Origin of the sequence: Chelatococcus caeni (genome assembly GCF_014196925.1) — a bacterium.
GTDB lineage: Bacteria > Pseudomonadota > Alphaproteobacteria > Rhizobiales > Beijerinckiaceae > Chelatococcus_A > Chelatococcus_A caeni.
Map to the genome: position 1 here is coordinate 1,623,059 of NZ_JACIEN010000001.1, position 55,641 is coordinate 1,678,699.

55 protein-coding genes (1 of these 55 running past the window's edge) are annotated in these 55,641 nt (G+C 69.6%); 16 read left to right on the forward strand and 39 right to left on the reverse strand.

Translation table 11 applies throughout. The features are described 5' to 3' along the window. The 6 genes from scpB to GGR16_RS07700 all read right to left on the reverse strand — a co-directional run. Positions 1-62: the start of an SMC-Scp complex subunit ScpB gene (gene scpB, locus GGR16_RS07675; protein ID WP_019401883.1), read on the reverse strand. 643 nt of this gene lie to the left of the window's left edge; only the first 62 of its 705 coding nucleotides appear in the window; it begins with the start codon at positions 60-62; its stop codon lies off the left edge, out of view. After that, positions 59-874 (reverse strand): segregation and condensation protein A, encoded by an 816-nt coding sequence (locus GGR16_RS07680; RefSeq protein ID WP_183316168.1) that lies wholly within the window; start codon positions 872-874, stop codon positions 59-61. Before GGR16_RS07680 ends, scpB begins: the two co-directional genes overlap by 4 nt. A 36-nt stretch (positions 875-910) precedes the next feature. After that, positions 911-1,957, reverse strand: coding sequence for a beta-N-acetylhexosaminidase (gene nagZ / locus GGR16_RS07685; protein WP_425486562.1), 1,047 nt, complete (start codon positions 1,955-1,957; stop codon positions 911-913). Positions 1,958-2,089: 132 nt separating this feature from the next. Then, on the reverse strand, positions 2,090-3,589 hold the full coding sequence (locus tag GGR16_RS07690) for an SPOR domain-containing protein (RefSeq protein ID WP_019401880.1): 1,500 nt from the start codon (positions 3,587-3,589) through the stop codon (positions 2,090-2,092). Between the two features lie 128 nt (positions 3,590-3,717). Then, a complete protein-coding gene (gene argS, locus GGR16_RS07695; RefSeq protein WP_019401879.1) occupies positions 3,718-5,478 on the reverse strand; it encodes an arginine--tRNA ligase in 1,761 nt (586 codons plus the stop codon). Positions 5,479-5,537: 59 nt separating this feature from the next. Continuing rightward, positions 5,538-6,746 (reverse strand): deoxyguanosinetriphosphate triphosphohydrolase, encoded by a 1,209-nt coding sequence (locus tag GGR16_RS07700; protein ID WP_019401878.1) that lies wholly within the window; start codon positions 6,744-6,746, stop codon positions 5,538-5,540. 98 nt (positions 6,747-6,844) lie between these two features. Here GGR16_RS07700 and erpA point away from each other — a divergent pair, with 98 nt between their 5' ends. Continuing rightward, the gene (gene erpA, locus GGR16_RS07705; protein ID WP_026015087.1) at positions 6,845-7,171 is read left to right on the forward strand and encodes an iron-sulfur cluster insertion protein ErpA; all 327 of its coding nucleotides are present in this window, start codon (positions 6,845-6,847) and stop codon (positions 7,169-7,171) included. Between the two features lie 138 nt (positions 7,172-7,309). After that, on the forward strand, positions 7,310-9,331 hold the full coding sequence (locus GGR16_RS07710; RefSeq protein WP_156332810.1) for a hypothetical protein: 2,022 nt from the start codon (positions 7,310-7,312) through the stop codon (positions 9,329-9,331). Positions 9,332-9,903: 572 nt separating this feature from the next. Here the strand turns inward: GGR16_RS07710 and GGR16_RS07715 are convergent. The 6 genes from GGR16_RS07715 to GGR16_RS07740 all read right to left on the reverse strand — a co-directional run bounded on the left by GGR16_RS07715 (position 9,904) and on the right by GGR16_RS07740 (position 15,989). After that, positions 9,904-12,207 (reverse strand): NADP-dependent malic enzyme, encoded by a 2,304-nt coding sequence (locus GGR16_RS07715; RefSeq protein ID WP_210289418.1) that lies wholly within the window; start codon positions 12,205-12,207, stop codon positions 9,904-9,906. Between the two features lie 43 nt (positions 12,208-12,250). After that, a complete protein-coding gene (locus tag GGR16_RS07720) occupies positions 12,251-12,895 on the reverse strand; it encodes a class I SAM-dependent methyltransferase (RefSeq protein ID WP_019401874.1) in 645 nt (214 codons plus the stop codon). 63 nt (positions 12,896-12,958) lie between these two features. Next, positions 12,959-13,582, reverse strand: a complete 624-nt coding sequence (locus GGR16_RS07725) for a CatB-related O-acetyltransferase (protein ID WP_019401873.1) — start codon at positions 13,580-13,582, stop codon at positions 12,959-12,961. Positions 13,583-13,604: 22 nt separating this feature from the next. After that, a complete protein-coding gene (locus tag GGR16_RS07730) occupies positions 13,605-14,696 on the reverse strand; it encodes an acyltransferase family protein (protein ID WP_019401872.1) in 1,092 nt (363 codons plus the stop codon). Positions 14,697-14,723: 27 nt separating this feature from the next. After that, complete coding sequence (locus GGR16_RS07735) at positions 14,724-15,599, reverse strand: glycosyltransferase family 2 protein (protein WP_019401871.1); 876 nt, start codon at positions 15,597-15,599, stop codon at positions 14,724-14,726. A 129-nt stretch (positions 15,600-15,728) separates the two neighbouring features. Then, the gene (locus GGR16_RS07740; RefSeq protein WP_019401870.1) at positions 15,729-15,989 is read right to left on the reverse strand and encodes a putative antibiotic biosynthesis monooxygenase; all 261 of its coding nucleotides are present in this window, start codon (positions 15,987-15,989) and stop codon (positions 15,729-15,731) included. A gap of 122 nt (positions 15,990-16,111) precedes the next feature. Between GGR16_RS07740 and GGR16_RS07745 the strand changes: the two genes are divergently transcribed. Then, positions 16,112-16,810 (forward strand): TetR/AcrR family transcriptional regulator, encoded by a 699-nt coding sequence (locus GGR16_RS07745; RefSeq protein WP_156332811.1) that lies wholly within the window; start codon positions 16,112-16,114, stop codon positions 16,808-16,810. 1 nt (position 16,811) lies between these two features. Here GGR16_RS07745 and GGR16_RS07750 read toward each other — a convergent pair whose 3' ends face one another. After that, positions 16,812-17,225, reverse strand: a complete 414-nt coding sequence (locus GGR16_RS07750) for a GFA family protein (RefSeq protein WP_019401868.1) — start codon at positions 17,223-17,225, stop codon at positions 16,812-16,814. Next, positions 17,215-18,111, reverse strand: a complete 897-nt coding sequence (locus tag GGR16_RS07755; RefSeq protein ID WP_082312585.1) for an NAD(P)-dependent oxidoreductase — start codon at positions 18,109-18,111, stop codon at positions 17,215-17,217. Before GGR16_RS07755 ends, GGR16_RS07750 begins: the two co-directional genes overlap by 11 nt. Before the next feature lie 126 nt (positions 18,112-18,237). Here GGR16_RS07755 and GGR16_RS07760 point away from each other — a divergent pair, with 126 nt between their 5' ends. Further along, entirely contained in the window at positions 18,238-18,579 is a 342-nt protein-coding gene (locus tag GGR16_RS07760) for a winged helix-turn-helix transcriptional regulator (protein WP_019401866.1), read from the forward strand. Positions 18,580-18,652: 73 nt separating this feature from the next. Here GGR16_RS07760 and aspS read toward each other — a convergent pair whose 3' ends face one another. After that, positions 18,653-20,461 carry an aspartate--tRNA ligase gene (gene aspS / locus GGR16_RS07765; protein ID WP_183316170.1) on the reverse strand — a complete coding sequence of 603 codons (1,809 nt, stop codon included), beginning with the start codon at positions 20,459-20,461 and terminating at the stop codon, positions 18,653-18,655. Between the two features lie 151 nt (positions 20,462-20,612). Here aspS and rnd point away from each other — a divergent pair, with 151 nt between their 5' ends. Beyond that, a complete protein-coding gene (gene rnd / locus GGR16_RS07770; RefSeq protein WP_019401864.1) occupies positions 20,613-21,758 on the forward strand; it encodes a ribonuclease D in 1,146 nt (381 codons plus the stop codon). Here the strand turns inward: rnd and GGR16_RS07775 are convergent, their stop codons facing one another. The 6 genes from GGR16_RS07775 to GGR16_RS07800 form a co-directional block, all read right to left on the reverse strand. Beyond that, positions 21,759-23,738: a methyl-accepting chemotaxis protein gene (locus tag GGR16_RS07775; RefSeq protein WP_183316171.1), complete on the reverse strand. Its 1,980-nt coding sequence runs from the start codon at positions 23,736-23,738 to the stop codon at positions 21,759-21,761. It lies immediately after the preceding gene. 160 nt (positions 23,739-23,898) lie between these two features. After that, positions 23,899-25,368, reverse strand: a complete 1,470-nt coding sequence (gene ppx / locus GGR16_RS07780; RefSeq protein ID WP_019401862.1) for an exopolyphosphatase — start codon at positions 25,366-25,368, stop codon at positions 23,899-23,901. A gap of 37 nt (positions 25,369-25,405) precedes the next feature. Continuing rightward, positions 25,406-27,586 carry an RNA degradosome polyphosphate kinase gene (locus GGR16_RS07785; protein ID WP_343059619.1) on the reverse strand — a complete coding sequence of 727 codons (2,181 nt, stop codon included), beginning with the start codon at positions 27,584-27,586 and terminating at the stop codon, positions 25,406-25,408. Between the two features lie 203 nt (positions 27,587-27,789). Continuing rightward, on the reverse strand, positions 27,790-28,476 hold the full coding sequence (locus GGR16_RS07790) for a P-loop NTPase family protein (protein ID WP_183316173.1): 687 nt from the start codon (positions 28,474-28,476) through the stop codon (positions 27,790-27,792). Between the two features lie 8 nt (positions 28,477-28,484). Beyond that, complete coding sequence (locus GGR16_RS07795; RefSeq protein ID WP_053193974.1) at positions 28,485-29,579, reverse strand: AI-2E family transporter; 1,095 nt, start codon at positions 29,577-29,579, stop codon at positions 28,485-28,487. 59 nt (positions 29,580-29,638) lie between these two features. Next, a complete protein-coding gene (locus tag GGR16_RS07800) occupies positions 29,639-30,169 on the reverse strand; it encodes a CDP-alcohol phosphatidyltransferase family protein (protein ID WP_019401858.1) in 531 nt (176 codons plus the stop codon). A gap of 163 nt (positions 30,170-30,332) precedes the next feature. Here GGR16_RS07800 and purM point away from each other — a divergent pair, with 163 nt between their 5' ends. Next, the gene (purM, locus tag GGR16_RS07805) at positions 30,333-31,406 is read left to right on the forward strand and encodes a phosphoribosylformylglycinamidine cyclo-ligase (protein ID WP_183316174.1); all 1,074 of its coding nucleotides are present in this window, start codon (positions 30,333-30,335) and stop codon (positions 31,404-31,406) included. Then, positions 31,403-32,083, forward strand: coding sequence for a phosphoribosylglycinamide formyltransferase (purN, locus tag GGR16_RS07810; protein WP_019401856.1), 681 nt, complete (start codon positions 31,403-31,405; stop codon positions 32,081-32,083). The genes purM and purN overlap by 4 nt, the downstream gene beginning before the upstream one ends. 1,345 nt (positions 32,084-33,428) lie before the next feature. Here the strand turns inward: purN and GGR16_RS07815 are convergent. From GGR16_RS07815 to ndk, 3 genes are all read right to left on the reverse strand, one after another. Beyond that, the gene (locus tag GGR16_RS07815) at positions 33,429-33,803 is read right to left on the reverse strand and encodes a hypothetical protein (protein WP_019401436.1); all 375 of its coding nucleotides are present in this window, start codon (positions 33,801-33,803) and stop codon (positions 33,429-33,431) included. Positions 33,804-34,015: 212 nt separating this feature from the next. Beyond that, entirely contained in the window at positions 34,016-36,121 is a 2,106-nt protein-coding gene (locus GGR16_RS07820) for a molybdopterin-containing oxidoreductase family protein (RefSeq protein WP_183316175.1), read from the reverse strand. Between the two features lie 130 nt (positions 36,122-36,251). Beyond that, positions 36,252-36,674, reverse strand: coding sequence for a nucleoside-diphosphate kinase (gene ndk, locus GGR16_RS07825; RefSeq protein WP_019401437.1), 423 nt, complete (start codon positions 36,672-36,674; stop codon positions 36,252-36,254). A 171-nt stretch (positions 36,675-36,845) separates the two neighbouring features. Here ndk and GGR16_RS07830 point away from each other — a divergent pair, with 171 nt between their 5' ends. After that, positions 36,846-37,301 carry a DUF2147 domain-containing protein gene (locus GGR16_RS07830; protein WP_019401438.1) on the forward strand — a complete coding sequence of 152 codons (456 nt, stop codon included), beginning with the start codon at positions 36,846-36,848 and terminating at the stop codon, positions 37,299-37,301. Here the strand turns inward: GGR16_RS07830 and GGR16_RS07835 are convergent. Both GGR16_RS07835 and GGR16_RS07840 read right to left on the reverse strand, forming a co-directional pair. Continuing rightward, complete coding sequence (locus tag GGR16_RS07835) at positions 37,264-38,211, reverse strand: DUF2865 domain-containing protein (RefSeq protein ID WP_183316176.1); 948 nt, start codon at positions 38,209-38,211, stop codon at positions 37,264-37,266. The genes GGR16_RS07830 and GGR16_RS07835 overlap by 38 nt on opposite strands. A 275-nt stretch (positions 38,212-38,486) precedes the next feature. Then, entirely contained in the window at positions 38,487-39,197 is a 711-nt protein-coding gene (locus tag GGR16_RS07840) for a glutathione S-transferase N-terminal domain-containing protein (RefSeq protein WP_019401440.1), read from the reverse strand. 318 nt (positions 39,198-39,515) lie between these two features. Between GGR16_RS07840 and GGR16_RS07845 the strand changes: the two genes are divergently transcribed. Continuing rightward, positions 39,516-39,797, forward strand: coding sequence for a hypothetical protein (locus GGR16_RS07845; protein ID WP_183316177.1), 282 nt, complete (start codon positions 39,516-39,518; stop codon positions 39,795-39,797). Between the two features lie 21 nt (positions 39,798-39,818). Here GGR16_RS07845 and GGR16_RS07850 read toward each other — a convergent pair whose 3' ends face one another. The 3 genes from GGR16_RS07850 to gatB all read right to left on the reverse strand — a co-directional run bounded on the left by GGR16_RS07850 (position 39,819) and on the right by gatB (position 42,807). Continuing rightward, positions 39,819-40,277: a GNAT family N-acetyltransferase gene (locus GGR16_RS07850; protein ID WP_183316178.1), complete on the reverse strand. Its 459-nt coding sequence runs from the start codon at positions 40,275-40,277 to the stop codon at positions 39,819-39,821. A gap of 74 nt (positions 40,278-40,351) precedes the next feature. Beyond that, a complete protein-coding gene (locus GGR16_RS07855) occupies positions 40,352-41,326 on the reverse strand; it encodes a GNAT family N-acetyltransferase (RefSeq protein WP_183316179.1) in 975 nt (324 codons plus the stop codon). Further along, positions 41,323-42,807: an Asp-tRNA(Asn)/Glu-tRNA(Gln) amidotransferase subunit GatB gene (gene gatB, locus GGR16_RS07860; protein WP_183316180.1), complete on the reverse strand. Its 1,485-nt coding sequence runs from the start codon at positions 42,805-42,807 to the stop codon at positions 41,323-41,325. Before gatB ends, GGR16_RS07855 begins: the two co-directional genes overlap by 4 nt. Before the next feature lie 390 nt (positions 42,808-43,197). On the opposite strand from gatB, the gene GGR16_RS07865 reads away from it, so the two are divergent. Continuing rightward, the gene (locus GGR16_RS07865; protein ID WP_183316181.1) at positions 43,198-43,455 is read left to right on the forward strand and encodes a YjhX family toxin; all 258 of its coding nucleotides are present in this window, start codon (positions 43,198-43,200) and stop codon (positions 43,453-43,455) included. A 38-nt stretch (positions 43,456-43,493) separates the two neighbouring features. Here the strand turns inward: GGR16_RS07865 and GGR16_RS07870 are convergent, their stop codons facing one another. The 5 genes from GGR16_RS07870 to GGR16_RS07890 form a co-directional block, all read right to left on the reverse strand. Beyond that, positions 43,494-43,805: a chorismate mutase gene (locus GGR16_RS07870; protein ID WP_183316182.1), complete on the reverse strand. Its 312-nt coding sequence runs from the start codon at positions 43,803-43,805 to the stop codon at positions 43,494-43,496. Beyond that, positions 43,796-45,277 carry an Asp-tRNA(Asn)/Glu-tRNA(Gln) amidotransferase subunit GatA gene (gatA, locus tag GGR16_RS07875; protein ID WP_183316183.1) on the reverse strand — a complete coding sequence of 494 codons (1,482 nt, stop codon included), beginning with the start codon at positions 45,275-45,277 and terminating at the stop codon, positions 43,796-43,798. Before gatA ends, GGR16_RS07870 begins: the two co-directional genes overlap by 10 nt. Before the next feature lie 61 nt (positions 45,278-45,338). Further along, on the reverse strand, positions 45,339-45,626 hold the full coding sequence (gene gatC, locus GGR16_RS07880) for an Asp-tRNA(Asn)/Glu-tRNA(Gln) amidotransferase subunit GatC (RefSeq protein WP_019403553.1): 288 nt from the start codon (positions 45,624-45,626) through the stop codon (positions 45,339-45,341). A gap of 104 nt (positions 45,627-45,730) precedes the next feature. After that, positions 45,731-46,099: a hypothetical protein gene (locus GGR16_RS07885; protein WP_026015371.1), complete on the reverse strand. Its 369-nt coding sequence runs from the start codon at positions 46,097-46,099 to the stop codon at positions 45,731-45,733. 143 nt (positions 46,100-46,242) lie between these two features. Continuing rightward, entirely contained in the window at positions 46,243-46,941 is a 699-nt protein-coding gene (locus GGR16_RS07890; protein ID WP_183316184.1) for a metal-dependent hydrolase, read from the reverse strand. Between the two features lie 147 nt (positions 46,942-47,088). Between GGR16_RS07890 and GGR16_RS07895 the strand changes: the two genes are divergently transcribed. The 3 genes from GGR16_RS07895 to GGR16_RS07905 all read left to right on the forward strand — a co-directional run bounded on the left by GGR16_RS07895 (position 47,089) and on the right by GGR16_RS07905 (position 48,518). Beyond that, the gene (locus GGR16_RS07895; RefSeq protein ID WP_019403550.1) at positions 47,089-47,541 is read left to right on the forward strand and encodes a hypothetical protein; all 453 of its coding nucleotides are present in this window, start codon (positions 47,089-47,091) and stop codon (positions 47,539-47,541) included. A gap of 35 nt (positions 47,542-47,576) precedes the next feature. Next, positions 47,577-48,080 (forward strand): Holliday junction resolvase RuvX, encoded by a 504-nt coding sequence (ruvX, locus tag GGR16_RS07900; RefSeq protein WP_183316185.1) that lies wholly within the window; start codon positions 47,577-47,579, stop codon positions 48,078-48,080. 159 nt (positions 48,081-48,239) lie between these two features. Continuing rightward, entirely contained in the window at positions 48,240-48,518 is a 279-nt protein-coding gene (locus GGR16_RS07905; RefSeq protein WP_183316186.1) for a hypothetical protein, read from the forward strand. A gap of 12 nt (positions 48,519-48,530) precedes the next feature. On the opposite strand, the gene dprA is transcribed toward GGR16_RS07905, so the two are convergent. The 5 genes from dprA to GGR16_RS07930 form a co-directional block, all read right to left on the reverse strand. After that, positions 48,531-49,769, reverse strand: coding sequence for a DNA-processing protein DprA (dprA, locus tag GGR16_RS07910; protein WP_183316187.1), 1,239 nt, complete (start codon positions 49,767-49,769; stop codon positions 48,531-48,533). 105 nt (positions 49,770-49,874) lie between these two features. Beyond that, positions 49,875-50,489, reverse strand: a complete 615-nt coding sequence (plsY, locus tag GGR16_RS07915; RefSeq protein ID WP_019403546.1) for a glycerol-3-phosphate 1-O-acyltransferase PlsY — start codon at positions 50,487-50,489, stop codon at positions 49,875-49,877. Positions 50,490-50,574: 85 nt separating this feature from the next. Beyond that, positions 50,575-51,894 carry a dihydroorotase gene (locus GGR16_RS07920; protein ID WP_019403545.1) on the reverse strand — a complete coding sequence of 440 codons (1,320 nt, stop codon included), beginning with the start codon at positions 51,892-51,894 and terminating at the stop codon, positions 50,575-50,577. 13 nt (positions 51,895-51,907) lie between these two features. Continuing rightward, positions 51,908-52,861 carry an aspartate carbamoyltransferase catalytic subunit gene (locus GGR16_RS07925; RefSeq protein WP_019403544.1) on the reverse strand — a complete coding sequence of 318 codons (954 nt, stop codon included), beginning with the start codon at positions 52,859-52,861 and terminating at the stop codon, positions 51,908-51,910. A gap of 61 nt (positions 52,862-52,922) precedes the next feature. Further along, a complete protein-coding gene (locus GGR16_RS07930) occupies positions 52,923-53,525 on the reverse strand; it encodes a TetR/AcrR family transcriptional regulator (protein WP_026015368.1) in 603 nt (200 codons plus the stop codon). A gap of 126 nt (positions 53,526-53,651) precedes the next feature. Between GGR16_RS07930 and GGR16_RS07935 the strand changes: the two genes are divergently transcribed. The 3 genes from GGR16_RS07935 to rpmG all read left to right on the forward strand — a co-directional run bounded on the left by GGR16_RS07935 (position 53,652) and on the right by rpmG (position 55,497). Continuing rightward, complete coding sequence (locus GGR16_RS07935; RefSeq protein ID WP_026015367.1) at positions 53,652-54,662, forward strand: saccharopine dehydrogenase; 1,011 nt, start codon at positions 53,652-53,654, stop codon at positions 54,660-54,662. 140 nt (positions 54,663-54,802) lie between these two features. Next, on the forward strand, positions 54,803-55,099 hold the full coding sequence (locus tag GGR16_RS07940) for a DUF1236 domain-containing protein (RefSeq protein WP_019403541.1): 297 nt from the start codon (positions 54,803-54,805) through the stop codon (positions 55,097-55,099). Positions 55,100-55,329: 230 nt separating this feature from the next. Further along, entirely contained in the window at positions 55,330-55,497 is a 168-nt protein-coding gene (gene rpmG / locus GGR16_RS07945; RefSeq protein ID WP_019403540.1) for a 50S ribosomal protein L33, read from the forward strand. Positions 55,498-55,641 lie beyond the last annotated feature (144 nt).

Here is a 55,641-nt window from a genome sequence, read left to right on the forward strand (position 1 = left end):
GCCTGGACGAAGGCTTCGGCAGCCTCGTCGTGCCGGTCGAGGCGCTCGACATTGGCGCTCATGCCGCCCCGCCTTCCCCGCTGTCGGGCCGCCTCCCGCCGGCACGCCGGCGGATCCACAGCGGCGCGAAGGCGCCGTCCTGGCGCAGGTCGAGCACGCCTTCGCGCACCATCTCGAGGGTGGCCGACAGGGCCGAGGCGCGCACCGTGGCCTGCATGCCGGGCGCCGCGACATAGGCGATGAGGTACTCGTCCAGCGCCGTCCAGTCCTGCGCGCCGCCGACGAGCCGCTCCAGCGCCTCGCGCGCCTCCACCAGCGACCAGACGAAGCGCTTGCGCAGCGTCACGCGGGCGTTCGCCGCCTTCTGGCGCTGGCGGGCATAGGCGTCGAGCAGGTCGTAGAGCGTCGCATCCCAGGTCGGCGGCGCCACCACCGACATCGGCTCGGGCGCCCCGCGGGCGAAGACGTCGCGGCCGAGCTGGTCGAGGTCCGACAGCCGGCGCGCGGCGGCGCGGATGGCTTCGAGCCGCTGCAGGCGCAGGGTCAGGGCGCTCGCGAGGTCGGCCGCGCTCGGCTCGTCCCCCTTCGGCTTCTCGGGCAGCAGCAGGCGGGACTTGAGATAGGCGAGCCAGGCCGCCATGACGAGATAGTCCGCGGCGAGCTCCAGGCGAAGGCGCCGCGCCTCCTCGATAAAGACGATGTACTGCTCCGCGAGGGCGAGGATCGAGATGCGCGCGAGATCGACCTTCTGCCGGCGCGCGAGCTCGAGCAGCAGATCGAGCGGGCCCTCGAAACCATCGACGTCGACGATCAGGGCAGGCTCGCTCGTGCCGCGCTCGGCAACCTCCTCGAAGGGCAATTCGGCAATAGACATCAATCAACCGTTGTGCGGGCGATTCTCCGGCCCGAATCAAGTTTCGGCGCCGGCGCTCCCCATGGCAAGCGCGGACTTCAGCCGCTCCCGGCCCTCCGCCACGTCGAAGGGCTCCGGCTCGTGCGCCAGGCGTGCGAGCGCCGCCGCGGCGCGCAGCCGCGCCGCCCCGGCGAGGGTCGGCACCACCTCGGCCACCGCTTTCATCTCCTCGAGCCTGCCGTTGCAATGCAGAACGATGTCGCAGCCGGCGCGGCTCGCGGCGCGCGCGCGCTCGCCGATGGTGCCGGCGAGCGCATTCATGGAGATGTCGTCGCTCATCAGCAGGCCGCCGAAACCGATCTCCCCGCGGATCACCTCGCCGATCACGCGGCGCGAGACCGTCGCCGGCCGGCGCGGATCGAGGGCGCGGTAGATGATATGCGCCGACATGGCGAGCGGCATGTCCGCCAGCACCCGGAACGGCAGGAAGTCGCTCGCGGAGAGCTCCTCGCGCGCCGCCTCGACCACCGGCAGGGCGTGGTGGCTGTCCGCATTGCCGCGGCCGTGGCCGGGAACGTGCTTGACGACCGGCAGCACGCCGCCGGCAAGGAGCCCTTCCGCGCAGGCACGGCCGAGGATGGCTACCTCGCGCGCGTCGCGCCCGTAGGCCCTGTCGCCGATGACGCTGTCGGCCCCGGGCACCGGCACGTCGAGCACCGGCATGCAATCGACGGTGATCCCGACGGTCCGGAGGTCGTGCGCGATGAGCCTCGCCCCGAGCCGCGCCACCTCGCGCCTGAGCAGGAAGTCGTTGGCCGGCAGGCGGCCGAAGGCCGCGGCGGGCGGATAGGCCGGCCAGTGCGGCGGGCCGAGCCTTTGCACGCGCCCGCCCTCCTGGTCGACGAGCACCGGCGCATCGGCGCGCCCGACGCTCTCGCGCAGGGCGTCCGTCAGCCGCCGCACCTGGTCCGGCGTTTCGACGTTGCGCCGAAAGAGGATGAAGCCCCAGGGCTGCGCCTCGCGGAAGAAGGCCGCCTCGTCCGGGCCGAGCACGTGGCCGGCACAGCCGGCGATAAAGGCCTTGATCGCCGTCATGTCCGGCATCTCGTCACAGCAGGGATGATCATGCCGCCGGGTCTAGCCCAATACGATCGGCCGAAAAAGTGCGGCCATTACGCAAAAGCGATGCGGCGGCCACCGGGGCCGCCGCATGGATGCTGACGATCGGTCGTCGCGTCAGTTGCGGGCCACGAAGCAGTCGCCGCCCTGGGACTGCAGCGAGGAGCACAGGTTCGTCGCCTCGTCGTGGCTCATGGGGCCGACGCGCAGGCGATAGACCGTGCGCTCGCCGACCTGCGCCCGCCGGATCATCGGCTCGAAGCTGCCGAGATCGCCATAGCGGCGCTGCAGCTGGGCGAAGGATTCGCGCGCCGCGGCCTCGCTGGGCCGTGCCGCGAGCTGCACCGCGAAATCGCCGCCACGCGGCGCCACCGCAGCCGCCGGGCGCGTGTCGGGCGCCGGCACCGCGGGCTCCGCCGCCGCGACGCGCGCGGGCTGGGTCGGCTGGGGCGCCTGCGGCACGATCGGCAACGGCGCCGGCCGCTGCGCCGGCTGCCGGGGCGGTTCCGCCGCCTGCGGCGCGGGCTCCGGCGCGGAAGGCGTCACCGCCGCCATCTCGGGCGCCGGAACGCTCTCCTGCTGCTGCGCCACGGGCTCCGCCCGTGCTGGAGCGGGCTGCCCGGTGCCGATCACGCTGCCGTCGGGCCGCACGGCGACCGTCTTCACGCGACGGGGCTCGGCGAGCCCTGGGATCGCCTGGCTGGCCTCGAGCCCCTCCGGCATCGTCAGGCGCAGATCGTCGACCGCCGGCTGTGCATCGGGCCCGCCGCCGCCGTTGGCGCTCAGCAGCGCATTGACGTCGACCGGCTGCTCCGACTGGCGCACGACATTCGCATCCGCCGGCTTCTTGGCGGCATCGGCGCGCTCGTAGATCTGCTTGTTCTGGTTGGGAATATCGACGCCGCCGGGGTTCTGCGGCGCGATCTTGGCCGGCTCGGCGGCAGCCTTGATCAGCGGCGGCTCGCCTCCAGTGCCGCCCTCCCCGCCCGTGTAGTTGAGCGCCAGGGCGACCCCGGCGGCCGCCATGGCGAAGACCGACGCCACCGCGATCAGGCCCTTGCGGCTGCGCCTCGGCGTCGCGGGCTCCTCGTCGCCCTCGTCGGCATAGCCGTCCTCGGCGTAGCCCTGGTCGATGTCGAACGAGCGCGGGTCATAGGCGCTGACCGGCACCGGCTCGTAATCGTCCTCGTCCGCATGGTGCGGCGGATGTGCAGCGGCTCGTCCCGCCGGCGCGCCCCAGTCGTCCTGCCGGTAGCCGTCGAAGTCCCCGGCCGCGCCGCCCTGCGGCGGCAGCGTGGAAGCATCCCCGAGCAGCGCCTTTTCGAAGGCCGCCTCGAAAGGATCGGCCGTCGGCATGGCGACGGGAGCGGCCTCCTGCTGCGTCCCGCGCAGCGGCACGTCGCCGAAGTCGAAGGCCGGCTCAGTCCGCTGTGGCGCCAGGCGCTGGGGCGCGGCGCTGAGGAGGTCGCGGAAGGGATCGTCCTGCCCGACGATGCGCGCGAGTTCCGCGAGCGGATCATCTGCCCGGGGGCCGCGCTCATCCTTGGGCGACTGGCGCAATTGCCGCTCCAGGTCGTCGAGATCGAGCAGGAAGCGTGATTTCGCTGTTTCGTTCATGGGCCTGTCCGCACTCCATGCGCCGACCGCCCATGCAGCCGCACGCAGACCATGACCAGTGCGCCGATCACTCGACCAGCCGACGCGCACCGGCCCCCATGCCTACGGCAGCGCGACGCAGGTCGCGTTCAACGCATCTCTTCGGGCGCGGCCACACCGAGCACCGCAAGCCCCGACGCAAGGATCGACCGCACCGCATGCACGAGCGCCAGCCTCGCCAGGGTCGACTTTCGATCGGTTTGATTAACAAACCGTAATTGGGGCGACTCCTTGCCGCGGTTCCATAGACTATGGAACGCGCTGGCGAGATCGTGCAGGTAGAACGCCACCCGGTGCGGCTCATGCGACGCCGCCGCACTCTCGATCACGCGCGGATACTGCGCGATCTGCCTGACGAGATCAATCTCCGCCGCATCGTCGAGAATGGCGAGATCTGCACGCGACAGCGCCGCCCCGCTCGCATCGAGACCGGGAAAGGCCTCCGCCCCCTGGCGGAACACCGATGCGCAGCGCGCGTGCGCATATTGCACGTAGAAGACCGGATTGTCCTTCGACTGCTCGACCACCTTGGCGAGGTCGAAGTCGAGCGGCGCGTCGTTCTTGCGGAAGAGCATCATGAAGCGCACCGCGTCGCGGCCGACCTCGTCGATGACTTCGCGCAGGGTGACGAAATCACCCGCCCGCTTCGACATCTTCACCGGCTCGCCGGCGCGCAGCAGCTTGACGAGCTGGCACAGGAGCGCGACGACCGCGAGCTCCTCGCCGCCGATGGCCCGGCCGACCGCCTGCAGACGCTTCACATAGCCGCCGTGGTCGGCACCGAGCACGTAGATGAGCTCGCGGAAGCCGCGCTCGTACTTGTCGCGCATATAGGCGACGTCGGCGGCGAAATAGGTGTAGCTGCCGTCCGACTTCATGAGCGGCCGGTCGATGTCGTCGCCGACGTCGGTCGCGCGGAAGAGCAGCTGCTCGCGGTCCTCCCAGTCCTCCGGCAGCTGGCCCTTCGGCGGCGGCACGCGCCCGCGGTAGACATAGCCGCGCCCTTCGAGGCTCGCGATCGTCTCGGCGATGGCGCCGCCGTTCTTGCCGTGCAGGGTGCGCTCGGAGAAGAAGACGTCGTGGACGACGCCGAGCGCGGCGAGATCGTCGCGGATCATCGCCATCATGGCGTCGATCGCCGCATCGCGCACGATCGGCAGCCACGCGGCCTCGTCCATGTCGACGAGGCTCGCCCCGTGGCGCTCCTTCAGCGCCTCGCCGACCGGCTTGAGATAATCGCCCGGGTAGAGCCCCTCGGGAATGGCGCCGATGTCCTCGCCGAGCGCCTCGCGATAGCGCAGGAAGGCGGAACGGGCGAGGACCTCGATCTGCGCGCCGGCGTCGTTGATGTAATATTCGCGCGTCACCTCGTGCCCGGCGAAGGCCAGGAGCCCGGCGAGCGCATCGCCGAAGACGGCGCCGCGGCCATGGCCGACATGCATGGGCCCGGTGGGGTTCGCCGAGACATATTCGACGTTGACCGGCTTGCCGGTCCTCGCAGCGCCGCGGCCGAAATCGGTGCCGAGGCCGGCGACCGCCCGCAGCACGTCCTGATAGACGGCGGGCGCGAGGCGCAGGTTGATGAAGCCCGGCCCCGCGATCTCGACGGCGGTGACGCCCTCCTCCCGCTGCAGCTCCTCGGCGACGAGGGCCGCGAGCGCGCGCGGATTGGTGCCGGCGGGCTTGGCGAGCACCATGGCGGCATTGGTGGCGAGGTCGCCGTGGGCGGGATCGCGCGGCGGCTCGACGACGACGCGCGACAGATCGAGCCCCTCAGGCAGCTTGCCCGCGGCGACGAGCCGCTCGATCGCGCCGGCGAGGCGGCGCTGGTACGCGTCGAAGATGTTCATGGCCGTCCTTGAGACAACATAAGCCGCGCCGACAGGGGCGCCCTTCCGAAGGCGGCGCCCTAGCGCAATTCCGGTGTTGCGTCAAACAGGCGGCGGTGCTCCTGCAGGGCATAGCCGTCCGTCATGCCGGCGATATAGTCCGCGACGCGCCGGGCGACGCGCGGCTCCTCCTCCCGGGCCCGGTCGACCCGCCATTCCTCCGGCATCAGCTGCGGCTCGCGCAGGAACTTGCCGAAAAGATCGCGCACCACCGCCTCCGCCTCCCGCCGCACGCGCATGACGCGCTGATGGCGGTACATGTTCGGGTAGAGGAAGCCCTTGATGGCCTCGTCGGCCGCCGCCATGGCCGGCGAGAAGGCGACGACCTGCAAGCCCGCCCGGCGGATGGCATCCGCATCGGCCGGGGCGAGGCGCGCCAGGCGCCGGCCGCTCTCGGCGATCACATCCTCGACAAAACGGGTGATCACCCGGCGCACGAGTTCGTGAATGACGCGCGGGCGTTCGAGCCCCGGATAGCGGCGGGCGATGTCGTCGAGCAGCTCGGCCAGGAACGGCACCGCCCTCAGGTCGCCGAGCGCGAAGAGCTCGGCCCTGAGGCCATCGTCGATGTCGTGCGCGTCATAGGCGATGTCGTCGGCGATGGCGGCGGCCTGCGCCTCGCCGCCGGCATGGGTCGCGAGCCACAGGTCGTGGCGCTCGTTGTATTCCGTGATGGCGCCCGGCACGCCGCACTCACCATAGCGGCCGAAGGGCCGGCCGTCCGCATCGACGAGCGGGCCGTTGTGCTTGACGAGCCCCTCGAGCGTCTCCCAGGTCAGGTTGAGACCGTCGAAGGTGGCATAGCGCCGCTCGAGCCGGGTGACGATGCGCAGGGCCTGGGCGTTGTGGTCGAAACCGCCGAAGCCCTCCATGCAGGCATCGAGCGCGTCCTCGCCCGTATGGCCGAAGGGCGTATGGCCGAGGTCGTGCGAGAGGGCGAGCGCCTCGGCGAGATCCTCGTCGAGCCCCAGCGAACGGGCGATGGCGCGGGCGATCTGGCTCACCTCGATGGAGTGGGTGAGCCGCGTGCGGTAGTGGTCGCCCTCGTGATAGACGAAGACCTGCGTCTTGTGCTTCAGGCGGCGGAAGGCCGTGGAATGGATGATGCGGTCGCGGTCGCGCTGGAACTCGCTGCGCGTCGGCGACGTCTCTTCCCGGATCAGCCGGCCGCGGCTCGCCGCCGGATCGCAGGCATAGGGTGCGCGCCAACGCTCGCCGTGCGCTTGCATGTCTGGCTCCCTGTTGCGGCGGACGCCGACCGCACTTACCTTTTCAGTGAATGGCGAGGCAAGCCTCGCGGCACGGATATGAACGGATCTTGCCTGATATGTCGGCAATTACTGTGACGGAGCGCGCCGCCAGGCGCATCAACGAGGTGCTGAAGGGGGAACCCGAAGGCAGCATGCTGCGCATCAGCGTCAACGGCGGCGGCTGCTCGGGCTTCCAGTACGCCTTCGATATCGAGCGCAACAGCAGCGACGACGACGTGATCGTGGAGCGCGACGGCGCGGCCGTCGTCGTCGATTCCGTCTCCCTGCAATATATCGACGGCTCGGTGGTCGATTTCGTCGACGACCTCATCGGCCAGTCCTTCAAGATCGAGAACCCGCACGCCACCGCCTCCTGCGGCTGCGGCACGTCCTTCTCGCTCTGATCCGACGCCCCCTGCCGGCGGGCGGACAATCTCGACGCGAGCCGGCACAGCGGCGTGCGGACGACGCTGCGCTGGCGCACATCGAATGGTAACCTCGCTCCTCTAGATGAACGGGCAATCGTTGATCAGGAGCTTGCAATGACATCCGCAGTTCGCCCCGCCCGGCCCGTTTGCAGCGCGCGCAGGCGCCGGAACACCCTTCTTGCCGGCGCGGCGGCGATCGCGCTCGTCGGCGCCCCACTCGTGGCGGACGAATTTGCCGCATGGCGGCTGTCGCGGATCCTGGCGCCGGCCGGAACGGTCGATGCCGTTTCGGGAGCGCTGTTCGGCCCCCTCGCCGTCGACGGCCTGCATCTCGCCACGCCGGGCGCGACGCTCTCGATCGACCGCATCGTGCTGCCGGGCCGGGGCCTTCTCGGCAGCTCCGCCCTCGCCGCGGGCGACGTGACGCTCGAGGGCGTCTCTGTCGTGCTCGACGGCATGACCCTCCGCATGCCGCGCATCCTCGTGTCAGGCACGGACCTCGACCAGGCGGCGATCGCCCGCATCTTCGACAAGACGGCGACGCAGCCCTTGTCGGAGCGGCTCGCGGCCCTGACCGCGAGCGCGGTGCGCATCCCCGAGCTGACGATGGACCAGACCATCGGCGACATGCAGCAGACGGTGACCTATCACGACATCGACATGCGCGACATCAGGGCAGGCGTCATCTCGGCCATCGCCGCCCCGCGCGCCACGATGCGGATTGACGGCAAAAAGGAGGGGCTGACCACCGGCTCCATGGGTCCGATCACCATCGACGATTTCGACACGGTGCAGACCGCCCGCGTCTATGGCGAGAAGGCCGGCCCGGGCGACACCGAGCCGAAGCGGCTTTACGGCGCCTTCAGCGTCGAGAACTTCAGCTTGCGCGATGCGAAGGGCAATGAGGTCGGTGTCGCGCGCATCTCCGGCCGCGACTTCAAGGCGCGCCCGACGGCCGATTCCTGGCTCGGCACCATCGACGCGCTCGGCAAGGTGGACGACTTCGAGAAGCTGTCGTCCGCGGAGCGCAAGGCCTTCTTCATGCGCCTCGTCGACATGATGACAGCTTTCGAGATCGGCGGCTTCGAGGCTTCCGGCTTCACCTTCAAGGGCAAGGACGAGAAGAAGGGCGAGCCGATCGACGCTGAGATGGAGCGCATTGCCATGAGCGCCGATGCGACCGGTCCGAGCTTCTCGGTCACCGGCATGCGCTTCGTCACGCCGGATGCCGAAATGCGCTTCGGCGGCATGAGCTTCTCCGAAATCGTCTGGCGCCCGATGCTGGAGCGGCTGAAGGAGGCGCTCGCCGCACCCGATACGGATTTCGAGGATCTCGACGCCCGGAAATTCGTGCCCCTGATCGGCCATGCCCGCATCGAGGCCATCGACATCGACGTCCCGGCCGACGAGGACGAGCCGCGCCGCGGCAAGGACAAGCGGGCCGTGAAGGCCGGCGAGCGGATCAAGATGGCGATCGGCGCCATCGACCTCAAGGCCGGCAACATCGTCGACGACATCCCGACCGAGCTCGGCGCGCGCGTCGACCATTTCGCCATGGCCCTGCCCGCGGGAACCGACAAGGACGGGCTCAAGGAGCTGCGTGCCATGGGCTACGAGGCGCTCGACCTGTCGTTCGCCCTCGATGCCGCCTGGTCGCCGGACAAGCAGGAGCTCGCCGTCAAGACTTTGTCGTTCAACGGCAAGGACATGGGTGCCGTGACGCTCTCGGGCCTCCTCGGCAATGTCACGAAGGACATCTTCTCGTCGGACGAGGCCATCCAGCAGGTCGCCCTCATGTCGGCGACGGCGAAGCGCCTCTCGCTCGCCGTCGAGAATGGCGGCATCTTCGAGCGCTTCCTCGAGCAGGAGGCGAAGAAGCAGAAGCGCAAGGCGGATGACCTGCGCAAGGAATACGGCATGGGCGCCGCCATCGTCGTGCCGGCCTTCCTCGGCAATTCCGAGGGCGCGCGGACGCTCGCCAATGCCGTGGCGCGCTTCGTCGCCAGGCCCGGCGCGCTCAACGTTACGGCGACCGCCAACAACGCCGGCGGCCTCGGCCTCGCCGACTTCGCCGCCGCCGGCGGCGAGCCCGCGACGCTGTTCGAGCAGGTGACGATCGAGGCAAAGGCGGAATAGGCCTCGGCAGCGCCGGGCACAGCGGCGCGATGCCATCTGCGAACGGCGGCGACGCGGGATGGTGAGCGCAACCTCTCCCTCGTCATGGCCGGGCTTGTCCAACGCAAGTCGGGCTTGCCCAACTTGCGTCACTGCAAAGAGACGCGAGGCGCGTTGCTGTTGCCATCCACGTCTTGTGCGCTCGTGCCAGCCTCGCGGCGTGGATGCCCGCGACAGGCGCGGGCATGACGTGGGTGGGTTTGCGTCTTCCCTCCTCGGGCCAACGTCCGGTAGATGTCCTGCCAGTCGGGATGTGTATCGAGGATGCTCGCGCCGCGCGTCTCTTCGGGACGCCGGAATAAGTTCGTCCCGCTACTCCTGCCAGGACAGAACCGCCATTATCGACAGTCATGCCCGCGCTCGTCGCGGGCATCCACGCCGCGACGCCGCCGCGAGGCTGGAAACCCGGTGGTCCAGCAACGCGCGCCTTGCGTCTCGCCTTTGCGGTGACGAGCCCCGGCCCCAGCAGCGAGAGCCGTCGTCCCCTGCTGCGCTACGCGCTGCTCTCACGACTGACAGCAGGCACGCAACGACTACCCAACCACCACCTGCTCGCGGTGCGCCGCCTGGGCCTCGACGACGGCGACCGCCGTCATGTTGACGATGCCGCGTGCCGTCACCGTGGGCGTCAGCACGTGCGCCGGCTTGGCCGGCCCGAGCAGGATGGGCCCGACGGGCAGCGCATCGGCCAGCACCTTGGTGAGCTGGAAGGCGATGTTGGCGGCGTCGAGGTTGGGCATGACGAGCACGTTGGCCTCGCCCTTCAGCCGCGAGGACGGCAGCTTGCGGTCGCGGATCATCTGCGAGATCGCCGTGTCCGCCTGCATCTCGCCGTCGACCTCGAGATGCGGTGCCCTGTCGCGCAGGAGGCCGAGCGCCTCGCGCATCTTGAGCGCCGAGCGCGTATCCGCCGAGCCGAAATCCGAATGCGACAGGAGGGCGATGTGCGGCTCGATGCCGAAGCGCGTCACGTGCTCGGCGCACAGCATCGTCATCTCGGCGATCTCTTCGGCGCTCGGGTCCGGCCGCACATGCGTGTCGGCGAGGAAGTAGTGCCCCTTCGAGGTGATGACGAGGCTCATGGCCGAGAACTCGCGCACGCCGGGCGTGAGGCCGATGATGTCGCGGATGTGCTTGAGGCGGGACTGGAAGCGCCCCTCGAGCCCGCACAGCATGGCATCGGCATCGCCGCGCGCGAGCGCGACCGCCGCGATGACGGTGGTGTTGGTGCGCACCAGCGTCTTGGCCGCATCCGGCGTGATGCCCTTGCGGCCGGCGACGTCGAGATAGGTCGCGACATAGTCGCGGTAGCGCGGATCGTCCTCGGGGTTGATGAGCTCGAAATCCGTGCCGGGCCGGATCGAGAGGCCGAAGCGCTTCAGCCGCGTCTCGACGACGGCCGGGCGGCCGATGAGGATGGGCTGGGCGATGCCGTCCTCGATCACCGCCTGGGCCGCCCTGAGCACGCGCTCGTCCTCGCCCTCGGCATAGATGACGCGCTTGGGCTCGGCTTTCGCCTGGGTGACGACCGGCTTCATGATGAAGCCCGAGCGGAAGACGAAGCGCCCGAGCGATTCCCGGTAGGCCTCGAGGTCCTCGATCGGCTTGCGCGCGACGCCGGTGTCCATGGCGGCCTTCGCCACGGCCGGCGCGATGCGCAGGATGAGGCGCGGATCGAACGGGCTCGGGATGAGCGAATCGGCGCCGAAGGTGCGCGCCTCCCCGCCATAGGCGCGGGCGACGACCTCCGACGGAGTCTCGCGCGCGAGGGCCGCGATCGCCTCCACCGCCGCGGCCTTCATGGCCTCGTTGATGGTCGAGGCATGCACGTCGAGCGCGCCGCGGAAGATGTAGGGGAAGCACAGGACGTTGTTGACCTGGTTCGGATAGTCCGAGCGCCCGGTGCAGATCATGGCGTCCGGCCGCACGGCGACGGCGTCCTCCGGCATGATCTCCGGGTTCGGATTGGCGAGCGCCAGGATGAGCGGCTTGTCCGCCATCTTCGCCACCATCTCCGGCTTCAGCACGCCGGCAGCGGACAGGCCGAGGAAGACGTCGGCGCCGCCGATCACGTCGTCGAGCTTGCGCGCGTCGGTCTTCTGGGCATAGGCCGCCTTCCAGCGGTCCATCAGCGCCTCGCGCCCCTCGTAGACGACGCCCTCGATATCCGTGACCCAGATGTTCTCGCGCCGGGCGCCGAGCGAGACGAGGAGATTGAGGCAGGCAAGGGCCGCCGCGCCCGCGCCGGAGGCGACGATCTTGACGTCGCCGATCGCCTTGCCCGCGAGCTCCAGCGCATTGGTCACGGCCGCGCCGACGATGATCGCCGTGCCGTGCTGGTCGTCGTGGAAGACGGGAATGCCCATGCGGGCCTTCAGCTGCTCCTCCACCTCGAAGCACTCGGGCGCCTTGATGTCCTCGAGGTTGATGCCGCCGAAGGTCGGCTCGAGCGCCGCCACGACATCGACCAGCTTGTCGACCGCCGTCTCGGCGAGCTCGATGTCGAACACATCGATGCCGGCGAACTTCTTGAAGAGAACGGCCTTGCCCTCCATCACCGGCTTGGAGGCGAGCGGCCCGATGTTGCCGAGGCCGAGCACCGCCGTGCCGTTGGAGACGACGGCGACGAGGTTCTGCCGCGCGGTGACGGTGGCCGCCTCGGCGGGATCGGCGACGATCTCCAGGCAGGCGGCGGCGACGCCCGGCGAATAGGCGAGCGCGAGGTCGCGCTGGTTGCCGAGGGGCTTGGTGGGCTGGATCTCGAGCTTACCGGGCCGCGGATTGCGGTGATAGAACAGCGCGCCCGATTTCAGATCCTGCGAGATATTGTCCGCCATACCATCCCTCCCCGGACCGCCCTTGCCGACGGTCCCGACCCCATCACGATTTTCGCTCGGCCACCACCAGCCATTGCTTGGCGAGCAGCGTCTCCAGCCGGCCGAAGCTCAGCCCCATCAGGAGCCAGCGCGCATCGGGAAAGCGGAAGCGCTGCACCGAATGCACGCCGACCAGCGTCAGGCCGCCGACCGTCGCCAGCTCCGCCGCCGTCTCCTTGACGAAGAAGCGCAGATGCGTGCGATCGAGCAGCCCTGCGTCGCGATAGCGGAAATCGCCCTTCACCAGCAACCGCCAGATGAACTTCCAGTGCCGGATATTGGGCACCGAGACGATAAGCCGCCCTCCCGGCGCAAGGAGCGCCGACAGGCGCTTCACCATCGTCCAGGGGTCGGCCATGTGCTCGAGCACGTCGAGGCACAGCACGAGGTCGAGCGAGCCGGGCGCGATCTCGGCCTCCAGCGCCGCCGCCTGGGCATCGCCGCGCCACAGCCGGTCGAAATGCGGCTCGGCCTGCGCCGCGACGGCGTCGACATATTCGATGCCGCCCTTCCACGCCACGGCATGGCGCGCCGCCACGGCCCGCGTGGTCGCGCCGGCGCCGCAGCCGACGTCGAGCAGGCGCGTGACGCGCGCGGGCAGGAAGGGCAGCACCTCGGTGCGGGCGGTGTCGTAATAGCGGTCGAGCATCGTCAGCCGGTCGATCAGGGCCTTCCGCCTAGCAGGTCGTGCCGCCGCAGGCCAGCCTCAATCTCAGCCTCGCCCCCCGTCTCCAGCGCCCCTGAGGGCGGCAAGGACGGCGGCCGTATCTCCGGACAGGAGAAACGGCATGAGCGGCACCAGCTCGGCCCGCGGGCGCTCCCACCAGCGGGCGGCGACGAGCGCCTCGACCGTCGCCTCGTCGAAGCGCCGGCGCACCACGCGCGCCGGATTGCCGACGACGACCGCATAGGCCGGCACGTCCCGCGCCACCACGGCCCGCGCGCCGATGACGGCGCCGGGCCCGATGGTGACGCCGGAGAGGATGGTCGCGCCCGAGCCCACCCACACGTCCGCGCCGATGACGACGTCGCCGCGCGTCGCCTCCGGCGTCGGCAGGCCTCGCGCCTCCGGCCACAGCTCCGGCAGGCCCGAAAAGGGATAGGTCGTCACCCAGTCGGTGCGGTGGTTGCCGCCGAGGAAGACGGTGACGTCATCGGCGAAGGAGCAGTAGGGGCCGATGACGAGGCGCCCGCCCCCGCCCCAGCGCCGCACGCGCAGCCGGCCATAGCTGTAGTCGCCGATCTGCCAGCCGAAGCGGGCGGCCTCGCGCGCATGGAAGAGGCGCGTGAGGTTGTGGGGATTGGTCCAGCGCCGCCACAGCTTCTCGATCCACATCCGAAACCCTTCTTCCTTTCGTTCAGGAGGCCAGCGCCGATTTCACCTGCCGCGCCCGCAGCCGTGCCTTGAGGGCAAGGGCGGGCTTTTCGATGAATAGCCAGGACAGCGAAGCCAGCAACACCGACAGGGCGATCGAAACGACGAGTTGTACGGCCACGGGAACGCTTGGATAAAGGCTGTAGACCGTCTGCTGCACCGGCCAGCCGTAGAGATAGATGCCGTAGGACAGGTCCCATTTCGGCGTCAGGATCGGATGGGAAAACCCGGGCGCGAAGCTCAGCCAGATGACCGCATAGGCCGTGGTGACGAACAGCAGCGCCTTGTAGGCGCCGGTGCCGGCGGCGAGCCAGGTCACCAGGGCAAGGGCGGCGAGGATCGGCGCCGACAGCGGTGTGATGTCGCGATAGAGATAAAGGGCCGCGCCCGTGGCGAAGATCAGCGGCAGCCGCAGCGCCGTCTGCATGCCCTGGGGCGCGTCCGGGTGCAGCACGTCGAGGCTGACGGTCGCGGCGAAGAAGCCGGCGACCAGCCCGAGGGCGACGACGCGGTAGCGGATGGCGCCGGCGATGCCGAGAACCAGGACGGCGGCATAGCAGATCGTCTCGTACTTGAGCGTCCACACGGTCGCCAGCGGGAATGGAAACGGATTGTCCGCGAACACGCCGGGCAGGCTGCCACTGCTCTTGAAGGTCGTCAGCGTCGCGGTGATGAAGCGCCCGACGCCGCCCTGGCCGAAATAGTCAGCGAGCGGCAATGTCGTCAGAACCGGGCCGAGGACGAGCGCCACGAGAAGCGTCGCCGCCACCAGGCCGGGCGCGATCCGCAGCGAGCGGGCGATCACGTAGTTCGCCACGCCGCTGCGCGCGAAGCTCAAGGTCACGAGAAGGCCCGACAGGGCGAAGAAGCCGTTGACGGCATGCTCGCCGAGCGTGAAGCCCGTCGCCTTGACGAGCGGCTCGTTGGCGACGCTGCCCGAGCCGACACTGAAGGCGTGCGATACGACGACGGCCAGGGCAAGCGCGAGGCGTATTCCCCCTACATTGTCGAATGGACGCGCCATTGCGACGCCGACGGCCGAGCCGGCCGGCGGCCAAGCGTAAGAACGCAGCATGAGTCCCCTCCCCACGATCGTTCCAGATTATCCTTTTTTTTGAGTCGTTGCGCGACGCCCCGTCAGCCACGCCCACGCCCCTGCGGCCGAGCCGCCGTAGCGCTCGACGAGACGCCGGTTGAAGGTGAGGCAGGCACCCGCCGCCTTGAGCGCGTTGACGGCGAACATGCCGGGCGCCGGATTCGGCAGGCCGTACTTGCGCGACACATAGGCGCGCGACCACGCCTGGTGCCAGCGGGACCGGAAGATGCGGCCCGGCTCCGGCGCGCTGGAGCCGCCGCGCCCGTGCATGGCCCGCGCCGCATCGACATGGATCAGCGCCCGGCCGGAATCGGCCATGCGCCGGCACAGGTCGTCGTCCTCGTAGAAGAGGAAGATCGCCTCGTCGAAGCCGCCGAGCTCGAGGAAGAGGTCCCGCCGGCAGAACAGCGCCGCCCCCGACAGGAAGGGGGCGCAACAATCGCCCTCCGGCAGCACGAGGCGCCCGGAGGGGTTGTGGAGATAGGGCGAGAGCAGCGAGCGCGGCTGGAAGAAGAAGCGCCCGTCCGCCTCCTGGATCCGCGGCGCGAGGAGCCCGGCATCGGGATAGCGCTCGGCCGCGGCGAGAAGCGCTTCGACCGCACCGGCATCGAGCACGAGGTCCGGATTGACGATGAGGACGAATTCGCTCACGGCGGCCCGCACGCCGATGTTGTTGGCGCGGCCGTAGCCCTCGTTGCGGGCGTTGCGGATCACCCGCGCGCCGAGATGCTCGGCAAGCGCGGCCGAGCCGTCGCCGCTCGCATTGTCGACGACGATCGCCCCGGCGCCGCAGGCCTCGATGGCCGCAAGGCAGGCCGGCAGGCAATGGGCCGAATCGTGGGTGACGACGACCGCCGTGACGGCCGAGGCATCGAGCGGCAAGACAGAACCCGTCGAAGAAGGGCCGCAAGGCCCGGGAACGCGCGAAGGGCCGGCGGCAGCCGGCCCTTCGTGGCTTTGGCGCAAATCACGCCGCAAGACAAGTCGAGCGGACGAGTAGCGCGACGCCGCTCAGCCGCCGCGCCGCGCGCTCATCGCCCGCCGCACGAGCGGGATGACGGCATAGACCATGCCGAAGACCATGATCGGCACGATGGCGAGCGTGCGCAGGAAGACCGGCCAGTCCTCCATCAGCGGCCCGAGGCCGTAGAGGATGGCGGTGATCAGCACATAGGCGCCCGGAATGAGGGCAAGCGAGAAGCGCAGGCGCGACGGCTGCGCCGCAGGAGAGGCTGCGGGGGAAGGCGAAGAAGGAGAAGCAGCGGAAGGCATGGGGGAACCGTCTCCGTGGCAAAACGAAACGATCCGTATCGTTTCGGCCATGGATATAAACGGCCCGTTTCGTTATGTTAAGAGGGGCCGAACAAAAATCTGCAGGAAGCCGGAGGAGCCCCATGTCCCGCCCCCCTCGCCAGCCGACTGGCGCGCCGCCGAACGAGCCGGCCGACGGGCCGCCGTCCGGCGCTGACGATAACGACGGAGCCCCCTCCCCGTCCGGCACGGCAGGCGGGCGCGGCCGCCGCACCTCCATCGGCGCGCGGCGCAACCCGGCGAGCGAGGCGGCGGTCATCGCCGCCGCACGATCCTTGTTGCAGGAAAAAGGTTACGCAGGCTTTTCCATCGACGAGGTGGCGCGCCGCGCCGGCGCCGGCAAGCCGACGATCTACCGCTGGTGGCCGACGAAGGCCGACCTCTTCATCGCCATCTACCAGGCGGACAAGGCAGCCGCCATCGCCATGCCCGACACGGGCTCGCTGGCGCGGGACCTGCGGACGCTCGTCAACGCGCTCTGGGCCTTCTGGCGCACGACGCCCTCGGGCGGCGCCTTCCGCGCCCTCATCGCCGAGGCACAGACCAACCCCGTCTCCCTCGCCGCGTTGCGCGACCGCTTCGTCCCCCAGCACATGTGCCGCCTGCGGGAAGTCTTCGACCGGGCCGTGGAGCGCGGCGAGATCGCGCCCGACAATGTCGAGGCGCTCGTCGAGCTCTATTTCGGCTTCAACTGGTTCCGCCTGCTGATGAACCGCATCGACGACGACCCGGACCACGTGGCGCGGGCCGTGCAGATGATGGTGGAGGGCGCGCGGCGGTAGGCTATTCCACGAGCGGGACCGCCTCCCCGAGGGTCAGCCACCCGGGCCGACGGCCGGCGCTGAACAGAGCGGCCGGCGGGCCCACCTCCGCTTCCTCGAAGCAGCCGGCCGACACGACGAGCCCGTCGGGCATCACCTCCGCCTCCATATAGAGCTGCGTCCCGCAGACGGGGCAGAAGACCTGGTCCACCCAGCGCCCCGCGTCGCTGCCACGCCGGAAGCGGCGATGCTCGCCGGTGGTGCGCACCACGGCGCCCTTGCCGTAGCGCGCCCGCCAGCCGAAGGCCGAGCCCGTCGCCCGCTGGCATTCGCGGCAACCGCAGGCATAGACCCGGTCCGGCGGCCCGGCGAGCGTGAGGCTCAGCTGCCCGCAGGTGCAGCGGGCGGTGCGCTCCCGCCCCGCTTCAGGCGGCATGGCGCACCCCGCCCCGCTCGATGAAACGCATCAGCGCCGCGAAATCGTCCGCCGCGTGGCCGGCCGCGAGCGCGGCCTTGAACAGCCCGTCGAGTGCCGCCGGAAGCACGCGGTCCAGCCCGTGCTCGTCGCCGACGGCCAGGAGATGATGGAAGGCGCTGTAATGCGCCTCGATGGTCGCGAGCGTCGCGGCGTCGCCGCGCCAGCGCCCCTCGCCCACCCGCGCGATGAGATCGTCGGTCGCCGCATCGACCACCGGCTGGAAGTCCCGCATGTATCGGGCATAGGCCTCCAGGCCGATGCCCTCTGCGCGGACCACCGCCAGCGCCTGCAGGGTGCCGAAGAGCTTGCCCCACATCTGTGTCAGCAGCCCCGTGTCGAGCGCGGACGCATGGCCCGCATCCTCGCCGACGAACACGCCGTTGCCGCCGAACACGCGCAGCACGTCGCGATGGCGTTCGAACGCCTGCCGCATGCCGGAGTAGAGAATCGTCGTCTCCGCCCCGCCGATGAAGTTCGGCGTCGCCATGATGGCGCCGTCGAGATAGGCGATGCCCCGCTCCGCCGCCCATCGGCCGGCCTCGCGCGCCTGCCGGGGCGAACCGGACGTGAGCTGCACCACCACCTTGCCGGCGAGCGCGCGTTCCACCGCCGGCATGCGCAGCAGCGCGTCCGCCGCCGCATAATCGATGACATTGACGATGACGACATCCGATGCGGCCACCGCTTCTGCCAGTGATTCAGCGGTGTGTGCGCCCGCCGCGACGAGGGGAGCGACCTTCTCCGGCGAGCGGTTCCATACGCGCGTTTCGATGCCCTCTGCGAGCAAGGCTCTCGCGAGCGCCGAGCCCATGCGGCCGGCGCCGACGACACAAGTCTTTGTCATGACGGGAAACCCCACCTATCTTGGCGGGCAGCACCCGCCGGGTTGCCGATTGATAGGCGCGGCCTGGCGACAGTGTAAATTACGCACTTTCAAGTAAGCGCTCACCCCAAGGTAAGTGGTTTTGCAATGAAACGCCTCGAAACCGACGAATGCGGCTTCGCCAGTGCCCTCAATGCTATCTCGGGCAAGTGGAAGATGGGCATCCTGTGGGAGGTGACGCTCCAGCCCCGCCGTTTCGGCGAGCTGCGCCGGCTGCTGCCGGGCGTGAGCGAGAAGGTCCTGGCCCAGCAACTGCGCGAGATGGAGGCCGACGATCTCATCCGCCGCGAGGTCTTTCCCGGCGCCGTGCAGAAGGTCGAGTATTCCGTGACCGACTTCGGCCGCAGCCTCAACGAGGCCGTCGACGCGCTGTCGCGCTGGGGCAAGGAGTTCGAGAAGCGGCAGGAGCGCAAGGCGATGGTGGCCTGACGCCTCAAGGGACGTCGCCGCCCCCAAAAAGGAAGGGCGCCCGCAGGGGCGCCCTCGACATTGCCGGTCCGGCTCACTTCTCCGGCAAGTTCAGCCGGATGTGCAGCTCCCTGAGCTGCTTCATCGTCACCTCGGACGGCGCGCCCATCATCAGGTCTTCCGCCCGCTGGTTCATGGGGAAGAGCACGACCTCGCGCAGGTTCTGCTCGTTGCACAGCAGCATGACGATGCGGTCGACGCCCGGTGCGATGCCGCCGTGCGGCGGGGCGCCGTAGCTGAGGGCGCGCAGCATGCCGCCGAACTTCGCCTCCAGCACGTCCTCGCCGTAGCCGGCGATGGCGAAGGCCTTGCGCATGATGTCCGGCCGGTGGTTACGGATGGCGCCCGACGACAGCTCGACGCCGTTGCAGACGATGTCGTACTGGAAGGCCGTGATGCCGAGGATCGTCTTCTCGTCCGCCGGGTCGAGCGCCAGGAAGGCGTCGTGGTCGAAGTTCGGCATGGAGAACGGGTTGTGGGAGAAGTCGATCTTCTTCTCCTCCTCGTTCCACTCGAACATCGGGAAGTCGGTGATCCAGCACAGGTCGAAGCGCTCGCGGTCGATGAGGTCGAGCTCCTCGCCGATGCGCGTGCGCGCCTTGCCGGCGAGCCCCGCGGCCTTGGCCTCCTCCCCCGCCGAGAAGAACACGGCGTCTCCGGCGCGCACGCCGGCGGCCAGGGCGATGGCGGCCTGCGCCTCGGCCGGCACGAACTTGGCGATCGGCCCCTTGCCGACGAGTTCGCCGCCCTCGTCCTCGAAGACGATGTAGCCGAGGCCCGGCGCGCCCTCGCCCCGCGCCCAGTCGTTGAGCTTGTCGAAGAAGGAGCGCGGCTGGCCCGCCGCCCCCGGCGCGGGGATGGCGCGCACGACGCCGCCGGCCTTGATGACGTTCTTGAAGGCGTTGAACGTCACGTCCTCACGCAGGAACTCGGCGGTGATGTCGGCGATGATGATGGGGTTGCGCAGGTCCGGCTTGTCGACGCCGTATTTCAGCATCGCCTCGGCGTAGGGAATGCGCGGGAAGACGGGCGTCACCGGCCGGCCCTCGCCGAATTCCTCGAAGACGCCGCGCAGCACCGGCTCCACCGCCTGGAAGACGTCCTCCTGCGTGACGAAGCTCATCTCGATGTCGAGCTGGTAGAACTCGCCCGGCGAGCGGTCGGCACGCGCGTCCTCGTCGCGGAAGCAGGGCGCGATCTGGAAATAGCGGTCGAAGCCGGCGATCATCGTCAGCTGCTTGAACTGCTGCGGCGCCTGCGGCAGGGCGTAGAACTTGCCCGGATGCAGGCGGCTCGGCACCAGGAAGTCGCGCGCGCCCTCCGGCGAGGAGGCCGTGAGGATCGGCGTCTGGAACTCGAAGAAGCCGCCCTCCTTCATGCGCCGGCGCAGCGAATCGATGATCTGGCCGCGCTTGACGATGTTCTGGTGCAGCTTCTCGCGCCTGAGGTCGAGAAAGCGGTACTTGAGCCGCGTCTCCTCGGGGAAGTTCTGCTCGCCGAAGACCTGCATCGGCAGTTCGCCCGCCGGGCCCAGCACCTCGATCTCGGCGATGTAGAGCTCGATGCCGCCGGTCGGCAGCTCCGGGTTCTCCGTGCCGGCCGGGCGGTTGCGCACCTTGCCGTCGACGCGCACCACCCATTCCGAGCGCAGCGTCTCGGCCACCTTGAAGGCCGGCGAATCCGGGTCGATGACGCATTGCGTCAGGCCGTAGTGATCGCGCAGATCGATGAACAGCACCCCGCCGTGGTCGCGAATGCGATGGCACCAGCCCGAGAGGCGAACGGTCTCGCCGACATGGGTTTCGCGGAGCGCGCCGCAGGTATGTGAACGGTAGCGATGCATGGGCACGGTGTTCCGGCTCGACGATCGGACGAAGGGTGAATGAGCGCCCGCGCGCGGCAACGGCGCGGCCGCGGGAGAAGCCCACGAGACGGCACGAATGTCAAGGATTGGCCGCGACAAGTGGCCGAGTCTGAGCTATAGCGCGAAGACCATGGACTTGATTGCTACGACCGACGCCCTCGCCGCTGCCTGTGCACGCCTCGCCAAATTCCCCTTCGTCACCGTGGATACCGAGTTTCTGCGGGAGACGACGTATTACGCCAAGCTCTGCCTGATCCAGATGGCGAGCCCGGCCGAGGCCGTGCTCGTCGATCCGCTGGCCGAGGGCATGGACCTTGCGCCCTTCTACGCGCTGATGGCCGACACAGAGGTGGTCAAGGTCTTCCACTCGGCGCGGCAGGACATCGAGATCATCTGGCAGGGCGGCAGCGTCATCCCGACCCCGCTGTTCGACACGCAGGTCGCCGCCATGGTCTGCGGCTATGGCGACTCGGTGTCCTACGAGCAGCTGGTCAACGACCTCGCCAAGGCGCGCATCGACAAGTCCTCCCGCTTCACCGACTGGTCGCGCCGCCCGCTCAGCGAGCAGCAGCTCGCCTATGCCCTCTCGGACGTGACGCATCTGCGCACCGTCTATGCGGCGCTGCATGCGGACCTGGCCGAGAGCGGGCGCGAAAGCTGGCTCGATGAGGAGATGGCGGTGCTCACCGCGCCCGCCACCTACGACACCCATCCCGAGGATGCCTGGCAGCGCCTCAAGGGGCGCATCAAGAAGCCGAAGGAAGCCGCGGTGCTGATGGAGATCGCGGCCTGGCGCGAGCGCGAGGCCCGCAGCCGCAACGTGCCGCGGTCGCGCATCATGAAGGACGACGCCCTCATCGACATCGCCGTGCACGCGCCGACGACGCCGGAGGCGCTCGGCGCGCTGCGCTCCGTCCCCAACGGCTTCGAGCGCTCGCGCCCGGCCGGCGACATCCTCGCCGCCGTCGCACGCGGCGTGGCGCGCGATCCGAAGTCCGTCAGCCTCGGCGAGCGCGGCCGCAAGGCCGGCTCCAACGGCGCCGCCATCGAAATGCTCAAGGTGCTGCTGAAGGCCGTGGCGGAGAACGAGCGGGTCGCCCCGAAGATCCTCGCCACGGTGGACGATCTCGAGGCCATCGCCCTCGACGACGAGGCCGACGTGCCGGCGCTCACCGGCTGGCGGCGCCAGCTCTTCGGGGAGAAGGCGCTCGCCCTCAAGGCCGGGCGCCTCGCGCTCACCGTCGACCGCGGGCGCGTGCGCCTCGTCGAATATTGATCAGGCCGCCTCGCGCAGGAACTCGTCGAGCGCGCCGACGAGGAACTGAGCCGACCGGGTGAAGTCCTGCGACAGGGCGGCGAGGCTTTGCGCGGCCTCGCGCGTCTTGGCCACCGTCTCGCCCATGGCCGACAGGCTCTCGTTCATCAGCGTCGCCCCGCGCGCCGCTTCCGACGTGCTCGCGGCGATGGCGGCCGTCGCCTGCCCCTGCTCCTCGACGGCGGCAGCGAGCGACGTGCTGAACAGGTTGATGGCCCTGAGCGCCTCCTCGATCTCGCCGACGGCGCTCAGCGTGGTCGCGGTATCGTTCTGGATGCCGTCCACATAGGCGGTGATGTCGGCGGTCGCCTTGGCCGTCTGCTGCGCGAGCTGCTTGACCTCGCCGGCGACGACGGAGAAGCCCCGCCCGGCCTCCCCCGCCCGCGCCGCCTCGATGGTGGCGTTGAGCGCGAGCAGCGCCGTCTTCTCGGCGATCGACTGGATGAGATGCACGATGGCCTCGATGCGGCGTGCCGCATCACCCAGGGTGCGCGCCTTCTCGCTCGACCGCTCGCCGACCGCCAGCGCCTCCACGGCGACGCGCGAGGCCTCGAAGGAACGCTGCGAGATGTCGTTGATGGAATGGGCCAGCTGGTCCGTCGCCGAGGCGACCGTGGCCATGTTGGTGGAGGTGTCGGCCGCCGTGCCGTGCGCGCGCTCGACGAAGGAGGCGGAGACCTCGACCTCCGCGCCGAGGTCCTGCGACAGGCGGCCGAGCGAACCGGCCCCTTCGCGCACCGCGACGAGGATGGAGGTGGTGCGCTCGCGCAGCCGGCCGATCGCCTGCTCCAGCATGCGCCGGCGGGCCTCGTTCTCCTCGGCGGCCAGCTCGGCCTCGCGCTGCAGCGCCGCATTGGCCTGAGCCTGGTCGCTGAAGACGCCGAGGCTGCGCGCCATGATGCCGATGGCATCGTCCCGGTCCGCCCCGGCGATGGCGATGGCGGCGTCGCCCGCCGCCAGCCTCTGCATGCTGCGGCCGAGGCCGTCGAGGGGCGCGACGATGCGGCGGTCGAGCCAGAGCAGCGTCAGCCCCGCCGTGACGAGGCCGCCGAGGAAGGCGAGCACAAGGCCGCCGAGCAGCATCCCCGTGAGCCGCGCGATCTCGGCCACCGCGTCGGCAGAGGCCGTCTCGGCCGCGGTCCGCATGTCACGGGCGAGCGTGCCGGCCTCCGCCACCGCCGCCTCGAGCGCCGCGGCGGCACCTGCCGCCCGCTCGCCCGCACCGGCCTTCTGTGTCACGAAGCCGTAAAGCTTGGCGCGCTCGCTCTCGGCGGCGCGCAGGAGATTGCGCGACGAGACCCCGAATTCGCGCAGGCGGGCCCCCGCCATGTCGAGCCGGTCGATGAAATTCGAGATCCGGTCGCGCAGCGCCTCGAACCCGGCCGCGTCGTTGTCGCCGAGGAAGGCGATGGCGCCCGCGGCGATGGCCGAGGCCTCCTCCCGCAGGCGCGCCACGGCCGCCGCCTCTGCCTCTCCGCCGGCCGCCGACAGCGCCCGGGCGATCGTTTCCGTCGCCGCGAGAAAGTCCGTCACCGTTTGCGGATAGACCTCGTCGAGATCATCGAGCGCCCAGCGCGACACCACGGCATCGCGTGCCCGCGGCCCGAGCGTGCCGCTGATCGCGGCGACACGCGCGACGTCGTCGGCAAAGGGTGTATCCGCCGCAAGCGCCGCCAGCCCCTCGACGGCACCCGCGAGGCGCGCGAGCTCCGGGTCGATCAGCGCCTCCGGAGCGCGCCCGAAGGCGCCCTCGGCGGTACGCACGCGCAGCACCATCTGCTCGAGGTCCGACACATAGCCCGCCGCCCCGCCGACGACGCGCATGAGCGCCCCGGTCTCGCCGGCGAGCCGCGCCATGTGCGACACCGTGGCGCCGACGACGGCGAGCACCAGACCCATGCCGACCACGATGAACAGCGCGATCGGCGTCGAAACGCGCAAATTGATCCTGCTTCTCAGCGATAATGTCGCCACGCCTGCCCCCGAATCCCCTTTTGTGCAACGCACACGTTGTGGAGATCCGGCATTGCGGAACGGTTACCCTTACATGAAATTTCTGTGACAGGCCTTTGTAATAGAAGTCGTTTCCAGTTCCCCGAGCTTATTTGCCGGTCTGGATGACGGGCTCGCGGCCGACGAGGCGGGAGAGCTGCTTGACGCGGTTGAGCAGACGGTCGCTCGCCAGCGCGGCAAGATCGCCCGGCAGCGCCAGCACCAGCTTGCCGCCGTGCCCCGTGATCGGCGCCCGCGGCAGGACTCCCGGCATGGCCGCCGAGACGAGATAGGCGACCCGCATGGCACCGCCGAGGATGCGCGCCCGGTCGATCATCCGGGTCGTCACCAGTTCGCGGATGCGCGGGCTGATGTCGTCCACCGACAGGCCGACGTGGCGGAAGAAGACCGACAGGGCCAGGAAGGCGCGGCCGGGATGGTCGACGCCGACGAAGGCGGCATGGGCGATGATGTTGAGCCCCTGCTCGCCGCGATAGTCGGGATGCGCGCGCCAGCCGATGTCGGCGAGGAGGCACGCGGCATGGCGCAGGCGGCGCTCCTCCCCCGTCTCGTCGAGGTGGAGCGAGGCGACGAGCTTGTCGGTCCAGCCGATCAGCTCCTCGCCGTGCATCGGCGCGCGCGAGCGCAGCAGGTTGAGCTCGCGCGCCGCGGAGAGCAGCGGATCCATCCGCCGCTCCTCGTTGGACAGCTTCTCGTAGAGCAGCCCCTCGCGCACCCCCTGCGCGGAGATGACGACCGTCCTGGGCTTGCCCTTGCGGATGATCTCTTCGAGCAGCAGCGCCCCGTAGCCGAGCAACGGCCGGCGGGCTGCCGAGACGGCCTCGATCGATTCGAGCGTTTCCGCATCGACGCGCTCGACGATCTTGGCGAAGTCCGTGACGTCCTTCGGCGCCACCGTATAGCCGTGCATCACGTGCAGCGGATAGCCCTTCTGCGTCATGTGCAGGCGCGCCAGGGCGCGCCAGGTGCCGCCGACGGCATAGAAGGTGCGCCCCTTCAGGCGCTCCAGCGGCTCGGCCCTGGCGAAGGCGTCGCGCACCACCTTCGAGGCCTTGCGGATGTTGCCGCCGGTCGTGTCCTGCAGGGCGAGGCCCCCGAGCGGCAGCGACACCCCCTTGCCGAGCTCGAAGCCGCGCACGTCGATGAGCTCGAGGCTGCCGCCACCCATGTCGCCGACGACGCCGTCGGCATCATGGAAGCCGGACATGACGCCGAGCGCCGAGAGCTGCGCCTCGCGGCTGCCCGAGATGAGCTCGATGGGATGGCCGATCGCCGCCTCGGCCCGGGCGAGGAAGTCGGGCCCGTTCTCGGCATCGCGCGCCGCGGCCGTCGCCAGCACGTGCACCGAGCCGACCTGCATGAGCCCGCACAGGACGCGAAAGCGCGCCAGAGCCCTGAGCGCCTTCTCGACCGCGTCGTCGCGCAGCCGCTTCGTCGTCGTCACGCTGCGGCCGAGGCCGCAGAGCACCTTCTCGTTGAAGATCGGCGTCGGGGCCCGCGTCATGCCCTCGTAGGCGACGAGGCGGACCGAGTTGGAGCCGATATCGACGATGGCCACCGGTGCGCCGACGTCGAGCCGGCCCGGGGCACGCAGTTCAGGCAGAGGATCCCTTGGCGAGGGTCCTGGGGCGCGAATCCTTGAGAGACTTTCCACGTCCAGACAGACTCGGGTTCGTCATGAAGTACTGATGAGCGTTGAAGGACTGCTCCCCCTTGCCCGGGATGATGCGCTTGCTCGTCCCATCGGGCAATACAGTCCAGCTCTGCTCGTTGTCCAGCAGATTGGCGAGCATGATCTGCTCGAGGATCTGCTCGTGGACCGTCGGATTGGAGATCGGCAGCAGCGCCTCGACCCGCCGATCGAGGTTTCTCTGCATCAGGTCGGCCGAGGAAATGTAGAGATGCGCCTTGGCGTGCGGCAGCCCGTGCCCGTTGCCGAAGGCGTAGATGCGGCTGTGCTCGAGGAAGCGGCCGACGATGGACTTGACGCGGATGTTCTCCGACAGGCCCGGAATGCCCGGCCTGAGGCAGCAAATGCCACGCACGATGAAGTCGACCTGCACGCCGGCCCGGCTCGCCTCGTAGAGCGCATCGATGATCGTCGAATCGACCAGCGAATTGCACTTGCCCCAGATCTGGGCCGGGCGGCCGGCCTTCGCATGGGCGATCTCCTCCTCGATATGCTTGAGGAGGCGCGCCTTGAGCGTCACGGGCGAGACGGCCATGCGCTCGAGCTCGGCCGGCTCGGCATAGCCGGTGATGAAGTTGAAGATGCGCGCCACGTCCCGTGCGATGACCGGGTCGGCCGTGAAGAACGACAGGTCGGTGTAGATGCGCGCCGTGATCGGGTGATAGTTGCCCGTGCCCACGTGGCAATAGGTGACCAGCTGCCCGCCTTCGCGGCGCACCACCGACGACAGCTTGGCGTGGGTCTTGAGCTCGATGAAGCCGAAGACCACCTGCGCCCCCGCCCGTTCGAGGTCGCGCGCCCAGCGGATGTTGGCCTCCTCGTCGAAGCGGGCCTTGAGCTCGACGAGCGCCGTCACGGATTTGCCCGCCTCCGCCGCCTCCGCGAGCGCCTTGACGATGGGCGAGTCGGACGAGGTGCGGTAGAGCGTCTGCTTGATCGCCACCACGTTGGGATCGCGCGCCGCCTGCTGCAGGAACTGCACCACCGCGTCGAAGGATTCGTACGGGTGGTGGATGACGATGTCCTTCTGGCGGATGGCGGCGAAGCAATCGCCCCCGTGCTCGCGAATGCGCTCGGGAAAGCGCGGGTTGTAGGGCTTGAACTTGAGGTCGGGCCGGTCGAGCCCGACGAGCTGGCTGAGCTCGTTGAGCGCCAGCATGCCCTCGACCACGAAGATCTCGTCGGTCGTCACGTTGAGCTCATCGGCGACGAAGGCGCGCAGCCCCTCGGGCATGGCCGCCTCGACCTCGAGGCGGATGACGCTGCCGCGGCGGCGCTGCTTGAGGGCCGATTCGAACAGGCGCACCAGGTCTTCCGCCTCTTCCTCGATTTCGAGATCGCTGTCGCGGATGACGCGGAAGCACCCCTGCCCCTTCACCGTGTAGCCGGGGAAGAGCTTGGCGGTGAACAGGACGATGAGCTGTTCGAGCGCGATGAAGCGCTGGGCCCCCGTCTCGGCGAAATCCGGCAGGCGCACGAAGCGCTCCACCCGGTTCGGTACGCGGATCAGCGCGTTGAGCGAGCGGTTGTCGCTCTGGCGGAAGAGCGCCAGCGCCACCGTGAAGCCGAGGTTGGAGATGAACGGGAAGGGATGGGCCGGATCGACCGCGAGCGGCGTCAGCACCGGGAAGACGTGGTGCAGGAAGTAGTCGTCGAGCCACAGGCGCTCGGCCTTGGTCAATTGCCCGGCGTCGACGAGGACGATGCCATTCTCGAGCAGTTCGTCCCTGAGTTCGCGCCAGCGGCGCTGCTGGTCGCTGGCGAGCACCGACACCTCGGCGCCGATGCGCATCAGCTGCTCGGCCGGCGTCAGCCCGTCCTGCGACTGGGTCATGACGCCCGAGCGCACCTGGCCGCGCAGGCCGGCGACGCGCACCATGAAGAACTCGTCGAGATTGTTGGCCGAGATCGACAGGAAGCGCAGCTGCTCCAAAAGCGGATGGCGCTTGTTGGAGGCCTCCTCCAGCACCCGGCGGTTGAACTGCAGCCAGGACAGCTCGCGGTTGATGAAGCGCTCGGACGACTGGCGCAGCGCCTCGGCAGCGACCGCCTCGGCCGCGACGGCCCCACCCTGGTCGAGCTTCACCGCCTCGCCCTGCCCGCCCGCCGGCTTGATCGCCTCGAGGTTCACCGTCCCGCTCCCTTTAGCTATGTCGCAGCCACTTGTTCCGTCCTTGTGCGTCAATTCCAAGACAGACGCATGACGGCCGGATGCGCGGCGCACGGCGGCTTCCCGCGCCGCACCTCAGCCTCCCATCGGCGCGGCCGGGATGCAACCGTCTCGGAGCGTCAGCTGTCGCCCATCGCGAGCGTGTCGAGGACGGCAAGGGCGAGCGGACGCGTGATGCGCCGGCCGCGGCTCAAGGCCTCCCGGTCGAGGGCGGCGACGAGGCGCTGAGCGGCGGCGAGCGAGCGCTCCATGCGCGGCAGGACGGACTCGACCACGCTGGTATCGACGACGAGCTGCCGGTCGACGAAGAGCTTGACGAGAACGGCGCGCAGGAGCGCCTCGTCCGGCGCGCCGATGTCGACCGCCGGCGACTGGCGCAGGCGCGACAGGAGATCGGGGGTGGCGAGGCCCCACGCCTCCGGCGCCGTCCGCGCCGTCAAGAGCAGGCTGCGGCCGGTGCTGCGCATGGCGTTGAGAAGGTGGAAGAAGGCATGCTCGTCGAGCGGGCTGCGGTCGCAGTCCTCCACCACGAGCGCCGGCGCGCCGGCGAGCGCCGGCACGGCCGGAAGCGTCACGGCGGCGGCATCGGCGACCCTCGCGCCGGCGCGCTCGGCCCAGATGGCGGCAAGATGCGTCTTGCCCGCTCCCTCCGGGCCGACGAGGCGCAGGACCGGGTGCGGCCAGTCGGGCCAGCGCTCAATCAGGGCATAGGCGGCCTCGTTGCACGGGCTGACGAGAAAATCCTCCGCCCCGTAGCGCGGCGTCAGCGCCAGATCGAGCGGCAGTTGTCGGGGCTTGTCCGTCATGGGCCGGCTCACGCGTCCGTCTCCGGCCGGGGCGGCGGCGGCAGGCCTTCGTCATAGAGCGAGCTCGCCAGATACTGCCGCACGGCAAAGCGCGCGAGGACGCCGAGCGCCGCCGCGATCGGCACGGCAAGGAGGAGACCGACGAAGCCGAACAGCGAGCCGAAGGCGAAGAGCGCGAACATCAGCCAGACCGGGTGCAGCCCCACCGCATGGCCGACGAGCTTGGGCGACAGGATGTTGCCCTCGAAGAACTGGCCGGCGAAGAAGATGGCGAGGGTCGCGCCGATCATGATGTAGTCGGGCCAGAACTGCACGATGGCGACGCCGACGGAGAGCACGAGGCCGGTCAGCGAGCCGACATAGGGGATGAAGCTGATGAGCCCGGCCCCGAGCCCGATGAGGGCCCCGAAGTTGAGGCCGATCAGCGAGAGCCCGACGGCATAGAACGTGCCGAGGATGATGCACACCAGCGCCTGGCCGCGGATGAAGCCGGCGATCGCCCCGTCCATCTCGCGGGCGAGCTGGCGGATGGTGGGCGCGTGCCGGCGCGGCAGCCAGCTGTCGAGGGTCGCGATCATCCGGTCCCAGTCGACGAGCAGGTAGAAGGCGACGACCGGCGTCACGACGAGCAGGGCGAAGACGTTGACGATGGCCTGCCCGCCCGACCACAGCGACTGCAGGAAGGCGCCGAGCCAGCGCGCGCCCTCGGACACCACGTTGCCGAGGGACTGCTGCACATCCTGCAGCACGGCCGGGCCGCCGAGCCGCTCCAGCAGCGTGCCGCCCTGCTCGGCCGCCAGCTGCTGCAGGCGCGAGACCGTCTCCGGCAGCTTGCCGATGAAGGCGGCGAGCTGGTTGGCGACGATGGGGACGAGCAGGACCAGCGCGACGATGAAGAGGAGGATGAAGAGCCCGAGGATGAGGAGCGTCGCGAAGAGCCGGCTGAGGCCGAGCCGCTCCAGCCGGTCCGCCAGCGGATCGAGCAGATAGGCCAGCGCCAGGCCCGCCACGAAGGGCAGCAGCATGTCGCGCAGCACGTAGAGCCCCGTCACGACGAGGACGAGCGCCACCAACCAGAAGACGACCTGCCGCTGCGCGATCATGCGATATCCCGAGCTGCCGCCGGCAGCGCCTGTTCCTTGCGGCCCCGTACCGGGCGCGGTTACGTGGCCATATGCCGCAGCCACAGAGCGAGATAGGCGCCCGCCGACAGCAGCGTCAAGAGCGCCACGGCCGCGAGCGCAAGATCGTGGACAACGGCGAGATCGAGCCCGAAGGCCCTTGCGCCGAGCACGAGGCCGGCAAAGCCGATCTGCGCGACGGTCGTCATCTTGCTGACCCACAGCGGCCGGATGGCGAGCGGCCGCGCCATGAGCCACGAGAGGACGATCGCCATCAGGATCATGATGTCGCGGAAGACGACGAGGATCGCAACCCACCCCGGCAGGACGCCGACGACGGCGAGGCTCACGTAGATCGAGATGAGCAGCGCCTTGTCGGCGAGCGGGTCGAGATAGGCGCCGAGTTCGCTCTGCAGGCCGAAGCGCCGCGCGAGGAAGCCGTCGACCGCGTCGGAAATGCCGGCGACGGCGAAGAGCACGAAGGCCGCGAGCCACTGTCCCGAACCGATCATGGCGATGACGACGGGCACGAGGATGAGGCGGGCGATCGTGATGAGATTGGGCAGGGTCATGGTGGCAGGTCGTGACGAGGATGTCCCCAATCTAGGCAGCGCGACCGCACTGTGCGAGCCCCGGAAGCACCAAGGGCCCGTGTCGGGTCTTGCACAGCGGCGCCCGGCATCGTACTGCCCGGACTTAAAGAGCGTGCGGCGCGCGCCCCGGAGCCTGGTCACGATGCAGAAGCCCCCGAAGAACGGTCTCACCTATGCCCAGTCCGGCGTCGACATCGATGCCGGCAACGCTATGGTCGAGGCGATCAAGCCGCTGGTGCGCGCAACGAAGCGCCCCGGCGCCGACACCGAGATCGGCGGCTTCGGCGGCCTCTTCGATCTCAAGGCGGCGGGCTTTTCCGACCCCATCCTCGTCGCCGCCAATGACGGCGTCGGCACCAAGGTGAAGATCGCCATCGACACCGGCATCCACGACACCGTCGGCATCGACCTCGTCGCCATGTGCGTCAACGACCTCGTGGTGCAGGGCGCCGAGCCGCTCTTCTTCCTCGACTATTACGCCACCGGCAAGCTCGAACCGGAGGCGGGCGTCGCCATCGTCAAGGGCATCGCCGAGGGCTGCCGCATCGCCGGCTGCGCGCTGATCGGCGGCGAGACGGCCGAGATGCCCGGCCTCTATGCGCAGGGCGACTACGATCTTGCCGGCTTCGCCGTCGGCGCCGCCGAGCGCGGCACGCTCCTGCCCCGGCCCGATATCGGCGTCGGCGACGTCGTGCTCGGCCTCGCCTCCTCGGGCGTTCACTCGAACGGCTTCTCGCTGGTGCGCAAGGTGGTCGAGACCACCGGCCTCGGCTGGGAGGACGATGCCCCCTTCGCGCCCGGGACGCCGCTCGGCCGGGCGCTGCTGGCGCCGACGCGCATCTACGTGCGCTCCGTCCTCGCGGCGCTGAAGGCCGGCGCCGCCGTCAAGGGCCTCGCCCACATCACCGGCGGCGGCTTTCCGGACAACATCCCGCGCGTCCTGCCCAAGGGGCTCGGCGTCAGGCTCGACCTCTCCGCCATCGCGGCTCCGCCGGTGTTCGGCTGGCTGGCCTGCGCGGGCGGCATCGCCGAGGCGGAGATGCTGCGCACCTTCAACTGCGGCATCGGCATGATCGTCATCGCCGCGGCGGAAGAGGCGGAGGCGGTGGCCGGCCATCTCGCCGATGCCGGCGAGACGGTCTGCCGGCTCGGCGAGGTCGTCACGGCCGCCGAGGGCGCCGAGCGGGTGACGGCGACGGGACATCTCGCCCTGTGACCGCCGCCCCGACAAAGAAGCGCGTGGCCGTGCTCATCTCCGGCCGCGGCTCCAACATGACGGCGCTGATCGCGGCAGCCGCCGATCCGGCTTTTCCGGCGACGATCGCGCTCGTCCTGTCCAACCGGCCCGACGCGGCCGGGCTCGCCGTGGCCGCCGAGGCGGACATTCCGACGGCGGTCGTCGACCACAAGCCGCACGGCAAGGACCGCGAGGCCTTCGAGCGCGTGCTGGACGAGACCCTGCGGGCGGCCGGCATAGACATCGTCTGCCTCGCCGGCTTCATGCGCGTGCTGACGCCCTGGTTCGTCGAACGCTGGACCGGGCGGATGCTCAACATCCACCCCTCCCTCCTGCCCGCCTTCCGCGGCCTTGACACCCACGCCCGCGCGCTCGCCGAGGGCGTGCGCCTGCACGGCTGCACCGTGCATTTCGTGGTGCCGGAGCTCGACGCCGGCCCCGCCGTCATGCAGGCCGCCGTGCCGGTGGTGCCGGGCGACACGCCCACGAGCCTCGCCGCGCGCGTCCTGACGCAGGAGCACCGCGTCTACCCGGCCGCCCTCGCCCTCGTCGCCTCCGGCGCCGTCGCGCTCGACGCCGACGGCCGCATCGCCGGCCCGCCGGCAGCGGAACTCTCCGCCCACGAGGCGCTCGTCAGCCCGCCGATCGCGGGGTGAACTCCAGGCACGGCGAGAGTGCCGACCTTCCCCCTCGTCATGGATGGGCCCGGAGCACCCGGCTTGCCAGAGCTGGAGCGGGAGCAATAGTCCCTCTCCCCTCGTCATGGGCGGGCTTGTCCACGCAAGTCGGACTTGTCCGACTTCCGCCACCTGAAGAGACGCGACGCGCAAGCGCGTTGCTATTGCCAGCCACGCCTTCAACGTCGCACAACGGTCAGGGCGTGGATGCCCGCGACAGGCGCGGGCATGACGGGACGGAGCGTCCTCCCTCGTCATGGCCGGGCTTGTCCCGGCCATCCACGCCTTCAGCGTTGCACAACGTCAGGGCGTGGATGCCCGCGACAAGCGCGGGCATGACGGGACGGAGCGCTCTCCCCCCGGTCGTGGCCGGGCTCGTCCCGGCCATCCACGCCTTCAGCGTCGCACAACGGTCAGGGCGTGGATGCCCGCGACAGGCGCGGGCATGAGGGGACGGAGCGTCCTCCCCCGGTCGTGGCCGGGCTTGTCCCGGCCATCCACGCCTTCAGCGTTGCACAACGGTCAGGACGTGGATGCCCGCGACGGGCGCGGGCATGACGGGACGGAGCGCTATCCCCCGGTCGTGGCCGGGCTTGTCCCGGCCATCCACGCCTTCAGCGTCGCACAACGTCAGGGCGTGGATGCCCGCGACAGGCGCGGGCATGACGGGACGGAGCGCTCTCCCCCCGGTTATGGCCGGGCTCGTCCCGGCCAGCCACGCCTTCAACGTCGCACAACGGTCAGAACGTGGATGCCCGCGACAGGCGCGGGCATGAGGGGACGGAGCGCTCTCCCCCCGGTCATGGCCGGGCTCGTCCCGGCCATCCACGCCTTCAGCGTCGCACAGCGGTCAGGGCGTGGATGCCCGCGACAGGCGCGGGCATGAGGGGACGGAGCGCTCTCCCCCCGGTCATGGCCGGGCTCGTCCCGGCCATCCACGCCTTCAGCGTTGCACAACGGTCAGGGCGTGGATGCCCGCGACAGGCGCGGGCATGAGGGGATGGAGCGCTCTCCCCCCGGTCGTGGCCGGGCTTGTCCCGGCCATCCACGCCTTCAGCGTTGCACAACGTCAGGGCGTGGATGCCCGCGACAGGCGCGGGCATGACGGGACGGAGCGCTCTCCCCCCGGCCATCCACGCCTTCAGCGTCGCATAACGTCAGGGCGTGGATGCCCGCGACAGGCGCGGGCATGACGGTGGAGAGGTTGATCGTCGCTGTCCACGCCCGGCATATCGGGGCCTGAACAGATCCCTGAACAGATCCCTGAACAGACCTAGGACGGCCGTTTGCAGAACCGGCGAGCCGGAGCGCTTCGCCGGCCAGGTCAGATCGGCCGTCTCAGGTTGCAGGCGTCGAGCGCTTCGAGCGCCTTTCCGCGCGCGCTGTCGTTGAAATAGCCGGTCTGGCGGAAGGCGGTGATCTCGTCCTGCGTCATCGCCGCGATGGTGCGGCGGGCATAGCAGCGGCAGGGTTCGCGCAGCGTCTCGCGCGGCGTGGCCATGATCTTCGCCTGGGTGACGAGGCAGGCGTCATAGGCCCGTTCGCGGATCTGCGCCGGCGACAGATTGGCGGCCGTCGGGTCGGGCGGCGGCAAGGGAGCCGTCGTTCCGGAAGCAAGCGCCGGCAGGGCTGCGGCCATCACGGCCACCAACACGAATGCACCCGAAACAGTCGCAAAGCGCACGATCGCCTCCTTCATTGAAGACCAGGGCCTCTTTCGCAGATGGAAGCGGTCAAGCCTCCTTCCTCTCCCCGCCTGTGGCGTGGTGCTTGCCGGGTTCCTGGGGAATTGCCGCGACGCCGGCACGTCCGCCGGCGGCCTGCTGCATGGCCCCTGCCCCGCCCCCTCTCCACCATGTCGTGGAGGGAGGGAACACCCACACCGCCCGCTTCAACCTGCACCCGAGAGTTCTAGACCAAAACCTCCTCCGCCGGCTTGAGCCACACGCGGTTGTCGTGGAAGGCCGCGCCGCCGTAGGGCGCCACCTGGTCGGCCCCGGTCAGCGTGTTGATGCCCCTGCCGTCGACGAAGCTGGCGTTGGGCCAGATCGATTCCGCGATGAGCACCCCGCGCCGCACCCCGTCATAGAGGCGCGCATGGAGCCGCACCGTGCCGCGCTCGTTGCCGATGGCGACGAGGATGCCATCCGCGATGCCGCGGGCCGCCGCGTCCTCGGGATGGATGAACAGCTCCGGCCGGCCGCCCTCCTTCTGCGCCGAGGTCGGCGTCTCGGTGAAGGAGGAATTGAGGAAGTTGCGCGCCGGGCTCGTCGCGAGGCGGAAGGGATGGCGCTCGTCCGCTGTCTCGATCGCCGTCCAGTGGTCCGGCAGCGCCGGCAGGTGCTCGTGCGGACCGAAGAGACCGCTGCGCGGCGCCGGCACCTTCGTCCAGTCCGGCTTGAAGCGGAACTTGCCGTCCGGCCAGTTGAAGCCGTCGAGGAAATGCGCGCGCCGGAACGGCGGCTGGATGTCGATCCACCGGTTCTCCTCGAGCTCGGCGAGCCGGCCGCGCTTCGAGTTCTCCAGCGTCCAGTCGATCAATTCGCGCGGGCTCATCGCAAAGCCCGGGTGCTCGGCGCCGAGCCGCTCGGCGAGCGCGGCGATGACCTCGTGGTTGGAGCGGCACTCGCCCGGCGGCTCGACCAGCTTCGGGCCGAGCAGGATGTGCTGCTGGCCGCCCGCCTGATAGAGGTCGTCGTGCTCGAGGAACATGGTCGCCGGCAGCACGATGTCGGCCATCAGCGCCGTCTCGGTCATGAACTGCTCGTGCACGCAGACGAACAGGTCCTCGCGGGCGAAGCCGCGCTTCACCAGCTCCTGCTCCGGCGCCACCGACACGGGGTTGGTGTTCTGGATGATGAGCGCCTTCACCGGCCCGCCGCCGCGCAGCGCTTCCGCATCGCCCGTCAGCACGCGCCCGATCTGCGACTGGTCGAGCTGGCGCACCGAGCGATCGAGGGCATCGAGCCCCTCGATCATGGCCTTGCGCCAGCCATAGACGCCGCTGTTGCTGTGGAAGGCGCCGCCCCCCTCGTGCTGCCAGGCGCCCAGCACCGCGGGCACCGAGAGCGCCGCATGCATGTTGACCGAGCCGTTGCGCTGCCGCGCGAAACCGTAGCCGAGGCGGAAGTAGGCCCGCGGCCGCTCGCCGAGGAGCCTGGCGAAGGCCTCGATCTCCTCGACCGCAAGGCCCGTGATGGCCGAGGCCCATTCGGGCGTGCGCGTCCTGAGATGCGCCTCGAGCTCCTCCGGGCAGTCGGTATATTGCGCGAGATAATCCCGGTCCGCATGGCCGTCGCGGAAGAGCACGTGCATGACCGCGCAGGCGAGCGCCCCGTCCGTGCCCGGCTTGACCAGCAGCGCCAAGTCGGCCTGCTTCATCGTCGCATTCATGTAGATGTCGATGGCGACGATCTTCGCCCCGCGTTCCTTGCGGGCGCGCAGGGCGTGGGTCATCACGTTGACCTGGGTGTGCACCGCATTGGTGCCCCAGATGACGACGCAGTCGGACTGCGCCATCTCGCGCGGATCGGCGCCGGCGAGCAGCCCCGTGCCGGCGATGTAGCCCGTCCAGGCGGAGGTGGTGCAGATGGTCGAGAACTGGCCGGAATATTTCCTGACGTGGCGCAGGCGGTTGATGCCGTCGCGCATCACGAGGCCCATGGTGCCGGCATAGTAATAGGGCCAGACCGCCTCCGGCCCATGCTCGGCCTCCACCGCGCGGAACCGCTCCGCCACCGTGTCGAGGGCCTCGTCCCAGGAGATGCGCTCGAACTGGCCTGATCCCTTCGAGCCGGTGCGCTTCAGGGGATGAAGCAGCCGGTCGGGATGGTGGATGCGCTCGGCATAGCGGGCCACCTTGGCGCAGATGACGCCGGCCGTGTAGCTGTTGTCGCGCGAGCCATGGATGCGGCCGATCGTCTTGCCGTCGATCACCTCCACGTCGAGCGCGCAGGTGGAGGGGCAGTCGTGCGGGCAGGCGGAATGCCCGCGGGCGATCTTCGGCTGGACGGTCATCGTTCCACGAAAGCTGCGTTACGGCCTGCGATCATGCCGGGAGCACCCCGGCCCTGTCGAGTGCGCGCCCCATGAAAAAAGGCGAGCCGAGGCCCGCCTTTTCGTCATGGCATCGCGCGCGGCTGGGGTGTCAGCCGACGATCTCGTTGCCGGCGAAGAACTGGGCGATCTCCACCGCCGCCGTCTCCGGCGCATCCGAGCCGTGCACCGAGTTCTCGCCGACGGACTTGGCGAAGAGCTTGCGGATGGTGCCCTCGGCGGCATTGGCCGGGTTCGTGGCACCCATCACCTCGCGGTACTTGGCGATGGCGCCCTCGCCCTCGAGCACCTGCACGACGACCGGGCCGGAGACCATGAAGTCGACGAGCTCGCCGAAGAAGGGGCGCTCCTTGTGCACGGCGTAGAAGGTCTCCGCCTGCTCGCGCGTCATGCGGATGCGCTTCTGGGCGACGATGCGCAGACCCGCCTTCTCGATGACGGCGTTGATGGCGCCGGTCAGGTTACGCTCGGTCGCGTCGGGCTTGATGATGGAAAAGGTACGCTCGAGGGCCATCGGTCGCTCGTTTCGCTCGCTGGGGGTTGAATGAGGTGCGGGGCTTATAGCCGCCGACGCCGCAGTGCACAAGCCGCCCGACGGTTGCGCTGCCTTCGTCAATAGAGCGAAAGGCGCACTTGGCCGGAGCGGCCGACTTTCCGTAAGCTCTCCTCCCCCAGGGAGGACAGAATGAAGCACGCAGCAAGAAGCCTCGGAACGACCGTTGCGTCTCTCGCCGGCCTGATCGGCCTCAGCCTCGCCGCTCCCGCCGCATCGGCGCAGGAGGTCAACGGCCAGTGGCTGACCCAGGGCGGCAAGGCACGTGTCAACATCGCCGGCTGCGGCGCCAAGCTGTGCGGCACCATCGTCTGGCTGCGCGAGCCGAATGACGAAGCCGGCCAGCCGAAGCGCGACGAGCGCAACGTCGATGCGAGCAAGCGCAACCGCCCGCTCATCGGGGTGCCGGTCCTGCTCGGCATGGCGCGCGAGGACTCCGGCCGCTGGAAGGGCGAGATCTACAACGCCGAGGACGGCAAGACCTACACCGCCTTCCTCACCCCCGTGAGCGCCACCGAAGTCAAGGTGGAAGGCTGCGTCATGGGCGGCCTCATCTGCAAGGAGCAGCGCTGGACCCGGGCGCGCTGACGGGCTCGCCCGAGACGAGCATGGCGGAAGCGGCGCCCGCTTCCGCCTCCCGGCCCAACTCGAAGCCGCGATCCTGCCCCGCTCCGCAGGCGGTGGCAGCCCTTATCGGCTCGGCAGCGTGGCGGGCTTCCTGAACCGGCAGGTCCTCCGGCTGCGGCGGCGGGGCGTCGGGCAAGGCCTGGATTTCCAACTGCTGCAGCGTCCAGCGCAGGCTTTTCGGAAGGTCCCGAAACTGCGCGACCGGCGCGAACCGCGACAAGCTATAGGGCAAGTCCCTCTGCCCCAGGAAGACCGCCAGTTCCGACGGCAGGACGACCACATCGCCGCGCTTGAGCGTCGCATCATTGGCGATGTCCCCCAGCGGATCCCTCCGTCGTGTCACGGCCGGGGCACATTCGGGCCGGCTCTTCCGGCGATAGGCATAGGCATTCGGCAGGCTCGCATAAGGCGATCCGCTTGCCGCCCTGGCCGCATCGATGCCCTTGTCGAGGGATGACGAGAAATAGATGGCCGCGTCATCGCCGGGCCAGACGGTCCGGCATTCATCGAGGCCGCGGCGGGACTGCGCCATGGGAAAGAAGCGCCCGTCGCAAAGGCGCACGCAATAGGCCACGGCGGCCCTGCCCCTGCCGGTGGCCGTGCCTTTGCGGTCTATCTTGCCCCTGCCGCCGGTCCGTGGTTCCGTCTTCTTCCGCGGTTCTCCGCCGGGAATGGGCTCCGCCCGCCGGAACAGGCGATGCCACAGCCAGCCCTCTCGCAGGAAGAAGATGACGGCGCTGCCGTCGACCTCCGCATGCGCCACCGGCGGCAACGCAAGTCCGGCCGCGCCGGAAAGCAAGGTGACGCACAAGAGACGGATAGATGCCAGCCTGATTTTATCTCTTTGATAGATAAAACAACATATATACATATGAATTCGTTATATCGAAATATCAGTATCGATATATACGTCAGATACACAACAGAATCGCGGCAAATGGACTTGGCCGCGGTCGCAGTCCATGCAAATCGGCGGGGACGTACGGCCTCATGCCGCCGGCGCGGCGGGTAAGCAGGCGCGCCCCACGGGCGAACCGCGCCCCCGTCAGCGGCCTTGCTGCGCCACGACGTGCAGCGCGGCCGGAGCGCCCTGCGGGGCCCCGCCGCGCCGACGATACGTCCGGAAGGAAAACCGGATGTCGCGCCTCAGCGCGCGCGCTGGCCGAAGAGGATGGCCTGCGCTTCCTTGTCCTTGGAGAGGTCGACCTTGCCGCGATCCTCGGAATTGATCGCAAGGCCCTTCTGCACGGCGGGACGGGCCAGCACCGTGTCGAGCCAGCGCTTCAGGTGCGGGAACTCGGCGATGTCCTGCCCCTGCCGGTCCCAGAGCTTCGCCCAGCCGACGCAGGCGATGTCGGCGATCGAATAATCGCCGGCGAGGAACTCGCGGTCGGCGAGGCGCTTGTTCATGACGCCGTAGAGACGGTTGGTCTCGTTGGTGTAGCGGTCGATGGCGTAGGGGATCTTTTCCGGCGCATAGATGCGGAAATGGTGCGTCTGCCCGGCCATGGGCCCGAGGCCGGCCATCTGCCAGAACAGCCACTGCTCCACCTCGACGCGCTTGCGCTCGTCGGTCGGGTAGAACTTGCCGGTCTTGCGCCCGAGATACTGCAGGATGGCGCCGGATTCGAAGACCGAGATGGGCTCGCCGCCCGGCCCGTCGTGATCGACGATGGCGGGCATCTTGTTGTTCGGCGAGATGGCCAGGAACTCCGGCTTGAACTGGTCGCCCTTGCCGATGTTCACGGAATGCACGGCATACGGCAGCCCGCATTCCTCGAGCATGATCGAGATCTTCCAGCCGTTCGGCGTCGGCCAGTAGTAGAGGTCAATCGGCTTGCTCTGCGCGATGGTCATCAGACCCAGGCTCCTCTTTCGTGAACGAGCGTTCCATTATTCGTCTAGGCCGGCGCCGCGGCAAGGCCAAGTGCGCTGGCGCACATCAGAGTCGATACGGCGCCGGCGCGCGCCCGTGTCAAGGCTGCGCCGGCGCAGGCGAGCGGCGCCGCGACCCGAGCTGGCGTGAATGGCGCGCCGGAGAAAATCTATCGATCCGGGCTCATCGGGGGCTTGCATAAATTGCGGCTCTGGTGCGCAATCCGCCATGCGGCCGTTTGGCCGTAACCTTGTCCCGTTCCGATTGTTTCCGATTTTCTTTTTCAGGAGTTCATTGCCATGGCGACATTCGCCCGCCTTGCCCGTGCCTGCCTTGCCGCCGCTTGCCTCGCCCTGCCCTTCGTCATCGTTGCCGCCCCCTCGCCCGCCGGCGCCGTCGAGGCGAAGGAGACCGCGACGGCGACGAAGGAAAAGCGTCCGCCCACGCCCGGCCAGCTCGCAGCGCGCGAGCGAATGAAGACCTGCGGCGCCGAGTGGCGCGCGCTGAAGACCGCCGGCAACACCGGCAGCCGCACGTGGCGGGAGTTCTCCAGCACCTGCATGAAGCAGGCGAGGCGCTGACCAAGCGCCGGCGCGGAGCGCTTACAGCACCTTCTTGAAGCCCTCGTGGCTGCGCTTGTAGCCGAGCCTCTCGTAGAAGCGGTGGGCATCGAGCCGCCGCTTGTTGGAGGTGAGCTGCACGATGCCGGCGCCGCGCGCCCGCGCGCGGCCCTCGGCGAAGGCGACCATCATGGCGCCGACGCCGCGGGAGCGCTGGTCGCCCCTGACCTGCACGGCCTCGAGCACGCAGCGCAGCGTGCCCCGGTTGGTGATCGCCGGCACGAAGGTCAGCTGGAAGGAGCCGATGACCTCGGCATCGCTCACGGTCACGTAGAGCTCGTTGTCGGGGCTGTCGGCAATGCGGCGCAGCGCCTCGCGATAGGCCGGCTGCGTCGCCGCCGTCCACTGGTCGCCGTGGCCGCCGAGCTCGTCGGCGGCGTGCAAGCCCACGATCGCCTCGAGGTCGGCTTCGGAAGCCCGGCGAATCAGGATCTCAGACACGATTGCGTCTCCGCATTGACGCGAGCGGGGCCCGTCCTTTCCGCTCGACGCGGGAGAAGGGGACGGCCCCGGCCTCAGACAAGGGGTTTCTCGAAGAAAAATTCGCTGCTGTTGGAGATGTCGCCCAGCGCGCGGGTCTCGCCGGCCCGCCGGTAGCCGAGCCGCTCGTAGAGCCGGTGCGCGTTGGTGAAGCGCGTGTCGGACCACAGCGTCACCCGCCGAGCGCCGAGAGCGGCCGCATGGGCCTCGACATGGTCCACGAGCCGGCGGCCGAGGCCGCTGCCGCGCAAATCGGACCGCACGTAGAGCCGGTGCAGCTCGGCGGTTCCGGCGGCCGGAAAATCGACGCCCACGCAGGCGCCGACACGCCCGGCGGGATCCTCGACCACCCAGTAGGCGCCGCCCTTGTCGGCGAAGCTGCGGGCCGGATGGACGAGATCCGGCAGGTCCCCGTGCGGATCGACGAAACAGCCCGGATATTCGGCGAAGCACAGGGAGAGCAGCCCGAAAAGGTCCTGCGCATCCCCGTCGCGCACCGGCCGCAGCACGAGGCCGCCACGCAATGCGGCGACACCGCGGCCCTCATAAACGATGGCGTTGCCGCAGCCACCGCAGTCGGCGCGGTGGCCTGTCACGGACAGGCCCCGCTTTTCATAGAACCGGCAAGCCCTTGCGTTCTTCTCCTCAACCTCCAGCCGAATGACGGAAGCTTCGGGGAAGGCCCGCACGGCCGCGCTGAACAGCGCCCGCCCGATGCCCTGGCCCTGCGCCTCCGGGGCGACGTAGAGCCTGTCGAGGGAGACGATCCCCTCACCGTGGTCCGTGACACTCGCCGTGCCGGCGAGCGCCCCGGCCGCCTCCACGACGAGGAAGGCGTGGCCGGGCCGGCCGAGCTCGTCCGCCAGCCTGTCCGGCGCATGCCACTCGCGCGTGATGGCCGCGACGCTGTCCGCGCCGAGGATGGCGTCGTAGGTGTCGTGCCACGTCCGCGCCAGGAGCGCGCTGACGGCCGCGATGTCGCCGCGGCTGGCAGGACGGACGAGGATCACTCCGCAATCCCGAGCTTGGCCTTGAGGATGTCGTTCACCGCCTGCGGGTTGGCCTTGCCGCCGGTTGCGCGCATCACCTGGCCGACGAACCAGCCGAGCATGGTGGGCTTGGCCTTGACCTGCTCCACCTTGTCCGGATTGGCGGCGATCACGGCGTCGATCGCCGCCTCGATGGCGCCGGTGTCGGTCACCTGCTTCAGGCCGCGTTCCTCGACGATCTTGCGCGGGTCGCCACCCTCGCTCCAGACGATCTCGAAGAGGTCCTTGGCGATCTTGCCGGAGATGACGCCCTCGCCGATGAGCTCCACGATGGCGCCGAGCTGCTCGGCCGAGACCGGCGAGCGCGCAACATCGAGCCCCTCCTTGTTGAGGCGGCCGAAGAGCTCGTTGATCACCCAGTTGGCGGCCGTCTTGCCGTCGCGCCCCCTGGCCACCGCCTCGAAGAAATCGGCCGTCTCGCGTTCGGCGACGAGCACGCCCGCGTCATAGGCCGACAGGCCGTAGTCCTTGATGAAGCGGGCCTTCTTCTCGTCCGGCAGCTCCGGCAGGTGCTGCGCGAGGTCGTCCACGTAGGGCTGGTCGAAGGAGAGCGGCAGCAGGTCCGGATCGGGGAAATAGCGGTAGTCGTGCGCCTCCTCCTTGGAGCGCATGGACCGCGTCTCGCCCTTGTTGGCGTCGAACAGGCGCGTCTCCTGGTCGATGGCGCCGCCATCCTCGAGGATGGCGATCTGCCGGCGCGCCTCGTATTCGATGGCCTGGCCGATGAAGCGGATGGAGTTGACGTTCTTGATCTCGCAGCGCGTGCCGAGGGGCTCGCCCGGCCGGCGCACGGAGACGTTGACGTCGGCCCGGAGGGAGCCCTTCTCCATGTCGCCGTCGCAGGTGCCGAGATAGCGCAGGATGGTCCTGAGCTTCGTCACATAGGCCTTGGCCTCCTCGGACGAGCGCAGGTCGGGCTTCGACACGATCTCCATCAGCGCCACACCCGAGCGGTTGAGATCGACGAAGCTCATGCTCGGATGCTGGTCGTGCAGTGACTTGCCGGCATCCTGCTCGAGGTGCAGGCGCTCGATGCCGACGCTGATCTGCTCGCCGTCGGGCATGTCCACCACGACCTCGCCCTCGCCCACGATGGGGCTCTTGTACTGGCTGATCTGGTAGCCCTGCGGCAGGTCCGGATAGAAGTAGTTCTTGCGGTCGAAGACGGAGTTGAGGTTGATCTCAGCCTTCAGGCCGAGGCCGGTGCGGATCGCCTGCTTCACGCATTCCTCGTTGATGACCGGCAGCATGCCGGGCATCGCCGCATCGACGAGCGAGACGTGGTCGTTGGGCTCGCCGCCGAACTCGGTCGAGGCGCCGGAGAAGAGCTTCGACTGCGACGACACCTGGGCATGGATCTCCATGCCGATGATGACTTCCCAGTCGCCGGTGGCGCCCTTGATCAGCTTCTTCGCATCTGCCGGTCGCGCGTGCGCGTTCATCGCGTCGTAAACCTCGTCCTGACTTCTCGCCCTTCGCTTGGCCCGCCGCAGCCGCCACGTCAAGTGCCGAAGCCGCGCCACGTGCTCGCATCGTTGACCGGACGCCGCTCCGCGGCTAAGAACCGGCCGTCACTGGAGAGTGTATGCGCAGGAACGCCGAGACCCGCTGAGGCCCGCTCCACGAGAGCGGGCGACCGGTCATCCGACCGGATGCCGACGTGCGTCCGGTTCCCTGCTTTCCTGCCGACGGTCTTTCACACCCCCGTCATAGCCGGGCTTGTCCCGGCCATCCACGCCTTTCAGCCTTGCGCAACGGCGAGGCGTGGATGCCCGCGACAAGCGCGGGCATGACGGCTGAGGGGGCCGCCGGCATCACGCCAGAGCTTTCCAGTGAACGTCTCACGCACCGAGCAGCGCGTGCTGCACACGCTCGCGCAGGGCGGCCAGATCCGCCACCACAAGGACGACGGCGGACGCCTCCTCGAGATCGAATGCCTCACCCGCGAGGGCTGGCTGATGAGCGCCTGCACGCTCGACATGTTCAAGCGCCTGCGCCGGCGCGGCCTCATCGCCTCGGCCGGCGGCGGCCCTTACCGCATCACGCGGCTTGGCCTCGCGGCCGTGCGCAGCCGCCCCGACAACAGATGAAGAAGCCCCGGGGCGGTTTCCGCCGTCCCGGGGCAGCTTCATTGTCCGAGCTTTTCGTCTTCGTAGGCGATGACCCAGTCCATCATCGCCCGCCACACCGTCTCGGCGAGGTCAGGCGGGGCGCCGAGCGCCGCGGCCCTGTGGCGCACGTGGGCGGCCACCTCCTCCACCCGGTCGTTGAGCAGCGCCGGGATGCCCGAGGCGCGCTTGACGGCGATGACGCGCTCGACCACCGCCATGCGCTTGGCGATGAGCGCCACGAGATCGGCGTCGATGGCGTCGATCTCGGCCCTGAGCGGGGCAAGCGCCGCCGCAGCCCGCGCCTCGTCCCCGGCCGTGCTCACGCCCACCAGGCCTCCGGCAGGGCCATGCGGCCGGCCGCATCCTCGATCACCTGCCCGGCGGCGAAGAGCGTCTCCTCGTCGAAGGGCCGGCCGATGAGTTGCAGTCCGAGCGGCAGACCCTGCGCGTCGAGCCCCGCCGGCACGGCGATGCCCGGCAGGCCGGCCATGTTCACCGTCACGGTGAAGACGTCGTTGAGATACATCTCGACGGGCGAAGCATCCGCCTTCTCACCGAGGCCGAAGGCCGACGAGGGCGTCGCCGGCGCGAGGATGGCGTCGACGCCGCTGGCATAGGCCTGCTCGAAGTCGCGCTTGATCAGCGTGCGCACCTTCTGGGCGCGCAGGTAATAGGCGTCGTAATAGCCGGCCGAGAGCACGTAGGTGCCGATCATGATGCGGCGCTTGACCTCGCGGCCGAAGCCGGCGGCGCGGGTCTTCTCGTACATCTCGACGATGTCCTTGCCCGGCACGCGCAGTCCGTAGCGCACGCCGTCGTAGCGGGCGAGGTTCGACGAGGCCTCCGCCGGCGCCACGATGTAATAGGCCGGCAGCGCATATTTGGTGTGCGGCAGCGAGACCTCGACGATCTCGGCGCCGGCCGCCTTCAGCCACTCGGCGCCCTTCTGCCACAGCGCCTCGATCTCGGCCGGCATGCCGTCGAGGCGATATTCCTTCGGGATGCCGATCCTGAGGCCCTTGACGCCGCGCGTCACCGCCGCCTCGAAATCGGGCACCGGCAGGTCGGCCGAGGTCGTGTCCTTCGGGTCGTGCCCGGCCATCGAGCTAAGGAGGATGGCGCTGTCGCGCACGGTCCTGGCGATCGGGCCCGCCTGGTCGAGCGACGAGGCGAAGGCGACGATGCCCCAGCGCGAGCAGCGGCCGTAGGTCGGCTTGATGCCGACCGTGCCGGTGAAGGCCGCCGGCTGGCGGATGGAGCCACCCGTGTCGGTTGCCGTGGCGCCGAGGCACAGGCGCGCCGCGACCGCCGCCGCCGAGCCGCCGGAGGAACCGCCGGGCACGAGCTTCGTGTCCGACCCGTTGCGGCGCCAGGGGTTCACCACCGGGCCGAAGGCCGAGGTCTCGTTGGACGAGCCCATGGCGAACTCGTCGTTGTTCAGCTTGCCGAGCATCACCGCGCCGTCACACCACAGCTGGCGCGTCACGGTCGATTCGTAGGGCGGGCGGAAGTCGTCGAGGATGGCGCTGCAGGCCGTCGTGCGCACGCCCTCGGTGGCGAAGAGGTCCTTGACGCCGAGCGGGATGCCCTCGAGCGGCCCGGCCTCGCCGGCCGCGATGCGCCTGTCGCTCTCGGCCGCCATGGCGAGCGCCTTGTCCGGCGTTGCCAGCACATAGGCGTTGAGCGCCTCGGCCTTTTCCATGGCGGCAAGATGCGCCCGGGTCAGCTCGGTGGCGGAAAAGCGCCTGGCCTTCAGCCCCTCGCGCGCCTCGGCGAGGGAAAGATCGGTGAGATCGGTCACGTTGTCGCTCTCTCGTCGTCGCGGCCGCGCGGCGGCCACCCGCTCAAAATTCGGCTGCGGCCTATTCGACCACCTTCGGCACCATGAAGAAGTCGTCTTCGCTCATGGGCGCATTGGCCACGATCTTGTCCGGATAGCCGCCGTCGGTGACGGCATCCGCCCGCTTCTTCATGACCATCGGCGTCACCGAGGTCATCGGCTCGACGCCCTCGACGTCGACCTCGCCGAGCTGCTCGACGAAATCGAGGATGGCGTTGAGCTCGCCCTGCAGGTGGGGCACCTCCGCGTCGGTGACGGCGATGCGTGCGAGGTGCGCGATGCGGCGCACGGTCTTCTCGTCGACGGACATGGAACCGGACCTGAATGGATTGCGGGAGGACGGTGCGGAACACCGCCGTTGCGCCGGGCTATAGCACCCTGCCCTTCGCCCCGGCAACCCGCTGCCCGGCGGGCTCAGGGCCTCGCGAACATCTCCGCGAAGCCCGACCAGCCGGAGGCATGGAGCCGCGCCACCAGGACGCCGACGCCGAGGACCGCGATGGCGCCGATGGCGAGGCTCGTCCAGTCGCGACGGCCGAAATAAGGGGGACGCCGGCGTGGTTCGAGATGCGTGACGTTGTCGTCCCGTCGGTCCTTCCCACTCCGGGCCTCGGCCGCGGCCGGCGCGGCCTGCGGGAGGTCGGGCTCGACAGGCGGGACGCCCGCGGCAGGCGCGGGATCGGCGACAGGCGCTTCCGCCCGGCGCTGAGGCGCCACCGGCTGCAGGAGGCTGCGCGGCAGGCGCACCACCGCGTCGGCCGGAATTGGCTCAGGACCGCTCATCGCACGATCACCCGGCATCGCTTCCGATCGCCCTCTCCTTCGCGGCGACGCCACCCAACCATGCCGTGCACCGCGAGCCGCGCTGCCACCATAGCCGAATACCGCGCGCCGCGCGACTGCCGCATCGCGCCAAGCCGAAGCCCTTACAATTCCACCGCCACGTTGCGCTCCGGCACGACGACGCGCGTCGCGTGCCCCTGCATCGCCGCGACGAACTTGTCCGCCGTCTGTTCGATGATCGGGAAGGAGCCGTAGTGGCAGGGAATGACGGCGTCGAGCTTGAAGAAGCGGCGCACGGCGAGCGCGGCGGTCGCGGGCGACATGGTGAAGCGGTCGCCGATCGGCACCATGGCGATCTTCGGCTCGTGGATCTCGGCGATGAGCTGCATGTCGCCGAAGATGTCCGTGTCGCCCATGTGATACACGACCGGCCCGCCCTCCGGCTTGACGACGATGCCGTTGGGGCTGCCGAGCGGGACGTTGACGCCCGCCTCGCCCATGCCCGCCGAATGGTCGGCGCGCACGAGGGTGACGGAAAATCCCGGCTGGTGGGTGGTGCCGCCGGTGTTCATCGGATCGAACTTTTCGAGCCCCTGCGAGACGAGCCACATGCACAGGTCGTAGTTCGTGACCACCGTCGCGCCCGTGCGCTTGGCGATGTCGAGCGTGTCACCCACATGGTCGCCGTGCCCGTGGGTGAGCAGGATGTGCGACACGCCCGCGATGATCGCGTCGATATTGCCGGTGAAGGCCGGGTTGCCCGTGAAGAAGGGATCGATGAGCACGCCCCTGCCGCCGAAGTCGAGGCGGAAAGCCGAGTGCCCGTACCAGGTGATCTTCATCGTCTGCTCCCTTGTCCTTCGGTTGCTTTCCCATCCTGCGGCGCACCCGCGGCGCCTCCTCGGCACCTCCTGGCGGAACATGCGCATTCGCCCCCTGTTGTGGAAGGACCACCGGGCGCCGGATGGGAGAATCCGATGCGATATCCAATGGCTTATGATGTCGTCTTCTTCATCGCGATGCTAGCGACGGCGCTCGCCCTCGGCCCCGCCATGGCGCATCTCCTCGAGCTGCCCAACAAGATCGGCCTGCCGTCCGGGGACTATTTCGTCGTGCAGCAGGCCTACCGGGGCTGGAGCCTTCTGGGCTTCCTGATCCTCGTCGAGCTGCTCTCCATGGCGGCCCTCGCCGTCATGGCGCGGCACGAGCCGCGCGTCCTGTGGCCCGTGCTGGCCGCCATCGCGGCCATCATCGGCGCTCAGGCCGTCTTCTGGATCTGGACCTATCCGGCCAACGTGGCGACGCGGAACTGGACATTCGTGCCGGAGAACTGGGAAACACTGCGCCGCCAGTGGGAATTCTCGCATGCTGCCGGTGCGTTCTTCCAGGTGCTCGCCATGGCCGCCCTCATCCTCGCTGCCCTGCGGCGCTCGCCGGCCTGATGACCCGGCAGCCGTGCCGTGCTACCAGACCGGCGATGAGCACCCTGATCGTTCCCCTGGCCGACCTCGACGCCCTCCCCCGCGGGCAGCGCCTCATCGGCGTCGACCTCGGCACCCGGACGATCGGCCTGGCGCTCTCCGACGTCGGCCGCAGCATCGCCTCGCCGCTCGAGACCATCAAGCGCACCAAGTTCTCCACGGACGTGAAGCGGCTCGTGGAACTCGCCGCCAAGCACGGCGTGGGCGGCCTCGTCATCGGCCTGCCGCTCAACATGGACGGATCGGAAGGCCCGCGCGCCCAGGCGACGCGCGCCTTCGTCCGCAACCTCGCGGCGCATCTTCCCTTGCCCGTTGCCCTGTGGGACGAGCGCCTGACGACGGCCGCCGTCACCCGCACGCTCCTCGAGGCCGACGCCTCCCGCGCACGCCGCTCGGACCTCGTCGACAAGATGGCCGCCAGCTATATCCTGCAAGGCGCGCTCGACCGGCTGGCCAGCGCCCGCCGCGCGGCCATGGCGGAGCGGGACGGCGAAGCCTGAGCCTCGCCCGAGGGGGTGCAGCCGCCGCCTCCGACATTGCGCAAGGCGCGAGAAAGCACGGCGTTTTGCCGGTCGCCTTCATATATCAGCTGTGGTAAGAATGCATTTATTGGTTGCATATAATATTTCATGCTAACTCTGGTTGCAGATCGTGCATAGATGAACGATATCAAACGCGACGGGCCCAACCTTTCCCTGGTTCGCCCGAGCAGCCGGCGCCAGTCGGAGCCGTCTTCCTCCGCCAAGCGGGCGTCCCGGGCCGCTGTCGTACAGCCACTCCAGGATGACCGTCAGGAGCTTCTGAGCTACGTGGCGCAGCTCAGTGGCGAACTGGCGATGATGTCGCGCGCGGCACGGCTCGACACCCTCGGCTATTTTCTCGAGATGGCCCGGATCGAGGCGCTCGGCGCGCTGAGCCGCCTGGAAACGGTCGACTGAGCTGCATCGCCTTCAGGCGAGCGAGACGGCGTTGCCGCCGTGGCGCACGAGCTTGCCGGCGAGCTCGAGCTCGAACAGCACGAGCTGGACCGAGCGGATCGGCAGCCCGGATGCACGCACGAGGTCATCCACCGAAACAGGCGTGGCGCCCAGGAGCCCGATGACGCGGCCCATGTCGTCCCTCGCCGTCTCGCCTCCGTCGAACGACGCCGCGTAGCTGCCGGCCTCGGGCCGCTCCGCCGTCGCCCGCGGGGCCTCCCCCTCCAGGCGAGGCGGGTCGCCATCCAGCGCGTCGAGGTCGAGTTCGTCCCACAAGGGATCCTCATCCGCCCGCTCGCGCGTCGCGTCCATCAGGCCGAAGTCGCCCGCGGGCGCCTTCGCGACGAGCGGCGCGAGCCCGCGCACCACATCCTCGGCGCTCGCGCACAGCGTGGCCCCCTCGCGGATGAGATCGTTGGTGCCCTCGGCCCGCAGGTCGAGCGGCGAGCCGGGGACGGCGAACACCTCCCGTCCCTGCTCCAGCGCGAACCGGGCGGTGATGAGCGAGCCGGAGCGCCGCGCGGCCTCGACCACGACGACGCCGAGCGACAGGCCCGAGACGATGCGGTTGCGGCGCGGAAAATCCCGCCCGCGCGGCTCCCATCCCATCGGCATTTCCGACACGACGACGCCGCGCGCGACGATCTCGTCGAGCAAGGGCGCGTTCTCGGCCGGATAGAGCCGGTCATGCCCACCGGCGAGGACGGCGACCGTCCCGGTGGCGAGGCTCGCGTTGTGGGCGCTCGTGTCGATGCCGCGGGCAAGCCCCGACACCACCACGAAACCCGCCTCCCCCAATTCGCGCGCAAGGCGCTGGGTGAACTTGAGGCCGGCCGCGGAGGCGTTGCGCGAGCCGACGATGGAGACCATCGGCCGCGCGAACAGGGCAGCATCGCCGCGCAAGCCGATGAGCGGCGGCGCCGTGTCGATGGCCCTCAGCGTCAGCGGATAGTCCGGCTCGGACGGCGCTACGAAGCGCACGCCGAACCGCGACGCCTGCGCCATCTCCCGCTCGGCTTCGCCGCGCGATGCCATGCGGATGGGGCGGCCGCGGCGGCGGCCGAGCTCCGGCAGCGCCTTGAGAACGGCAGCCGCGGTGCCGTAGCGGCCGATGAGCGTGCGGAAGGTGCGCGGTCCGATGCCCTCGCTGCGCAGCAGCTGCAGCCAGTCGAGGCGCTGCTCGTCGTCGAGACGAAATCCGCTCATGCCCATCTCCGTGAGGCCACGCCGGCGCACGGCGCGGCTGAACGGAGTGAGACTGCCCGGCGGCTGCGCCGGACGCAAGCCAAGGTTGCAGCGCCTGCGACGATGCAGCCTTCAGCCCTTCTGGCCGATCTTGCCCTCGGTGCCCTTGACGAGCCGCACGATGTTGCCCCGGTGCGCCCACCACAGCAGCACGACGAGGACGATCGCGAGCTCGCCCATCTGCCGCTCGCCCAGCATGAAGAAGGCGGCGACGGTCGCGAGGCTCGCAAGGAGCGCGGACAGCGAGGAATAGCGGGTCAGGAAGGCGCTTCCCAGCCACACGAGCGCGAAGACGAGCGCCACGAGCGGCTTGAGGCCGAGCGCGCAGCCGAGGAAGGTGGCGACGCCCTTGCCGCCGCGAAAGCGCAGCCAGACGGGATAGAGATGGCCGAGGAAGGCGCCGAGCGCGGCGAGGAGCGCCGTGTTCGGCCCCCATTGCGCGGCCACCACCACGGCAGCGGTGCCCTTGAGCATGTCGCCGAGGAGCGTCGCCGCGGCAAGGCCCTTGCGCCCCGTGCGCAGCACGTTGGTCGCGCCGATATTGCCGGAGCCGATGCTGCGCAGGTCTCCGGCGCCGGTCAGGCGCGTCAGAAGGATACCGAACGGGATCGATCCCAGCAGGTAGCCGAAGACGAGCGCAGCAAGAAAATAGGGCCAGGCGAGCGACCAGTTCATCGCTTCGGGCATGGGGCAGCCTCGGTTGTGGTTCCGTTGATGCCGATGTTGCACGCGGGCGGGCAGCGCGAAAAGGCCGCAAGCCCTGCCGCGGACATCAGGAAGCGGGCGATGCGTCGTGGACCTTGCGACCGGCGACGAAGGTCTGCAGCACGCGCCCCTCGAGCCTCGCCTCGTCGAAGGGCGAGTTCTTGGAGCGCGAGTGCAGGGCCGCCTTGTCGAGCACATAGGGCTCGTCGGGGTCGATGAGGATGAGATCGGCCGGCGCCCCTGCCGCCAGGCGCCCGGCCGGCAGGCCGAGCAGCGCGGCTGGCTGGCTCGCCATGGCGGCGAGCAGGCGGGCAAGGCCGATATGGCCGGCATGGACGAGCCTCAGCCCCGCCGACAGCATGGTCTCGAGGCCGACCGCCCCGTCCGCCGCCTCGGCGAAGGGCAACCGCTTCGTCTCCACGTCCTGCGGGTTGTGGTCGGAGACGACGACATCGATGACGCCGCGCGCCAGCGCGTCGACCACGGCGAGCCTGTCCTCCTCCGAGCGCAGCGGCGGCGAGAGCTTGAGGAAGGTGCGGTAGTCGCCGATGTCGCTCTCGTTGAGGGTGAGATTGTTGATCGACACGCCGCAGGTGACCGGCAGTCCCTCGGCCTTCGCCCGCTCGATGAGCGCGATGGAGGTGGCGCAGGACACCATGGCGGCGTGGTAGCGCGCGCCTGTCAACTGCACGAGCCTCAGGTCCCGCTCCAGCATGATGATTTCGGCCTCCCGCGGCACGCCCGGCAGGCCGAGGCGGCTCGCGAGCTCGCCCTCGTTCATGACGCCGCTGCCGACGAGGTCGGGATCCTCCGTGTGGTGGAGGATGAGCGCACCGAAATCGCGCGCATAGGTGAGCGCGCGGCGCATCACCTGGGCATTGGTGACGGAGCGCGCGCCATCCGTGAAGGCCACGGCCCCGGCCTCCATGAGGAGGCCGAACTCGGTCATCTCCCGGCCTTCGAGGCCCTTGGTCAAAGCGGCGGCGGGGTGGATGTTGACGACGGCCGTGTCACGGGCGCGGCGCAGCAGGAAATCGACGATCGACGGTTCGTCGACGACGGGGTCCGTGTCCGGCATGCAGACCACGGTGGTGACGCCGCCGGCCGCCGCGGCCTCGCTCGCCGTCTTCAGCGTCTCGCGGTGCTCGGCCCCCGGCTCGCCGACGAAGGCGCGCATGTCGACGAGGCCCGGCGCCAGCACGCGCCCGCCGCAGTCGACCACCTCGGCCCCGGCCGGGCCGGCGCGGCCGGGCTCGTCCCAGCCGATGTCCGCGATGACGCCGTCCTCGACGAGGAGCGCCCCTGCCGCCTCGCGCCCGCTCGCGGGATCGACGAGGCGGGCATTGGTGAAAACGAGGGCCCGCGCTTGTGTCGTGGGGGTCTTCATCGGTCCTGCCCCCTCATCCGTTCGGAAGGTTGCGCGCCAGCGCCTCGAGCGTCGCCATGCGCACGGCGACCCCCATCTCCACCTGCTCGCGGATGAGCGACTGGGCGCCGTCGGCCACCTCCGAATCGATCTCGACGCCCCGGTTCATGGGGCCCGGATGCATGACGAGGGCGTCGGGCTTCGCATAGGCGAGCTTCTCGCGGTCGAGGCCGAAGAAGCGGAAATATTCCTTCACCGACGGCACGAAGGAGCCGTTCATGCGCTCCCGCTGCAGGCGCAGCATCATCACGATGTCGGCATCCGCCAGCCCCTTGCGCATGTCCGTGAAGACCTCGACGCCGAAGCGTTCGAGCCCGGAAGGCAGCAGCGTCGAGGGCCCGACGCAGCGCACGCGCGCGCCGAGCGCCTGCAGCAGGATGATGTTGGAGCGCGCCACGCGCGAATGCAGCACGTCCCCGCAGATGGCGACGATCAGCCCCTCGATCCGCCCCTTGTTGCGGCGGATGGTGAGCGCGTCGAGCAGCGCCTGCGTCGGATGTTCGTGGGCGCCGTCGCCGGCATTGATGACGGCGCAGTCGACCTTGCGCGCGAGGAGATGCACGGCCCCGGCGGCATGGTGGCGCACGACGATGATGTCCGGCCGCATGGCATTCAGCGTCGCCGCCGTGTCGATCAGCGTCTCGCCCTTCTTCACCGAGGAGGAGGAGACCGACATGTTCATCACGTCGGCGCCGAGGCGCTTGCCCGCGAGCTCGAAGGACGACTGCGTGCGCGTCGAGGGCTCGAAGAAGAGGTTGATCTGCGTGCGCCCGCGCAAGGTGGTGCGCTTCTTCTCGACCTGCCGGCTCACCTCCACGGCCTCGTCGGCCATGTCGAGCAGGGCGGTGATGTCGAGCGGCGAAAGACCCTCGATCCCCAGCAGGTGCCGGTGGGGAAAGCTCGGGCGGGGCGCGGTTGTGGCTGTCATCTTGAAGCCACCGCTATAGGCGGAGTCGCGCCGTTCGGCAACAAGCTCTCACCCCGGCCGCTCATGGCTTCGCCAGGCTCGCGACGATCAGCTGCGTAAAGGCCGAGACGGCGGCAGCCTCGGCGACGCGGCCGCGCACGACTTCCGCGCCGATCGCCTCGCCGGCCCCGAGGAAGCCGACGCAGGCGAGGCGCAGCCTCTCGCCGGTGAGGGCGGTATAGGGGCCGAAGGCTCTGCCATAGAGGGCGATGCAGCCGTCGACGAGCTCGCGCTGGACGGCCTCCATCGCCTCGTCGCCCTTGAGGGCGGCGGAGACGGCGAGCCATTCGCCGCCGGCGGCGCAACAGTCCACATGCGCCTGGGCGACGACGCGGGCCACCTCGGCGAGTTGCCGCGGCGCCACGGCGAGCGCACGGCGCAGCGCCTCGACCTGCCGCTCGTCGAGCAGCCGATAGAGCGCGATCAGCAGCCCGGAGCGGGTGCCGAAGTGGTCATAGGCGATCGGCTTGGTCACGCCCGCCCGCTCGGCCACCGCCGCCAGGGTCAGCCCGTCCGTGCCCTCCTCCCGAACCATGGCGAGGGCGGTCTCCAGGAGCTGCGCCCGGCGCTCGCCCTTCGACAATCTGGCGGCCGGCGGCTCCCGCCCGGCAGCTTTTTTTTCCATGGCTCCTCGGCGCCCTGCTCTTCGCCGCTTGACAGCAGACAGGCAACTTACCACTAGTAAGTTACCATTGGTAGCAATCAGCCGGAGCGCGCCCGGCTCCCCGGATACAGAGGAGCAAGACCCGAAATGTCAATGCAACACCCGGCGCCGGTGCTCGTCATCGGCGGCTCAGGCGTCGTCGGCGCGCAGGCGGCCGCCATGCTGCGCCGTTTCCACCCTTCCCTGCCCCTCGTCATCGGCGGACGCGACCGTGCGAAGGCCGGGCGTGTGGCCGCCGCGATCGGCAACGCCTCTGCCATGCACGTCGACATCGACGTCGCCGGCCTCGCCCTGTCCGAGGACGCACGCTTCAGTGCCATCGTCGTCTTCGTCAAGGACGCGGCCCTCCACGCGCTCGACTACGCGCAGCGGCACGGGCTGCCTCACGTCAGCGTATCGAGCGGCGTCTTCGAGGTGGGCCCGGAGATGGCGCGCCACATCCACCGCCCCGCAGCCGCGCCGATCCTGATGGCGAGCAACTGGCTCGCCGGTGCCGCCACCTTTCCCACCCTCGTCTTCGCCCGGGATTTCCGTCGTATCGACACTATCGCCATCGCAGCGGTTCTCGACGAGGAGGACATGGGTGGCCCGGCGGCCTATGCCGATTTCGACCGGCTCACCACCGCCGCGCCGCACGCCCTGATGCTGAAGGATGGACGCTGGCTTTGGGCGGCCGGCGACGACGCCGCGCGGAACGTGCGTGACGTCGGCGGCAACGAGGTGGTGGCGAGCGCCTATTCGCCGTTCGACGTGCTCAGCCTCGCCGACACGACCGGCGCCCCCAACATCCGTTTCGACCTGGTCTATGGCCAGTCCGCCAGCCGCCGCCGCGGAGAGCCGTTCTCCACCGAGATCATCATCGAGATCGACGGCGAGGGCGCCGACGGGGACCGGCTGGCCCGGCGCTACGAGCTCGTGCATCCCGAAGGCCAGGCGCCGCTCACGGCCCTCGGCGCCACGCTGGCCGTGGAGCGCCTGCTCGGCCTCGCCGGCGGCGGCCCCGTCGCACCCGGCCTCTATCTGCCGGAGGTGCTGATCGAGCCTGCCTACGCGCTTCGGCGCATGCGGGAGATCGGCACCACCATGCGCCAGGTCTGAGGCGACGGCAGGGCGGCAGGCCATGGGGAACCACCCGGCGGCCGGCGCGTTGGAAGACGGGGCGAAAAGGAGAGTTAAGAATGACACGCCTACCTTATCTGCTCGCGTCCGCACTCCTTGCTGCGGGCATGACAGGAGCCATGGCGCAGACAACCGTGATCGAGACGCCCGGGCCGACGATCGAGATCGCGCCGGAACAGGAGACGGTCGTTCGCCGCTACGTCATCGAGCGTCGCCCGGCGCCGGTCGTTCTCGAGCGCGAAGTCACGGTCGGCGCCGAATTGCCGCCGGACGTCGTACTCCACGACTTCTCACCTGAGATCATCGAGACGGCACCGGGTCTGCGCGACTACGAGTACGTGACCACCGAGAACGAGATTCTCGTGGTCGAACCCTCGACCCGTCGGGTGGTGCGCGTTCTCGAAGCGACGGACTGACGCATCGGCTGGAAGCCATAGCCGACGCTCCAACAGCGCTGGCAAGGGGTATCGGTAACGCGAGGGAGGACCGGCGGCCATGCCGCCGGTCCGGTCGTTTGCGGCAGCCGGCAGCCTTGACTTCCGCCGCGGAATGCTGCATCTCCCGAGCCGAACGGCCGGGCGACTCCGGCCCTTTTGGTTTTTCGCGACGGGCTTGCCACAGCAGCCCCGCATGAAGAGGTGCCGCCATGGCCAAGGCTACGACGATCAAGATCAAGCTCGTCTCGACCGCCGACACGGGCTATTTCTACGTGACGACGAAGAACACGCGCACGATGACCGACAAGTTCGCCATCAAGAAGTACGACCCGGTCGCGCGCAAGCACGTCGAGTTCAAGGAACACAAGATCAAGTGAGCTCGGCGGGATCGGCGGCCGGCGGCGGATAAGCCCACCGGCCCGCGATGCCACGATAGCGTGATCCTGCAAGAAAGGCGCCCAATGGGCGCCTTTTTGATTCCGGCCGGCGGCCGGAGAATCGGGATGCACTGTCAGAACAAT

Coding starts and splice junctions, on each gene's coding strand:
- GGR16_RS07750 (WP_019401868.1), bottom strand. CDS start 17,225: ATGCCGCCTGAAGCGGGGCGGGAGCGCACCGCCCGCTGCACCTGCGGG.
- GGR16_RS07905 (WP_183316186.1), top strand. CDS start 48,240: ATGAACGATATCAAACGCGACGGGCCCAACCTTTCCCTGGTTCGCCCG.
- gatC (WP_019403553.1), bottom strand. CDS start 45,626: ATGTCCGTCGACGAGAAGACCGTGCGCCGCATCGCGCACCTCGCACGC.
- GGR16_RS07680 (WP_183316168.1), bottom strand. CDS start 874: ATGTCTATTGCCGAATTGCCCTTCGAGGAGGTTGCCGAGCGCGGCACG.
- rpmG (WP_019403540.1), top strand. CDS start 55,330: ATGGCCAAGGCTACGACGATCAAGATCAAGCTCGTCTCGACCGCCGAC.
- GGR16_RS07920 (WP_019403545.1), bottom strand. CDS start 51,894: ATGAAGACCCCCACGACACAAGCGCGGGCCCTCGTTTTCACCAATGCC.
- argS (WP_019401879.1), bottom strand. CDS start 5,478: ATGAACATCTTCGACGCGTACCAGCGCCGCCTCGCCGGCGCGATCGAG.
- GGR16_RS07740 (WP_019401870.1), bottom strand. CDS start 15,989: ATGCCTTCCGCTGCTTCTCCTTCTTCGCCTTCCCCCGCAGCCTCTCCT.
- GGR16_RS07935 (WP_026015367.1), top strand. CDS start 53,652: ATGTCAATGCAACACCCGGCGCCGGTGCTCGTCATCGGCGGCTCAGGC.
- rnd (WP_019401864.1), top strand. CDS start 20,613: ATGGACTTGATTGCTACGACCGACGCCCTCGCCGCTGCCTGTGCACGC.
- GGR16_RS07690 (WP_019401880.1), bottom strand. CDS start 3,589: ATGAACGAAACAGCGAAATCACGCTTCCTGCTCGATCTCGACGACCTG.
- GGR16_RS07700 (WP_019401878.1), bottom strand. CDS start 6,746: ATGCAAGCGCACGGCGAGCGTTGGCGCGCACCCTATGCCTGCGATCCG.
- GGR16_RS07790 (WP_183316173.1), bottom strand. CDS start 28,476: ATGACGGACAAGCCCCGACAACTGCCGCTCGATCTGGCGCTGACGCCG.
- GGR16_RS07930 (WP_026015368.1), bottom strand. CDS start 53,525: ATGGAAAAAAAAGCTGCCGGGCGGGAGCCGCCGGCCGCCAGATTGTCG.
- gatB (WP_183316180.1), bottom strand. CDS start 42,807: ATGAACGCGCACGCGCGACCGGCAGATGCGAAGAAGCTGATCAAGGGC.
- GGR16_RS07800 (WP_019401858.1), bottom strand. CDS start 30,169: ATGACCCTGCCCAATCTCATCACGATCGCCCGCCTCATCCTCGTGCCC.
- GGR16_RS07715 (WP_210289418.1), bottom strand. CDS start 12,207: ATGGCGGACAATATCTCGCAGGATCTGAAATCGGGCGCGCTGTTCTAT.
- GGR16_RS07890 (WP_183316184.1), bottom strand. CDS start 46,941: ATGAAGATCACCTGGTACGGGCACTCGGCTTTCCGCCTCGACTTCGGC.
- GGR16_RS07830 (WP_019401438.1), top strand. CDS start 36,846: ATGAAGCACGCAGCAAGAAGCCTCGGAACGACCGTTGCGTCTCTCGCC.
- GGR16_RS07835 (WP_183316176.1), bottom strand. CDS start 38,211: ATGTATATATGTTGTTTTATCTATCAAAGAGATAAAATCAGGCTGGCA.
- GGR16_RS07730 (WP_019401872.1), bottom strand. CDS start 14,696: ATGCTGCGTTCTTACGCTTGGCCGCCGGCCGGCTCGGCCGTCGGCGTC.
- GGR16_RS07845 (WP_183316177.1), top strand. CDS start 39,516: ATGGCGACATTCGCCCGCCTTGCCCGTGCCTGCCTTGCCGCCGCTTGC.
- GGR16_RS07755 (WP_082312585.1), bottom strand. CDS start 18,111: ATGACAAAGACTTGTGTCGTCGGCGCCGGCCGCATGGGCTCGGCGCTC.
- GGR16_RS07885 (WP_026015371.1), bottom strand. CDS start 46,099: ATGAGCGGTCCTGAGCCAATTCCGGCCGACGCGGTGGTGCGCCTGCCG.
- GGR16_RS07710 (WP_156332810.1), top strand. CDS start 7,310: ATGACATCCGCAGTTCGCCCCGCCCGGCCCGTTTGCAGCGCGCGCAGG.
- GGR16_RS07720 (WP_019401874.1), bottom strand. CDS start 12,895: ATGCTCGACCGCTATTACGACACCGCCCGCACCGAGGTGCTGCCCTTC.
- dprA (WP_183316187.1), bottom strand. CDS start 49,769: ATGGGCATGAGCGGATTTCGTCTCGACGACGAGCAGCGCCTCGACTGG.
- aspS (WP_183316170.1), bottom strand. CDS start 20,461: ATGCATCGCTACCGTTCACATACCTGCGGCGCGCTCCGCGAAACCCAT.
- GGR16_RS07925 (WP_019403544.1), bottom strand. CDS start 52,861: ATGACAGCCACAACCGCGCCCCGCCCGAGCTTTCCCCACCGGCACCTG.
- erpA (WP_026015087.1), top strand. CDS start 6,845: ATGTCGGCAATTACTGTGACGGAGCGCGCCGCCAGGCGCATCAACGAG.
- purM (WP_183316174.1), top strand. CDS start 30,333: ATGCAGAAGCCCCCGAAGAACGGTCTCACCTATGCCCAGTCCGGCGTC.
- GGR16_RS07940 (WP_019403541.1), top strand. CDS start 54,803: ATGGCGCAGACAACCGTGATCGAGACGCCCGGGCCGACGATCGAGATC.
- GGR16_RS07745 (WP_156332811.1), top strand. CDS start 16,112: ATGTCCCGCCCCCCTCGCCAGCCGACTGGCGCGCCGCCGAACGAGCCG.
- GGR16_RS07760 (WP_019401866.1), top strand. CDS start 18,238: ATGAAACGCCTCGAAACCGACGAATGCGGCTTCGCCAGTGCCCTCAAT.
- GGR16_RS07795 (WP_053193974.1), bottom strand. CDS start 29,579: ATGATCGCGCAGCGGCAGGTCGTCTTCTGGTTGGTGGCGCTCGTCCTC.
- GGR16_RS07725 (WP_019401873.1), bottom strand. CDS start 13,582: ATGTGGATCGAGAAGCTGTGGCGGCGCTGGACCAATCCCCACAACCTC.
- GGR16_RS07895 (WP_019403550.1), top strand. CDS start 47,089: ATGGCTTATGATGTCGTCTTCTTCATCGCGATGCTAGCGACGGCGCTC.
- nagZ (WP_425486562.1), bottom strand. CDS start 1,957: ATGCCGGACATGACGGCGATCAAGGCCTTTATCGCCGGCTGTGCCGGC.
- plsY (WP_019403546.1), bottom strand. CDS start 50,489: ATGCCCGAAGCGATGAACTGGTCGCTCGCCTGGCCCTATTTTCTTGCT.
- ndk (WP_019401437.1), bottom strand. CDS start 36,674: ATGGCCCTCGAGCGTACCTTTTCCATCATCAAGCCCGACGCGACCGAG.
- GGR16_RS07815 (WP_019401436.1), bottom strand. CDS start 33,803: ATGAAGGAGGCGATCGTGCGCTTTGCGACTGTTTCGGGTGCATTCGTG.
- ruvX (WP_183316185.1), top strand. CDS start 47,577: ATGAGCACCCTGATCGTTCCCCTGGCCGACCTCGACGCCCTCCCCCGC.
- GGR16_RS07840 (WP_019401440.1), bottom strand. CDS start 39,197: ATGACCATCGCGCAGAGCAAGCCGATTGACCTCTACTACTGGCCGACG.
- GGR16_RS07820 (WP_183316175.1), bottom strand. CDS start 36,121: ATGACCGTCCAGCCGAAGATCGCCCGCGGGCATTCCGCCTGCCCGCAC.